Below are 57,671 nucleotides of genomic sequence, written 5' to 3'. Positions count from 1 at the left end.
TCGTATGCGACGGCATGGGAGGAGGCGCAGCTGGTGATTTTGCAAGCAGGTGCGCCGTTGAAGTAATTTTGAAAACTTTTGAAAGTCTTGACCAGTCTGACATACGTTCGATTACTGGAAAAAGATTTGAAAACATAGATGAAAGACTTTTGCGTCCTGCCGCTTCAATAATGCTTGCCAACAGAATGCTTAATAATCTCACTTTAAAATATCCTAAACTTGTGGGCATGGGTACTACAGTGGTTGCCGCAAGGTTTGATAGTAAAGAGAGTCTTCTCCATATTTATCATACAGGAGACAGCAGAATTTACAGAATAAGAGGTGGAATTATTGAGCTTCTTACAAAAGATCATTCTAAAGTCAACGAGCTTATTGATGAAGGAAAAATGCGCGAAGATGAAGTTAAAACTGCCGAGTTGCAAAGCATGATTACCAGAGCTTTGGGAACGGGAGCTACGGTAAAAGTAGATTACAGGTCGGTTATTGTCAAACCGGGAGATCATTATATAATGTGCAGTGACGGACTTAACGGTGAAATAGACGATTCTGTTATAAAAGGTATAGTTGACATACACAGAGGCAACCCTAACGCCATAGCAAATGAACTCATAATGGCGGCAAATAATTCCGGTGGAAGAGATAATACCACAGTCATTGTTTTGAAAGCCGAAGATGATGGTATGGGTTTTTCCGTGCCAGAATATTATGTGCAAAGCATAATAACCATTGGCGAGGATGACCCCTTGCAGTCAGCCGCAGAGGATAAAATTTTTTCAAAATATGGAAAAGATTTTGGAATAGAGGTTCCTAAGGCTGCAAAAGAAGTCAATATTTTTACAAATCCACTGTTTATAGCCTGTATATCGGTGGCGCTTGTTATAAGTATCATATTTTTATACTCGAAATGTAACAAAAAGCGTGAAAAAGAATTCCATGAGCTTACGGGCAACATTTCGGGCATTAATTTGGATATACGTACGCCCAATGATGAAAGAATAATACAAATTCTTTCAACCTCGGATAAAATTTCAAGGCTGGAAATTTTAAAGGAAATAGTACAGGATAAAGATTCCTACACTGTTCCTTTGGCAAATGTGCAGGTTTTAATCGAAGAAAAAACAAAACCGAATAAATTTGTAGGTTTATCGTCACTTGTCCCTCTGGAAATAAAACTTCCAAAGGGGGATTATAAAATAACTCTAATATATCCCGAGTATAAGATTTTGACGGATAATTATTATTTAACGGCTTCAATAGATATATCTTTAGAGCTCTCAGGGTCTTTAGGGTATAAAACGGTGATAATGCTGCCGGAAAAAGCGGGGGAATAATCGTGAACAAAAAAAGTAAAATCCTTATTATTGATGATGACGTGTCATTTGTTGATTCTGAAGCAGCTGTATTAAACGCTAAAGGTTTTGAAGTAATAAAAGCTTTTACTTCTGAATCCGGTATGGAAGCTCTGGCTCTTAAAAATCCTGATATTGTTTTGCTTGACGTAAATTTACCTGATAAAAATGGTTTTGAAGTATTACAAATCATTAAAAACAGCAGGAATTTTTCTGAACTTCCAGTAATTCTCATAACAGGAGATATGGCAGTTCAGGTTGACAAGGGTTTTGCGGCTGGGGCTGACGATGTTATTTTTAAACCTATAGATATCGATGATCTTTGCGCAAACCTAAACAGGTTGTTAAAATGAGAAAATACGTTTCTGTCCTGTTGAGCTGTTCTTTTCTATTCGCTTCTTCGCCATCGTTTGCGTTAAATGACTTTTCTCCATCTCAGATTTTTCTTCTAAACTATGACCCTGCGTCGGGAGCAATGGGCGATAGCATTGCGGTGATGTCTCAGAATCCTTTGTCATTTATGAATTCTCCTTCTTCAAATTTCAGTATTCTTTCAAGCAGAGTTGACTTTTCCGCTATTGCGGCTTTTGATGGCGTATATGGAGGAGCAGGAGCGTTTATGTTCCCTTCTAAATATGGGAATATTACCGCCGCTTTTGCATATGATAATTTAGGTAGGATAGATCGTAATATGTTCGGTTTTTATTTAAATTACGTATATCCGCTGTCAACGCATATGCCGTTATATATGGATAAAGGGGGATTGGGTGCGACAATTAGAGCATATCAACTTGAAGTTGGCGGTGAATTGAAAATGTCTTTAGCCGCGGATTTCGGCGGTCATTACAATCTTGACAAAATTCTTTTGGGACTTTGGGCTTTTGCCGCGTTTAAAAATATAGGCGGCGATTTTGATATCGGAGACGAAACTTTTGAAATGCCAGAAAACTTTACTTTTGCTTTGAGATATAATCTTCCTTTCGATTCGAAACCTGCTTTTACAGCAGATATAATAAAATTTTTTTCCGAAGGTGTTGGATATTCTTTCGGTTTTGAAATAATGCCGGTTTATCCGACTACGATTAAAATTGGCTGGAGAGATTACGGCGATTATGTAAACTGGGGTCCTACCGCAGGGCTATTTTTAAATTTTGATTCGTTCAGTTTAGGATATTCTTTTACGGCAATGTATGAGAATTATGCTCCCAGACATACGGTTAATTTCGGTTTTATGTTCGGCAGAGTTTCCAATGAAAATAAAGCTTATGAGTATTATCTGGGATATAATTTTAATATGGCAAAAGAAGCATATAACAGAAAAGATTATATTTCTGCAAGACAGCAGCTTGAAGAAATACTTGCCATATATCCCGATCATCAACCTTCGAAAGATTTGCTTAAACAGCTTGCATATGACTTAGATTTGTATGACAGGAATCTCGAAATACAAATTGACAGGCTGCTTAGAAGCGCTGATATTGCTCTTTATCGTAATAACTTAGTAAAAGCGAGAAATTATTATTACAGAGTTTTAGGCGTCGATCCGGAAAATTCTTTGGCCGAAAGCGGATTGGCACAGGTTAATGCAAGGTTAAAATCCGTTGATCTTCAGGTAAACAGAAAAAAATACGAAAAAGAAATAATTGCTTTATGGTTGGAGGGTATGGATTTTTATAACAGCGGACAGTTTATATTTGCTAAAGAAAAGTTTAACCGAATTTTAGAAATAGACCCGGAAAATGCAGGTGCAAAAAAATATCTTGAAATTATCCAAACTCAAGTATCAAAAATTACAGATTTGCAAGCTGACAGAATATTTACACAGGCAATGGAATATTACAATATGGCAGATTATGAAATGTCCGCAAGATATTTTAATGCAGTTTATACATCGGATCCGAAACGTACGGATGCAAAAGAATATTATGAGCTTTCAAGAAAAGCTTTAAATCTGTCTGTAACTGAAATGACCTCAAAAGCTTCAAAGGCGAAAGGGCAGGTAAAAAACAGACTTGTCGACAAAGACGATTCTCTATTGTCTTCAAATCAGAAAGTCCAAAAAGAAATGGAAATATATTTCAGTCAGGCCATTGATTTGTTTAATCAGGAAAAATATGAAGATTCTCTAAAAGCTTTCGTAGCTTTAAAAGAGCAAGCTTTAAAAAATAATTACTATGATTTAAACCAGCAGATAAGAGAGTATACGGCTAAGCTGAAAAGTGTGATTTCAGAAAAGTATTTTAAAGAAGCTTTGACATTTATTAAAATAAACAAAAATGAGGAAGCGATGGAAAAAATTAAAAAATCTTTGGAATATAATAAAGACTATGTTCCTGCTGCAAAAGAGTATGAGAAACTTACGGCATCTTTGTCGCAGCAATACTATGAACTGGGAATAAAAGCATACTCTTCTGGACAGAGAGTTAGAGCAAAAGAATATTTGGAAAAGTCCTTAGAATATAACCCGCAAAAAATTGAAAGCAAAAAGGCTTTGGATAGGATAAAAGTTTTGGAAAATTAAAGGACCGAATTTAGAAAAGATCCCATAATATGATGATGGGTTATAATATATCATCATTAAAGAAGTTTTAAGAAAGTAACACACTCCAAGCATGAAGAGTATCCAAAAGACGTTTCAAAATGTCCTTTTTGCACAGGCAACGAGAACATGTCAAGACCAGAAATTTTAGCTTCAGACAGCCACCATAACAGATAGTCTAATTCAAAAGACCGGAAGGATATAGAAATTTTCCAAAACTTACTAAAAATAGTCAGATTCAAATATGGCACAGTGTTTTATGTAAATCCTGTTCTTCCAGAAGAAATTGCAAAAAATGTTTGAGAGAAAGTAGAATGAATGTATTTAAAATATTTAAAAAAAATAAAATGAATATTTTAATGATTGCCTCGGAATGTGTCCCTTTCGTGAAGGTAGGCGGTTTGGCGGATGTCATAAGCGCTCTTGCGAAATATTTGAAAAAGCTCGGACACGACGTAAGAATAATAATTCCAAAATACCGCAGTATAGACGGTAAAAAATATAATTTCCAACCTCTTCCTTATATGCTGAGAGTCAATGTCGGAAAAGAAATGGAAAAGTTCAGAATTAAACGCGGCATGACCGAAGATGGAATTGACGTATATTTCATAGAAAATATGCGCTATTTTAACCGGCCTGGCATATACGGCGATAATGGGATAGATTATGGCGATAACAGAGAGAGATATATTTTTTTCTGCCGTGCGGCGCTCGAAGCGGCAAAAGCTTTGATATTCCGTCCGGATATAATACATTGTCACGATTGGCAGACTGGTCTTATACCCGCATATCTAAAAACAAATTTAAGAAACGATGGTTTTTTCTGGAATACTTCAAGCGTTTATACTATTCACAATATAGCGTATCAAGGCAATTTTGGTGCAGATACAGTTGTGGCCGGTGGATTTTCATGGGAAGATTTTACTACTGATAAACTTGAGTTTTATAATAATGTAAATTTTATGAAATGCGGCATAGCAATGGCAGACGCAGTATCTACGGTAAGCCCTACTTACGCTTCGGAGATTAAAGAGTTTAACGGCAGAGGAATGGAGATTGTGTTGAATTCGCGTCCCGATAGGATTTACGGCATACTAAATGGTATAGATTATGATTATTGGAACACAAAAACAGATAAGTATATTACTGCAAACTATTCAAAAGATGACCTCGTAGGCAAAAAAATGTGTAAAATTGAACTTCAAAAAATATGTGGTTTTGATGTTGACGAAGAGGCTTATTTGTTCGGCTGCGTTTCAAGGCTGGACGACCAGAAAGGTTTTGATATCATAATAGATGCTTTATACAGCCTGCGCAATAAACAAATGCAGTTTGTTATTCTCGGTTCAGGGAATCAAACGATAAAATGGCATCTTCAAGATGCCGTCGCAAAAATGCCTAAGACGGTTGCGGCTTTTTTTGATTATGATGAGCCACTTGCACATAAGATTTATAGCGGATGCGATGCATATATGATGCCTTCACGTTTTGAACCGTGCGGGCTGAGCCAGATGATATCTTTGGCTTATGGAACAATTCCTATAGTTAATCGTACTGGGGGACTTTCAGATACGATAGTTTATTATAATCATTTTACGAAAAAGGGTAACGGGTTTATGTTTAATATAACTTATGGTGAGAATTTTATTCAGACAATTTTAAAGTCGGAAAATATTTTTAGAGATAAATCAAATTGGGACATTTTAGTGCAAAATGCCATGAATTGTGATTTTTCATGGGACAAGAGTGTTGGGCAGTACCATTTAATGTATGAAGAGACGAGAAATAAAAAAAGACATGAATTGCTGTTTAAGGCGTGAACCCATTTAAAATTTCGGAGCAAAATATATGAGTTCTTCAATTAATGTGGCATCAAAGATTTTGAAATTTGCCACAATTGTTATAACTTCTGCCTTCTGCGTTTTAGCCGCAAATCATTATTATGAAATTAAAAAATATTCGCAGAGTCTGCTTCCAGGATTGGTCATTACGATTTTTATAGATAAAAATGCCGAAGATGATGCAAAAGTTTGCGAAGCGATAAAGTCGCTTGGTTTTGTAACTATAGATGAATATGCCGGCTCTCAAGAAGTTTATGAAAAAGCTGTTGAAAAAAATCCTTTCTTAAAAGATATTTCTGTTCCGAGAGATAGCGAAATTTTTCAATCGTACATAAAAGCGTCTCCCGCTGCGCTTCCTACCGATGATTTTCTTATAGAAGCAAGAAATGCCATTGCCGAACTGGAAAATGTAAGTGAAATCGTTTTTAATCCCGAAAATTTTCAGAAGTACGTAAGAAACGAGAAACTTCTGGCATTTTATCACGGCATATTTATTATTTTTGCCGTGATTATAAGCGTTTTGTTGACAGCGCAAAGCATACTTTTTATTTTACAAAGCGAAGAAAATTCGAGAAAACTTATAACTAATTGCATGGCTTATCTTTTATCATCTTCAGTTGGTTTTATAGGTATGTGGAGCGGCTGTTTGTTCGCACAGTATCCTTTGATTATCGATGAAATCGCGGCATTTTACATAATACCTTTCACGGCGGCTTTCGGAATTATATTTGAAGGCTAAAATGAACATAAAAAAAATTACAATATCATTCTTGGCATTAATTTTGTTGTGCCATCTTGTTTTTGCGCAGGAACAGCAGAATAAAGATATAAAACAGCCGTCCAAGCAGCTTTCGGATGTAAAAAATACGATAAAAAAAAAGCAGCTTGAAAAAGACAGACTTATGCTTCAGGAAAAAGTTTTCCGTCGAGAATTGAATACTCTTAATAAAACTATAGATAAAGCGGAAAAAAAGCTTATGCAGCTTTCGCGTGATATTAAAACTGCGGAAAAAAATCTCACTTCAGCTTCATCCGAATACGACAAAGCGTATGAAAATCAGACAAATCTGAATGTCGTAATGCTTGACGAAATCGATTTTTACAATAAAATGACTTTTACCGTATCTTATGAAGACAATCCTGTTGAATACAAAATCAGGCAAGCTGCCTTAAAGTATAAAAAAAATAATTTTGACAAAGAAGCCCAGCTGCTGGACAGTTCTTCATCCGAAATAAAAAAATGGAAGAATGCTAAAAAGAAACTTACCTCGCTAAGAGCGGAAGAAAGTGCTATTGCTAAAGAAAGAATAAATCTCATAAAAGAAAAGAATGAACTTTTAAAATCTACAAAAAGCAAACGCGCTGCTGCTGAAGAAGAAATAAGGATGCTTAATGAAAGCGCCAAAGAACTCCAAGCGCTTATAAATAAACTGGCTGAAATACAGAAAAAGAATCAAGCGGCAGCTGCAGCCGCAGCCGCAGCTGCCACAAGCAAACCGTCAAAACTTTTGCCTTCCATACGGAGAAAAAAATTGCTTCCATGGCCTGTCGAAGGTAAAACCACGGTTAAGTTCGGAAAAAATAAACATATGGAACTTGACACTTACGTAATAAGCAACGGAATTAAAATAGAAGCGGCAGATTTTGCAGATGTAAAAAGCATTGATTCAGGTACGGTCGTTTTCACTGGGATGTTTCGCTCTTATGGGAAAGTTGTTATAATAGATCATCATAAAGATTCTTATTTTACGGTATATGGCCAGCTTGACAGGATATTTGTCAAAGAAGATCAAAAAGTTTCTAAAGGCACGGTTTTGGCAAAACTCGGTAAAGGTGTGGAAAATACATTATATTTTGAGATAAGACAAAATAATACGCCGGACAATCCACTTTTATGGCTAATCAAAAAATAGTATACTACAAAAGTTGTGAAGCTGAGTAAAAGGCTGAAGATTGGAAGCTTAGCTACAGTTTCGCCTAGAGGTTATAGAGTTGGAAGTTTGGCAAAGAAGAAGGAGATGGAAAAACAAAGTAAGATTTCTAATATGCATATACGGACCGGCAGCTTTGTATGAGTTGATAGCAAGCAAGAGATATTTTAAAGTGCCTGCAAGTTTATACGGGTTGAAGACTTGTATGTAAAGAAGTCAGGAAATATCTTTTTTGTCATTCTAGGAAAAAGGAGACATTGTTCCTGAAGTCATGGAATCTTAACAGGGATTTGAGAAGGCAGTTATTGCCGTTTCTCAGTTTCTAATCCTCTAAGTTTCTGAGGTTATTAAATATCGGAGAAAAAAATGAATATTATCAGAAAAACATTTGCAGTTACTTGGACTGCTTTATTTTTATGTGCGGGTGTCTTTGCTGCGGAAAATGAGACTTATGATAAGTTAAAAATTATGATTGACGTAATGGAAATAATTAATGCAAGTTATGTTTCGGAAACTAATCCTAAAGATCTTGCCACAGGTGCAATCAAAGGAGTAGTGAGAACTCTCGACCCTTTTTCTCAATATATGGAAGAAAAAGATTATAAAGAGATGAAAAACGAGACCGAAGGATCTTACAGTGGGATAGGATTAAGAATAATGGTAAAAAACGGTTTCATAACTGTTGTTTCGCCTTTACCCGGAACTCCCGCGTATAAAGCCGGAATTCTTCCCGAAGACAGAATAATAAAAATTGACGATAAGTCGGCGATTAATATGTCGAGCGATGAAGCGGTAAATCTTATGAGGGGAAAATCCGGAACAAAAGTCAAGGTTACCATGGCAAGAGACAGCATAAAAAAGGAAATAGAATTTGAACTTACCAGAGAAAAAATCAAAATTGAAACCGTTAAATTTACAATGCTTGAAGATAAAACGGCTTACATAAGATTGTCGGAATTTAATGCTCAAAGTGCAGTCGACATACAGAAAACTTTATCAGATTATTCAAAGAAGGGAATGAATGCTTTGATACTCGATTTAAGAAATAATCCTGGAGGACTGCTTGATTCAGCTATCGACATATGCAGCATTTTTATAAAAGAGCAGACTGTGGTTTTAACTACTAAAGGAAGAGTCGAAGAACTGAAAAAAGAGTATTCTTCAAAAGGAGAAGGTGAATTTACACAAGTGCCTCTTGTAATACTTGTAAACAGAGGGTCGGCTTCCGCGTCTGAAATAGTTTCAGGAGCATTGCAGGATCTAAAAAGAGCGCTGATAATAGGCGCTAACACTTTTGGAAAAGGAAGCGTGCAATCCGTAATCCCGCTTTCAGATGGAAGCGCTTTGAGGCTTACCGTAGCTAAATATTATCTTCCTTCTGGTAGGCCGATAATCCATTCGGATGAAAAAAACGCTAAAAATGGAATAACTCCGGATATAGAAATAGAAGTGTCTCCAGAAGATGAAGTTAAATTGTACGCTCAGTCTGAAATGATTTTTTCAAAAGACAAAAATTCAAAATCTGAAATTGAAGATATAGTGTTAAATAAAGCTCTTGAAATAATCAGAGAAAATAAAGTACGCGATTTTATAGATAATCCGAAATTTGCGGCTAAAGAGACAAAAGAAATAAAGGAAGCAAGAGAAAAAGAAATTAAAGAAGCTAAAGAAACCAAAGAATCTGAAGAAATAAACGAAGAAATAGAAGACGAAATTATAAACGGCGGGTACTGAAATTGGCAGATAAAGGGCAAAATAAGGAAAACTTTTTAATTAAAATTTATATCTTGGCATTGTTTCTTTGCGGAATAGGGCTTTGGTTTGCCGTGAATACTGCACCTAAAGAGAAAGTATCTGTTGACATTCAGCTTGAACATAAGATAGTGGACGCGTTGGCCGCAAACGGAGTAAAGCAGACCGATATTATTTCACAGTATGTGCGCGAAAGGGAAACGACTACAAAATTATGGAATGAGTTTTATAAGAAAATAAAGCTTCAAGGTGACAAACGTCCAGAAAATTTTGAAAATTCTTTAAGGACGATTGCACGTTCGATGAAGTTGGGTTTGAGCAAAACCAACAATGTTGACGGCAGCGTTACCTATAAATATTATTCGTCAAATATAAACTATTCAAATATAACTTTCATAAGTCCTAAAAAAACAATTTCTTCTTCATCTTCAAAACGAGTTTCCGTTGGTGTAAAAGAGAAAAAGCCGTCTTCCACTTCAAAAACTTCATTGTCAAAAGCCAAGTCATCTTCTTCCACTCAGTCAAAAACAAAAAACCAGCCAAAGGATAAAAAGTGAATATTTTAGCTATAGAAAGTTCATGTGATGAAACTTCCGCTTCAGTAGTTTCAAACGGGACAAAAGTTAAGTCTGTGGTGATATCTTCGCAGGTAGATATACATGCAAAATATTTCGGAGTGGTTCCAGAACTGGCAAGTCGTGCGCATATAACAAATATCAATCCTGTTATTTTTCAGGCTCTGGACAAAGCTGGATTTTCTTTTAAAGATTTCGACAATAAAATAAATGCCATAGCTTTTACTGCTGGTCCCGGCCTTGCAGGATCTCTGCTTGTCGGAGCAATAGCGGCAAAATCTCTGGCATCCGTATATAATAAACCTCTGATTGCCGTAAATCATCTTGAAGGACATCTTTATTCTTCGTTTATTGAGCATAAATCGGTCAGTCTTCCTTTTTTAAGTGTGATAATTTCCGGCGGACATACGGAGCTAATAATTGTCGAAGATTTAGGAAAATATAAATTTCTCGGAGGTACAAGAGACGATGCCGCCGGAGAAGCTTTTGATAAAGCTGCAAAAATGCTCGGACTTTCTTATCCGGGAGGACCTGTCATAGACAAAAGGTCGCAAAACGGAAATGACAAAGCTGTAAATTTTACAAGACCATATATGAAAGGCAGCTGGGATTTTTCTTTTTCCGGAATAAAAACGGCGCTTCTTAATTATTTGAAAGTAAATCCTGTAAAAAATGAAAACCATTTAAATGATATTTGCGCGTCTTTCAGTGCCGCAATCGCTGAAACTTTATGTTATAAAGCTTTTGAAGCCGCAAAAAAGTTCAATTTAAAAAGTATTTCTATGGGAGGCGGCGTTTGCGCTAATTCGCTAATAAGAAAAATGTTTCTTGCCCAAGGCAGAAAAAATAAAATTAAAGTTTATGTTCCGTCAATGCTGTATTGCACTGACAATGCAGCGATGATAGGTTGCGCCGCTTATCTCAAACAAAAAAAATGTGGTCTGAATTTTACGGGACTACAGCTTAAACCATCTGCTTCTCTTCGTCTTGAAAACTGGTAAATCTCATGCAAAAAATACAGAAATTGAAAATAGGCAAAATCGAATTAAAGAACAATCTATTTCTTGCTCCTATGGCTGGAATAAGTGATTTACCCATGAGGCTTCTTTCAAAAGAAGGCGGTGCAGGACTCGTTTGTACCGAAATGGTTTCTGCAAAAGCTTTGACGTACGGAAATGAAAAAACAAAAAAATTATATAAAATTCACAAAAATGAAAGGCCTGTTGCCGTACAGATTTTTGGCGGGGATCGCTATTGTATGAGCGAAGCGGCAAAAATTGTAAGAGATGCCGGAGCTGATATTATAGACATAAATTTGGGGTGCCCAGTGCGCAAAATCACAAAAGCTGGCGCAGGAGCAAAACTTCTTACTGACGGACGTTTAACGGCCGCAATACTTGCAGATGTAATAAATAGCGTTGACATACCGGTGACGATAAAAATAAGAACGGGACTTATTCCCGGAGAAAATGCAGCTATAGAAATATTGAAAATCGCTTATGAAAACGGAATAAGTTTGGCAGTCATTCATGCACGACCCGCAAAGCACGGTCACGATGGAGAACCTGATATGGAAGTTTTTACCCAAGCCTGTTCACAATCAAAAATTCCAATTATAGCAAACGGCGGAATATATGATGAATCATCTGCCGAAAAGTTTATCAACATTCCAAATTGCCGCGGTCTTATGATAGGAAGAGGAGCCATAGGAAATTATTCGATATTTAAGGGGCTTGAAAGTTATTTTAATGATGGAATTATGCTTGCAAAACCTTCATGGCAAGAAAGAATTTTATGGCTAAAAAAACATGCGGCTCTTGCTGAAGATTATTATGAAGAGGAACGCGGATATGTTCTTCTTAGAAAAGTTTTACATTATTATGTTAAAGATTTGCCTAATGCTGCAAAAATAAGAAATATGTTTAATAAAGTTACTAAACCTGCTGAGTTTGAAGAGTTTATAGAATATGTAAATTATAATATTTCTAATAAGAAAATAAATTGATTTTTTGAGACAAAGTTGATACTATACATTTATTAATAATTCATAAAATCTAAGGAGCTGCCATGAAAGATCAGGATTTGTTTAATGAAAATCAGGAAACTTTTGTCGCGTTAAATGCAAAATCTTTTGTAGTAACGCCAAATCTTCCAAAAACATTGTCTCCGTTGTTGACAATCGCAAATAATATGTGGTGGTGCTGGAACAGCGATGCAGTTGAGCTTTTCAGAAGGCTCGATAGAGATATGTGGGAAGAAACTTATCACAGCCCGAAAGCGATACTCGGAATGATAGCTCAGGGAAGGCTTGAAATTCTTGCCGAAGATGACAGTTTCATTTCTCATATGGAAAGAGTTAAAAATGAGCTTGACAAATATATGACGATGAACACGTGGTTTCACGATTCATGTTCGGATTACAAAGATCTGCAGCTCGCTTATTTTTCTACGGAGTTTGCAATTCATGAAAGCATTCCGATTTACTCCGGAGGACTAGGAATTTTGTCTGGAGATCATTTAAAATCCGCCAGTGATATGGGACTTCCTCTTGTCAGCGTCGGCCTTCTTTATAGATACGGCTATTTTAAACAATTTTTGAGTTTTGACGGATGGCAGCAGGAAGAGTACAATGAAAATCATTTTTTCCGAATGCCGTTGGAGCTTATCAAAGATGGAGATGGAAATACATTAACGATAGAAATAGACATGCCTAAGCAGAAAGTTTATGCCAGAGTCTGGAAACTTCAGGTAGGTAGAGTGCCTCTTTATCTTCTTGACACAGACTTCAGCGCTAACCCGAGAGAAGTAAGGGATATCACCGGACAGCTTTACGGAGGCGATAGGGATATGAGAATAAGGCAGGAAATAGTTTTGGGAATGGGCGGAATAAGGCTTCTGAAAGCTTTGGGAATAGACCCCAGTGTGATCCATATAAACGAAGGACATTCCGCATTTTTGCTTTTTGAAAAGATGAGAGAGCTTATTGAAGACAAGGGGCTTTCTTATGACGAAGCGTTCCAGATAGTAAAAAGTTCGTGTGCTTTCACTACGCATACTCCGGTTCCCGCGGGAAACGAGATGTTTTCAGCTGAACTTGTTTTAAAATATTTTGAACCTTTGTGCAAAAAACTCGGGCTTACAAAAGAACAATTCCTGGCTTTGGGATCGTTCCCTGCAAAAGAAATAAAATCTTCGGAGCCGTCAAATTTCTCTATGACGATACTCGCTCTTAAAATGTCAAATAAGGCAAACGGCGTAAGCAGGCTTCACGCCACGGTGTCAAGGGATATGTGGTCTGCGATATGGCCAGAACTGCCGAAAAGAGAAGTACCTATAAGTAATATTACGAACGGCATTCATACGAACACGTGGATTTCTTATGAGTTTGCCGGACTGTTTGACAGATATCTGGGATCTTCATGGAAAGATGAACCTGCTGACCACACGATTTGGCAGAGAGTATCTCAGATTCCCGATGCCGAGCTTTGGAGAAGCCACGAAAGAAGAAGAGAAAGGCTCGTTTCGTTTGCCAGGTCAAGATTAAAAGAACAGCTTATGAGAAGAGGTGCGTCGCAGAAAGACATAAATCATTCCGATGAAGTTCTTGATCCGGAAGCGCTTACTATAGGTTTTTCGCGTCGTTTTGCCTCTTATAAACGTGGAACACTTATTTTCAGAGATATTGAAAGAATAACAAAAATTCTCACAAATAAAGAGCATCCCGTTCAGATAATAATTGCGGGAAAAGCTCATCCGCAGGACAATAGCGGAAAAGAACTTATCAAGCGGATAGTCGCTTTGTCGAAAACGCCCGAGTTAAGACATAAAGTTGTATTTTTGGAAGATTATGACATTAACGTGGCGCATTATCTTGTGCAGGGTGCAGATATCTGGCTCAATAATCCTTTAAGACCAGAAGAAGCATCAGGAACAAGCGGAATGAAAGCCGCGGTTAACGGCGTGATAAATTTCAGTGTTCTCGATGGCTGGTGGTGCGAAGGTTATAATGGAGACAACGGCTGGATAATAGGTTCAATAGACAGGTATCCCGACAGCGAATATCAAAATGAAGTTGAAAGCACGGCAATTTATGAAACGCTTGAAAAGGAAATTGTTCCATTATATTTTAACAGAGGTCAAGATGATTTGCCGAGAGGCTGGATAAAAAAAATGAAAACTTCGATGCAGACTTTGGGCCCCGTTTTTAACACGAATAGGATGATTGAAGAATATACAAAAAGATTTTATATTCCTTCTGCTATGGAACATGAAAAACTTAAAAAGGATAATTATGCGCTTGCAAAGAAAAAAGCCGTTTGGCTTAAAAATTTGACAAACAATTGGGACACAATAAAAATCATTTCCTCGCATGACAATACAAAAGATGAAATAAAAATAACCGATGATATGACGGTTCAGGCAAAAATTCATTTGGGCACCGTTGCTACGGATGATGTCAGCGTACAAATTTACAGCGGCTATCTTGATTCAATGCACATAATAAGCAAAGCGTCGGTAGATGAAATGAGGTTTGTTTCAAAAGAAGACGATAACTATATATATGAAGGAAAAGTTAAAACCGACAAAGTCGGCCATTGCGGATATACTATAAGAATAGTGCCGCAGTATTGCGGTGAAGTTCAGCATATACCAAAACTTATTAAATGGCTTGGGAGGTAATCTGCGGGAAAAGCTATGGGATATGATTTTTTGATTTTTGATTTGGACGGAACGATAGTCGATTCGCAGAGAGATATTACCTCCGCCATTAATGCGGTAAGAAAAGATTTCGGTTTTAAACCGTTGTCCATAGAAAAAGTCCGTTCATTTCTCGGCAGCGGTGTTAAAGCTTTAGTTGACAAAGCCGTTCCAGACTCAAATGGCGAGATTCTTTCCGCCGCTTTAGAAAAATTTAAATTACATTATTTTGACTGCCTTACGGACACTACTGTTATTTATAAAGGTATAGAAGAAATGCTTAACGTTCTGCAAGACAAAAAGAAAGCCATTCTTTCAAATAAAATGGAAGTCTTTTCTTACGAGATAATAAAGAGGCTCGGGCTGTCAAAATATTTTACGCAAGTGTGGGGAGGAGATACTGTCGGTGTTAAAAAGCCTGACCCGAAACCGATTTTAGATTTGATTAAGAAAAACGGAGCCGATTTGCAAAAAACGATAATGATAGGAGACAGCGCAAATGATATTAAAGCGGCAAAAGCCGCCGGCATAGATTCTCTTGCGGTTTTGTACGGTTATGATAGCGGGCAAATAAAAGAATATCAGCCTGATTATACAGCCGAAACTCCTGGAGATATAATAAAGTTTGTTTTATAGATAAAGCATAAACAGGGAGGGGATTTTGTTTTTCACTTTGATAAGGAACATTTTAAAAGTTTTGCAAAGTGATGTTTCCCCAAAACAAATAGCGTTTGGTGCGGTTTTGGGAGTTTTTTTTGGTCTTGTTCCCTCTCTACTTATGAAGTGTCTGATTTTTTCTTTGATAATGATTTTGCGGATAAACATAGGAGCGGCTTTTGCAAGTGCTGCGGTTTTTGCTTTGATAGGACTTCTTACCGACCCTCTCTCCGATAAAATAGGGTACTATATTTTAAGCACCGATTTTCTAATATCTTTTTGGGTACACATATATAATATGCCCATAATTCCTTTCACAGAATTCAACAACACTGTCGTTATGGGAAATATTGCACTTTCGTTTATACTTTTCATTCCTGTATATTTACTTTCAAACAAATTTCTTTCTTATTATCAGGTATATTTGCGCGATAGAATAGCAAAATGGAGAATAATCAAACTTCTCACGGCGGGTTCAGTTTCTTACAAAATTTTAAAGTAATTCGAGATTATAAAATGAGAATTTTTAGATGGAAATTTATTATCCCTACGGCAATAATAATAGCAAGTATATGTGTATTTCTTATGTTTTATCTTGACACTCGACTTAAAAAAGTTTTTATTTCTTCCGGTGAACTGATTTTTGGCGCAAAGGTTGAGATAGAAAGCATTGAAACGAAACTTAAAGGTTTATCGGTAAACATACGTTCTATAAAAATCGGAGACAAAGACAATGAGTTTAAAAATCTTCTCGATATAGACAATATAAAGTTCAGCATACGTTTTATTCCTCTGCTTTCAAAAAAAATAATTATAGACGATATGACAGTTGAAGGAATAAAATGGGACACGTCAAGAGCTGAGTCCTGCAAACTTCCTCAAAAAAAACATAAAAAATCCGAACCCAAAGAAGAATCTTTTATGTTGAAAGCCATGAAAGAACTGAAAACAAAAGCAGTGCAGGAATACGACGATTTTCCGAGCGTTCGGAAATTAGGTGAAATACAAAACCAGATTAAAAGTTTTTCGCCGCAGAGCATAGTGGACATGGCTGGAATACTGTCCATTAAAACGGTTCAAGATTCTTATGTTGATTTAATGGGAAAATACGATTTTTATAATAAAATTGCAAATGAATTTGACATAAAAGCGCAGACGGGCAGAATTACCATACTCATTGATTCCGTTTCGAAAACAAATATTAAGACCACTGCGGACATACAGAAGTTAAAAGACAATCTCGTAAAGCTAAACGATGAAAGAAAAAATCTTGAGAAAACTTACAATGATTTAAAAGCTGTTAAAGTCGAATTGCTTAAAGATACTAAAGAACGGCAAAATGCATTTAAAAATATAACTTCTCTTATAAATCAAGATGTTGACAATATAGCTTCAAAATTGTCCGTGCCTTCTTTGGATTTTAAAAATGTAACAAGAATACTTTTCGGTGGCATTTGGGTGGAGCGGGCAGATAAAGTGCTGTATTATATGAATCTTATAAGAAAATATATTCCTGAAAATAAAGCACCGTTAGATGCTGGAAAAAGCGATTTAGAGAACAACAATAAACTAGAAATTAAAGAAAGATTAAAGGGTTCTGATATTTTGTATCCTGTTAAAAATAAACTTCCGACTCTTTTTATCGCCAATGTTAAACTTTCTGGAACGTCCGCAGGGGAAGGAAAAGAAGGAATTCCGATAACTTTCAGCGGATATATCAAAGATATAGCTTGGAATCAAAAACTTATAGGTAGAAAGACCGTTTTTGAAGTAAAAGGCGATAATATGCAGCAAACCATTATAGTTACGGGAAGCTTTGACAGAATTTCGGATACTGCACAAGACATAATTTTGTTTTCAATGGAAGGTATGCCTGCGCAAAGACTTGGTATTATGGAAAGCGATTATATGCCTTCATTTAAAGATACAAAAAGCAAAGTCGCCGCAGAATTTATTTTGTCAGAAACGGATTTCATTATGAAAGCTGGAATTTATATTGATGGAATGAGGTATGATCCTTCCGTTAAGAATTTTAAAGGTGTAAATGCCGATTTAATAAAATATGTAAATATGATTTGGCATGGTATAAATTCAATGGATGCGCAGATGCAGCTGTCGATATTGAAAGAAGGAGGAAGCAAAGTCAATTTTACTTCCAATATAGATAAAAAACTCGCTCAGAGATTCAACAATATATTAAATGCCGCAGTCGGAGATGTAAAAGTAAAAATAAAACAGGAAGTTACACAATACGTGGATTCACAGAAGCACGTTTTGGAGTCGGAAGTTGATAAATATGGTAAAGACATACAAAATGAACTTGATTCAAAATTAAAAGAAATCAACAAAAAAATCAATGACATTAAAAAACTCGTTTTAAATAAAGAAGCTGAACTGAAGAAATCAGCCTTATCGTCTTTACTCTCGGCAAACAAATAACGGAAAAAGGCAAAATTGTTCGTTAAAAAATAAATATAACAAAATCAAAAAGCATCGGAAGATTATGAGAAGTAAAAACTGTTTCCGGCTCCAGAACTGTTTGAGTATTTATATAAAAAATAGTAAAATTCAAAATATGAAAAATATATACAGCCCAGCCTGCTTATAACATATATAAAGTTTTTTATTATTAGCCTATACCCCCACAGCAAGTTGCAGGGGAATAACTTAGTCGTCATTGCTGCAAGTCTTTAGCGGGAATCCAAGTTTAAAAATGGGTTACGACTCAAAGGCTGCAATGACAACTGCTACTGCGTAATCTTGCTGCACGGAGGTTCATTAACTGCGCGGCGTCCGTACTTTTATAGTATCCCTATCTCCTCACCTCCCCCCCGATAACACATGTTTTTGCTCATAAGAAGTTATTGACAAACCTACCAGTATGTTGTAGGATAGTTCTCACCACAACCAGTAGTTCAAAAATGTCCTTTATTTTAAAAAAATAAGAGTGATAAAATGAAATGTCCGTTTTGCGGAAGTTTTAGTGATCAGGTTCTCGATTCACGCCCTATTGAACATACGTCTGCAGTGAGAAGGCGCAGGGAGTGTCTGGAGTGTAAAAAACGTTATACCACATTTGAGCGTCCAGAAGAAGCTTCTCTGATGGTTGTAAAATCAAACCATTCCAGAGAGCCTTTTGACAGAAAAAAAGTGTGGGCAGGCATAGACAGGGCCTGCAGAAAACGACCTGTCGCTGTAGAGACTATAGATAAAATAGTAAATGAAATAGAAAATGAACTTTCAGCCGAATATGTTATGGAAATCCCTTCAAATATAATCGGACAGAAAATTTTGGATAAGCTATGGAATTTAGATTTGGTGGCATATATACGTTTTGCTTCAGTTTATAGGCAATTCGGAGATATAGACACTTTTATGGAAGAGCTTAAAAAACTTAAAAAGAAATATTCAAAAAGACAAAAAAAGTCAAAGTGACTCATGTTAATAAAAATATGAAATAAAAAAGTTGTGAGGGGGGGGCGGGTAAAGATGATAAAAAATATGAAAGAGGAACTGATTTCTGAAAATGGCGTGAAGCTTGAAAAAAACGCTTTGACAGTTCTTCAGAAAAGATATTTGAGAAAAGATGAAAAAGGAAACGCGATAGAGAAACCTGAAGAGTTATTTTACAGGGTTGCCGAAAATATATCTCAAGCCGATAAAATATATGATAAAGACGCGGATATAGAACAATTGACAAAAGAGTTCTATCTTGCGATGGCATCTTTAGACTTTTTGCCTAACTCCCCTACATTGATGAATGCCGGAAGACAACTACAGCAACTTTCGGCATGTTTCGTTTTACCTATAGAAGATTCCATGGACTCGATTTTTGAAACGCTTAAAAATACTGCGCTGATACATAAATCTGGCGGTGGTACGGGGTTTTCATTTTCAAGGCTGCGTCCAAAAATGGATTCGGTGCAGACGACAAGCGGAGTTTCTTCTGGTCCAGTATCGTTTATGCAGGTTTTTAATGCCGCTACGGAAGCCATAAAACAGGGCGGGACAAGGCGCGGCGCAAATATGGGAATGATCAGAATCGACCATCCGGACATTTTGGATTTTATAATTTGCAAAGATAAGAATGATAGCCTAAACAACTTCAATATTTCCGTGGCGATAACAAAAGAGTTTATGGACGCTTTAGAAGATGAAGAAGATTATGATCTTTATAATCCGCGCACAAAAGAGGTTGTCGGAAAGCTGAGCGCTAAGGAAGTTTTTACAAAAATCGTTGACGCCGCGTGGAAAAACGGCGAACCCGGAATAGTTTTTATAGACAGAATAAACGATGCCAATCCCACGCCTGAAGCCGGAACTATAGAATCTACAAACCCTTGCGGCGAGCAGCCTCTTTTGCCTTATGAATCGTGCAATCTCGGTTCAATAAATCTCGGACATTTTGTTAAAAATGAAGATGTTGAATGGGAAAGGCTTGAAAAAATGATAAAAACGGGAGTTCATTTTCTTGACAATGTCATAGATATGAACAATTATCCTATTCAAAAAATAGGCGAAATCACACGTTCGAACAGGAAAATAGGTCTCGGAATAATGGGCTGGGCGGACATGCTTATGTATTTGGGTATTCCTTACGGTTCGCATGATTCTCTCATACTGGCAGAGAAAGTCATGAGTTTTATACAGTCAAAATCCCATGAAGCTTCTCGAGAACTTGCTCTTAAAAGAGGAGCATTCCCAAATTTTAAACAAAGCGTTTACAGCAAAGGAAATCCAATCAGAAATGCAACAACTACGACTATAGCTCCTACGGGAACCATAGGCATAATAGCTTCGGCGTCCGGCGGCATTGAACCAGTTTTTGCTTTAGTATATAGAAGAGCGCAATGTCTCGACAATGAAGAAATGTACGAAGTCAACCCATATTTTGAAAAAATCGCCAGAGAAAATGGTTTTTATTCAAGTGAGCTTATGGATAAAATCGCCGAAAAGGGAAGTGTCCGCGGTGTAAAAGAAATATCGGAAAAAATAAAGAAGATTTTTGTTACGGCACAGGATATTATGCCGGAAGATCATATAAGAATGCAGGCCGCTTTCCAGAAATTTACGGATAATGCCGTATCTAAAACCGTCAATTTCCCAAATTCAGCTACAAAAGAAGACGTTAAAAAAGTTTATATACTTTCTTATAAAATGGGCTGTAAAGGCGTAACAGTTTACAGGGACGGAAGCCGCGGTTTGCAGGTTTTAAATCTTGCAAGCAAGAAAGAATCTTCCGCGTCAGCAGACACAATCCAAGAGAAAAAACCAAGAACCAGACCTAAAAAAACTACAGGTTTTACGTTTTTAATGCACACGGGCTGCGGGAAGATGTATGTTACTATCAATGAGGACGACAGAGGTGCGTGCGAACTTTTTACTCAACTTGGTAAATCAGGAGGATGCACATCTTCGCAGTCAGAGGCCGTAGCTCGTTTGATTTCGCTGGCTTTGCGTTCCGGCGTAGACCAGCATGAAGTAATAAACCAATTAAAAGGCATAAGGTGTCCGTCTCCGACATTGGCCGAAGGCGGCGCAATTCTTTCCTGTGCCGATGCAGTTGCCAAAGCTTTAGAATCTTATGTGAAAGAAAAAACCTCTCCGGCACTTTTTGCGCAGGAAGTTTCTCGTTGCGAGCCTTATGGCGAAATACCTCATACTGCGGCTGCCTCTTCAGATGCAAATAATAATTTTTCTGGTTCCTGTCCGCAGTGCCCAGAATGTGGAGAAATGCTAGCTTTTGCTGAAGGATGCGTGGTATGCAGGGATTGCGGATACAGCAAATGCTGGTAAAAATAATTTAGAAGATCATCGATTCAATTCTGCGTCGTTTTTATTTAATATTTAATTTCGTCGGAGAATATTTTGGCAATAATTAAATCCCACAAGAGAGTAAGCAAATGGTTAAAAATGACAAATGGATAAAAAAAATGGCTTTTGAACATAAAATAATAGAACCTTTTGAGCCCGGACAAATTAAAGAAGTGCGCTTTGGATGTGGAGGTCGCGATATTGACAACAATATTAAAAAAGTAATTTCTTTTGGAACTTCTTCTTACGGTTATGATATGCGTTTGTCGGATGAATTTATGGTAATGAAAAATATCGGAAAAGATGCTGTTTTGGATCCAAAACTCTCTTCGCAAGAGTTATTTGAATTTGTTAAAACTAAGGATTATATTGTTATTGCGCCGAATTCCATAGTATTGGGAAAAAGTGTGGAGTATTTTAGAATCCCGCGCGATGTGGTTACAATTGCATTTGGAAAATCAACTTATGCACGCTGCGGAATATTTGTAAATATTACGCCTTTTGAGCCCGAATGGGAGGGTTTTGTAACTCTTTCCATAGCCAATACAACGTCGCTTTCGGTAAAAGTATATGCTAACGAGGGCATAGCACAGGTCTTATTTCTAGCTTCGCAGGAAGTTTGCGAAGTGTCATATGCCGATAGAAAAGGAAAGTATCAAGCGCAAAAAAATATAATTTCAGCTAGAGTATGATTTATTAATTTTATATAATTTAAATTCGGAATTATTAAGGAGGAAATTAAAATGAAATGGTTTAAAATTTACTATTTAGATGTTATTATGAAATGTTATTCTAAGTTTTCAGGACGTGCCACGAGAAAGCAGTTCTGGTTTTTTATGCTAATTAATGGTGTTTTAGTTCCTATTATTTTTTATTCATTGCTTATGCTGCTAGGATATTTTTCAACGATAGTGCCGGAAATTGGATATATAATTTTTGCATTATACGCGTTAATCGTGATTTTTTATTTATTTCTAATAGTTCCCGAAATAGCTATTACGGCGCGGAGACTACACGATATAGACCTCAGCGGATGGTGGCAGTTGATTGTGCTGATACCTCTGTTGGGAGCGATTGTGTTGATTATTATGTTGTGCCTCCCTTCCAAAAGCAAAACCCGTTTTGACTAATCTGTTGAGCAAAATTCGGCTGATGAAAAAGGATAAAAAATGATCTTGATTTTGGATTTTGGCTCGCAATATACGCAGCTTATCGCAAGACGCATAAGAGAAGAAAAAGTTTACTGTGAAATTTATCCGGGAAATAAACCTCTTAAATCTTTCACGGATTTAAAAAATCTTAAAGGAATCATCTTATCTGGCGGATATGAAAGCGTTTATTCGGAGAACGCTCCTTGGCCGGACCCCGCAATCTGGGAACTCGGCGTGCCGATTCTCGGCATATGTTACGGCATGCAGCTCATTGCGGAACGTCTCGGCGGGAAAGTAAGTCCTTCGAAAAAAAGAGAATTCGGGACAGCTTTGGTAAACATTTCGGCATCATCGGCTCTTTTTTGCGGATTAAAAAACAGCGAAACGCTGTGGATGAGCCACGGCGACAAACTTTCAAAACTTCCTAAAGGCTTTAAAATTACGGCAAAATCTTCAAATTCACCTTATGCCGCTATAGAAAACGAAAAAGAAAATATATATGGCGTGCAGTTTCACCCCGAAGTAAAACACTCTGTCTGCGGACAAAGAATTCTACAAAACTTTATTTTCAATATCTGCAAAGAAAGCCGTGATTGGACTATGAAATCCTATATTATCGACGAAGTTAAAAGAATTAAAGAGCAAGTAGGAAACGGCAAAGTGTTATGTGCGCTATCTGGTGGCGTAGATTCTTCCGTAGCGGCCGTAATGCTTCATAAGGCCATAGGCAAAAGATTGTTTTGCGTATATGTTGACCACGGTTTGCAAAAACTTGGAGAAACACAAAGAGTAAAAAAAGTTTTTGGAAAAAAATTCGGTAAAAATTTAATAATTGTCAACGCAAAAAAAGTATTTTTAAATAGACTCAAAGGCATTAGCGACCCGGAACAGAAAAGAAAAATCATAGGACATACTTTTATTGAAATTTTTGATAAGGAAGCTAAAAAATTAAAAGGCATAGATTTTCTTTTACAGGGGACAATTTACCCCGACGTCATAGAAAGCGTTTCCATAAAAGGAGCAAAAGCTCCTATAAAGAGTCATCACAACGTAGGCGGTCTGCCTGAGAAAATGAAAATGAAACTCGTCGAGCCGCTGAAATTTTTATTTAAAGACGAAGTGAGAATTTTAGGCAGAGAATTAAAAATCCCAAATGAAATTATAGACAGACAGCCTTTTCCGGGTCCAGGTCTTGCGGTGCGTTGTCTTGGAGAGATTACCGAAGAAAAATTAAGAATTTTGAAAGAAGCAGATGATATAGTAACGCAGGAAATACGCAAAGCGGGTCTTTATGAAAAAATCTGGCAGTCTTTTGCCGTAATTTTGCCCGTTAAAACGGTAGGCGTTATGGGCGATGCAAGAACTTACGAACACGTTATAGTTTTACGCGCAGTTAACAGCGAAGACGCAATGACGGCAGACTGGGTAAAACTGCCCTATGAGCTTTTAGGAACAATATCGTCAAGAATAATAAACGAAGTCAAAGGCGCAAACAGAGTAGTATATGACATTTCAAATAAACCTCCGGCAACGATAGAGTGGGAGTGATAATGTTATCGCTCTATATCAGGATTGTATGCGGGTCTATTTAAAAACCTTATAAATAATTTATAGAGTGTTTTTAAATCATAAAAATATGCAAAATATTATTACTTATTCATTAAAAAATGCTCATATTGATATTCTATTGGAATATGAAAATATTTTAATAGATAAAATCGGCGATACTGGGGGCATATATATTTTACATAACAAAAATAAAATATATTACATAGGCAGGGGAAATAACCTTATTCGCAGAATTAAACAACATTTAAAAAACAGACATACAGACAAATGGGATTCTTTTTCTTTATATGTTGTAAGCAATAATAAATTTCTTAATGAATTAGACGTTTATTAATTAGAACAGTTAATCCTAAGGGCAATAACGCTTTGTATCAAAAAGAGATAAAGATTTCAGAAATGGAATTGAAGAAAGCCATAAAAGAATTTCACGAAGAGAAAATAGAATCCTATTTCCCTTCACAAGTATCCGATAGAAAAAACGCTAAACTAAAAAGAAAAAAGACTTCTGCTATAGATTCCTACACTCTAAAAAATAGAGGAGTATATTATACGAGGAAATATAAGGGGATAAATTACAGCGTAAAATGCTTGGGAGATAAATTGTTTGTTTACAGAAATAGAAAATATAAATCTTTAACGTCTATTGCAAAACTTATTACAGGATATTCAAATATAAGCGGACATGTATTTTTTGGACTTAGATAAAAGGGGTATATATAAAAAATATTGTTTTTCAGTTAAAATATATTTTCTTAAATTAATATAAATTTTTTACTGTTGTCAAAAATAAATCATAATGAATACAACTTACGAAAAACAATCGGAACCGGATTATAAAAAAAGAAGTTATAATTGGAAGACTGCAATTGGTCTGCAGCGGGTTGACGGACTGGAGCCGACGCAATATCTTATTGATTTGGCAAACAAAAATATAAAAGGCGATATTTCTCTTAAAGACGTTAAAGACAGACTTAAAAGTTATTATGAAAGCCGTCCCATAAAAAATGACGCCGAAAAAAATAAAAAAGAAGCGGATTTGGTTTCTCAAAGAATTACAGAAATTTTATCTCAAAACGCGTTTACTCTTTCGGAGATAGAGCTGTTAGCGATACATAGACGTTTATTTGAAGGCATTTACAATTTTGCAGGAAAAATACGCGATTACAATATATCAAAAAAAGAGTATATCCTTAATGGAGAAACCGTTGAATACGGGAATTCTGAAATTTTAAGAGAGCTTCTTTCTCACGATATTGAAAAAGAAAAGAATTTTATTTACGCAAGTTTGAGCGAAATAGAAAAAGTCAAACATTTCGCAAGATTTATTTCAGATATTTGGCAAATACATTGTTTTGGCGAAGGGAATACTCGAACGATAGCGGTTTTTGCAATAAAGTATTTGCGTTCGTTTGGATATGACATTACAAACGAAACTTTTGAAAAGTATTCTTTGTATTTTAGAAATGCTCTTGTAAGGGCAAATTATAAAAATGTGAAATTGAATATAAACGAAACAATAGAGCCTCTTATGAAGTTTTTTGGAAATTTATTGCTTGGTGAAAATAATGAACTTAAAAACAGGCAATTGGTTATAGTCTGCTATAAAAACAATGGTTAACAAATAAAAATTGACCGTTGCGTTAAAATAGAAAATCCAAATTCTTAATCGTTAAGAATAAAACAAAGGTCGCCTCTAAAAATCTAGAATATATGCATTTATAGATATTTTTAGCGCTCAAATTCACAGCTGAAAGCGAAAGTTTTACGGCGATATTTCTGATAGATTTTAAAATAAAATGAAAATTTTCAAGGTATTACTATTGTGTTTTTTAATTGCTTCCTGTTCTCGTCCGCAGCAGAATGCCGGCAGCGGAACGTCTATTCAGATAAAAGGTTCGGACACTATCGTAAATCTTGTTCAGGTTTGGGCTGAGAAGTTTGTTGAAAATAAGCCCAGCGTTAATGTCGGCGTTACGGGTGGGGGGTCGGGAACGGGCTTTGCAGCTTTATTTAACAGAACTTGCGATATAGCTATGTCTTCGCGCGAAATAGAAGAAAAAGAAAAAAATCTCGCCGCAGGCAAAAATGTAAATCCTCTTGAATTTAAAGTCGGTCTTGACGGGCTTGCCATTCTTGTCAATAAAGAGAATCCTGTGGACAAACTTACAATTTCGCAGCTACGCGACATTTTTACGGCAGAAATTACTAATTGGAAAGAAGTCGGAGGCTATGATAAGAAAATAGTAATTCTTTCCCGCGAAAGCAATTCCGGCACGCATATGTTTTTTAAAGAGCGCGTTATAAGGGTCGGGGATAAAAATTCAAAAGAAGAATTTTCAGTTCATTCCCTTCTTATGCCGTCGTCGCAAGCAATTTATGATGAGATTTACCAAAATCCTTGTGCTTTGGGTTATGTCGGCATGGGATTTATCAACGATAAAGTAAAAGCCGTGTCGGTATCTGTCGATGGAAGCGGCGAATATATCTATCCCACGACCGAAAATGTGTTGAGTGGAAAATATCCCATATCAAGACCTTTATATTTATACACTGACGGCATCCCGCAAGGACTGACAAAAGATTTTATAGATTACTCTTTGTCTAATGAAGGGCAAAAAATAGTGCTTGAAACGGACTTCGTGCCGATAAGAACAGCAAACATATAAAGAAAAAGAGGATTGATGAACTTTTTAGAATTACTAAAGTTAATAAATGAACGTTCAGATTTTTTAGAGTCAACTTTATTAATACAAAATAAAATTTTTAAACTGCATAAAAAAGATTTGATTATTTTATTGAAACAAATTGGAACAATTCCAGAAAGCATAGCTCATGATTTTTCTCAAGAAAAGTTATATTCAAAAATTACAGATATTATTCTGGCAAAATCTTTCCAAGAATTAGGTTTTCAGGCTGCAGTTAACAAAGAAAGAGCCAATTGTGCAGACGTTATTATAAAAAGCTTTTATCATAATTATTCTTTTGTTGCAGATGCAAAAGTGTTTCGTTTAAACAGAACAGCCCGCAATCAGAAAGATTTTAAAGTAAAGTCTATGTCTGAATGGAAAGTCGAAAATGAATATGCCGTATTAGATTATCTGTTTTTTAAATACCCTAAAAAGAACAGTCAAATATATGGACAGGCTTTGGATTCTAACGTATGTCTTTTTAGTTGGGAACATTTATCTTTTTTATTAGAAAAGAATATAAAAGAGAAAATTGACTTAGATTTATCATCTATATGGAATTGTAGTTTTAAAATAGCTTAGGATGAAATAAAGAATATTTCATAAAACATAAGAATACAATTATAGAGCGCAGCAAAGCGGATATATTGTATTGGGAAAATGAAGTCGGTAAAATAAAGAGATATTCGAAAGAAAGGGCGATTAAAGAATTGCTTACGGCTCTTAAAATCAAAGAGAAAATTATTTCTATAGAAAAATATGTAAAAGAATTGAAAGGCAATATATGAAAACAAATGAATCTTATATCAATAATATAATTTGTGGAGATTGTAAAGACGTATTAAAAAATATTAAATCCGACAGTATTCATTTAATATTAAGCGATATCCCCTATGGAATAGGAGTTGACGATTGGGATGTTTTGCATAATAATACGAACTCCGCTCTTTTAGGAGCAAGCCCGGCTCAACAAAAAGCAGGCGCTGTTTTTAAAAAAAGAGGCAAACCCTTAAACGGCTGGTCTCAAGCCGACAGAGAAATACCCGCGCAATATTATTTATGGTGTATGTCTTGGGTTAAAGAGTGGCATAGGGTTTTAAAACCGGGCGCGTCGGCTATAGTGTTTGCAGGAAGAAGACTCGCTCATCGCTGTATTTGCGCTTTTGAAGATTCGGGTTTTACTTATAAAGATATGCTTGCTTGGTCTAAAGAAAAAGCGGCTCATCGCGCACAGCGTTTAAGCGTTATATATGACAAAAGAGGCGACGAAAGTTTAGCAAAGAAATGGAGCGGATGGAAAGTTGGAAATTTACGTCCAACTTATGAACCTATTTTATGGTTTACAAAACCGTATAAAATAGGCGCGACTATATCGGACAATATGATTGATAATGAAGTCGGAGCTTATAATGAAAAGGCTTTTATAAAATATACGGGCAGCCCAAACAATATTATAAATATAGCGTCTGAAAGCTCTGATATAGGTTTGCATCCTACGCAAAAACCGTTAAAATTAATGCAGGCTCTTATAGAATTGACGACAAATAAAAATCATATCGTATTAGATCCGTTTTGTGGAAGCGCGACAGCGCTTTTAGCTGCAATGATACTTGAAAGAAGATATATAGGAATAGATATTGACGAATTTTATTGTAATACGGCTATAAACAGGATTGAAAAATTTAAAAATGAAAAGAGCGACGATATACTCTTTCAAACTTCCAGATGTAGCGCAAATGTTTGATTTTAACGGTAAATTATGAAAAGAAAAATAATTGATTTTATAATAGAAAAAATGATTTTCCTATGCGGCATATTGTCTATCGTGTTTGTCGTTTTGATTTTTGGATTTTTACTTAAAGAAGGAGTTTCTTTTTTAAAAGATTACAATATTTTAAATTTTATATTCGGCAAACTTTGGTATCCATCTTCCGAGCCTGCGCATTTCGGAATTTTGGCTTTAATAGTAGGTTCGATTTACGTTACGGCCGGGGCCTGTTTAATTGCTGTACCTTTAGGCGTAGCCGCAGCTTTGTATATTTCGGAAATCGCTCCCGCCGGAATAAGAGATGTTTTGAAATCCTGCGTGGAACTTATGGCGGCAGTGCCAAGCGTTGTAATTGGTTTTGTCGGTATGGTGGTGTTAGTTCCTTTTGTCCGTACAGTTTTTGATATTCCTACGGGTTTGACTGCTTTTTCGGGATCTATAATGCTTGCGTTTATGGCTATGCCCACTATAGTTACAATTTCGGAAGACGCTATACGCAGCGTCCCATGGTCATACAAAGAAGGCGCGCTTGCCTTGGGCGCGACGCGCTGGCAGACTATAAGAAGAATAGTTTTAAAAGCGGCAATGCCAGGTATAATAGCTGCCATAATGCTTGGCATAGGAAGAGTGATAGGCGAAACTATGGCTGTGATGATGATAACGGGAAACGCCGCGCACATACCTTCCTCTATTTTTGAACCGGTAAGAACAATGACCGCCACAATAGCCGCGGAAATGGGCGAAACTGTCCGCGGTGGAATGCATTACAAATCTTTGTTTGCAATAGGTTTAGCTCTATTTATAATTACGTTTTCAGTAAATTTTATAGCAGATTTAATTTTAGGAAAAAAGAAAAGGAAATGAATTGTTTAATTTTAATGGCGATTAATTATTCAAATGTTGTTTAAAAATAAAAAATAATTGAAGGAAGACAAAAGAAATTTTTATACGCTGTTATTTAAGATATATTCTATATAAATATGAAAAAACATACTCCAATATTAGAAAAACTTTTTAATAAAAATTATCAGCTTATTGACGGAACTGATGAAGTTTTTGAGCTGGATTTGGCTTTATGGGAATATGAGACTTTATCAAAAAATGATTTAATTGCAAAAAGCGCTTATTTTAAATTGATTGACGGTGTGGAAACAACTCATTATAACATGTGCAATTTACAAAATTTAGAAGAAGTTCATAAGGAAAGCTCTTTTAGAACAAAAAATTTTTTTCTCAGCGGTAAATATTCAACGGGTTATGCTACACATGGGCTTTTCCCTTATCGTGGAAAATTTCATCCGCAGTTGATAAGAGCTTTATTAAATATATTAAATGTAAAAAAAGGCGATATTGTTCTTGATCCAATGGCAGGGAGTTCAACCGTAGCTGTTGAAGCTAACTTACTTGGCATTGACGCTGTTTCCGTTGATATAAGTCCATTTTGTAGGATTATAGGTAAAGTTAAAACTTTTGCTCTAAATTTAGACGTCGATATTTTAGAAAACATATCGTCAAATCCTAAGAAAATATTAAACAAATTAAACAAAGATAGAGTCCCAAAATATTTTAATGAAAAAGAAGATGCAGACAAGCCTTATTATGAAGTTTTGCTTTTGGCATTTTTAGATGCGATTGGTTTTGCAAATAGAACTTCCGCATCTTTAGACGAACTTTACCCAAGAGTTTTAGAACGATATATTGCTACTATAAAATATTTTCAAGCGGCAAGAAAAAAATTAAATATAAAAATAGGAAACAGTACGATATTACAGGGAAACGCTTTAAAATTGCCGCTTGAAGATAACAGTGTTGACGCAATAATAACCTCTCCACCGTATTCATTTGCTATTGACTATTTAAAAAATGACGAGCCTCAACTTAGATACCTTGACGCAAACATAGAATTATTGCGTTCTCAAATGATAGGTCTGCAAGGACATGGAACAGAAGAGAAATTACAAATATACTTTGATACAATGCAAAAATCCATTTGTGAAATGTATAGGGTTTTAAAAAAGAAATCGCCGCTTGTGATAGTTATAGGCACAAACGATATTCAAACAAAGGGTGTTCGTTTAGAGACTGAAATAATAGATATTACAAAAAAATCAGGTTTTAATTTTACATACAATCTGATGAAACCAATTCGCGGAATAAACAATTCTATGAAAGAAGAAAATGTATTGTTTTTTACTAAAAAGGATTAATATGATACCGACGTCTAAAATAAAATTTGAAACGGTAATAAGTAAAAATACGTTTTATTTTGTCAATCCAGTGTTTGAAGAAAAATACGAAGGATATATTAATTTGTTAAAAGAGATTTTGCTCGTTTTAAAAAATGATATTGAAACTCAAGGGTTAAAAAAAGAATTTTTTGAACAGCTTTTAATAGAAAAGGAAAACGGCTTAAGGGCGTTGCTTGCTTTGACGGGTTTTTCAAATGAAACTCTTAAAAGATTAATAACTATTATAAGAGTTGTCAAAGACAAAGAATTAGATAAGTTAGTGTATAAAGATAAGTGGGTTAAAGAAGAAAACTTGTCAAATTTGAAAGAATGGTCTGATTCGCAAATTGCAAGATTGATTCAGGAAAATTATTTTTTTCGTAAAGGAATTGTAAATATATTTTTTGAGGGATCTACAATTTCATTTTTAGCAAAGACTATACCACTTTTTGAACTTAAGAAATTAAGCATATCAAAATTAAAATTTGAATTGCCTGAAATGATAGACACCATTATAAGATATAAAGAAAAAGGAAGTTATTCGGGTATGAAAGAAAATAATCCTGAAATATTGATAGAAAAGATATTAAACTGCTTAAATATATCTTTTGAAAAAGGCGATTTAAGAGAATTAATAAAAAATGCATCCGATAATAAAAGAACTATGGATTTTATCATACCAAATAAGAAAAAACCTTTGATAATAATTGAAAGTTCTTTCCTTGCAACTACGTCTTCAGGGCAGGGCGATAAATCAAAAACTGAAATTTCTATAGACAGCCTTATAAAATCTTATTATCCAAAAGCAAAATTTATAGGCTTTATTGACGGCATAGGGTGGTATGTTAGAAAAGGCGATTTAAAAAGAATGGTAACGGCATATGAAGACGTTTTTACCTTTCATAAAGACGAACTAAACAGATTTGAGAGACTTTTAAGCGATGCTTTGAAGAGTGAAAAATGTTGAAAACCTTATTGAATACTATTATTAACGACGATTGCTTGAAAATATTAAAACATATACCGGATAATTGCGTAGATATGACTTTTGCCGACCCTCCGTTTAACTTAAAAAAGAAATATAACCGTTATGACGATGCAAAAGAAACGCAGGAGTATCTAAATTGGTGTAATATTTGGTTAAGCGAGATGGTTCGCATTACAAAACCTACAGGGGCGATTTTTGTTCATAATATTCCGCGTTGGCTTTCTTGTCTTTCGCAGCATTTAAATAAAATAGCGTATTTTAAACATTGGATTGTCTGGGATTCGCCAAGCGTGCCTCTTGGCAAAACGTTGCTTCCTAATCATTACGGGATTTTATATTATACAAAATCAAAATCTCATAAGGATTTTAAATTTTTTGATATACGTATGCCGCATCCGCGTTGTAGAATCTGTAAAGAATTTTTGAAAGATTATGGCGGTAAAAAAGCGTTGGCGCATGGGTTTGGTCCTTTAATTTCAGATGTTTGGAACGATATACATAGAATTAGACATAAAAAAAGAAGAGACGAGCATCCTTGTCAACTTCCTGTCCATTTATTAGAAAGATTGATTTTGATGACTACTGAAGAAAATGATATAGTGCTTGACCCATTTGTTGGAACGGGAACAACTGCGGTCGCGGCAAAAAAATTAGGCAGAAAATACATAGGCATAGAACAAGACAAGAAATATGAAAAAATTTCCCAAACTAATATTGCTAATGCCGAGCAGACAAAAGTCAACGGCTGTTTCGTTTCAGTATATCTTGGAAAAATAAGAACAATAAGAGATATAGATTTTAAGACGATTTTCAATTCGGGGAAAAATTTTATTTCCAAAGAACAAGACGAATATTATACTGTTGCTGCTGCGACTCGTTGCAGCTATAAAAAAGATAATTATAATACAGCATCAATAAATCTTGGCGCAAAACGTTTAAAATAACATATATTTAGGGAATATTTGTAGTTTGTCTATTTACATTTATATCAAGAGGAACTATTGTTTAAGTTAAGTCCGAAATTATCACAGAAAATATCTTATGCGCTTTTATTTTTGGCGACGCTTCTTGTAATTACTCCTGTAACAATAATAATTTACATAATTATTAAAAACGGTGTGTCGGCAATTACGTGGGAATTTTTAACTTCAATGCCGCAAGACGGTATGCGCGGGGGTGGGATTTTTCCAGCTATTGTCGGCACGCTTTGCATTGTGCTGTGCGCAATTTCTTTAACGCTTCCAATAGGGGTATGCGCGGCAATATATCTAAACGAATATGCAAAAGATAACATGCTTACAAGAATAATAAAACTTGCTATAGTAAATCTTGCGGGCGTTCCTTCTGTGGTTTACGGCTTGTTTGGGCTTGGAATTTTTGTAATGTTTATGAAGCTTGGCGTGTCAATTATCGCGGGAGCATTGACTCTTTCAATTATGGAACTTCCCGTAATAATCACTACCGCGCGCGGAGCGTTAAGCAGTGTTCCTCACTCTTTTAGGGAAGCGAGCATGTCTTTAGGCGTAAGCCGATGGCAGACAATAAGACACATAGTTTTACCAAACGCATTGCCGGGAATTTTAACGGGCGCAATTTTAAGCATAGCAAGAATTTCAGGCGAGACTGCTCCGATATTATTTACCGCCGCCGCGTTTTACGTTCCGCATATGCCAAATTCTATATACGACCAAGTTATGGCTTTGCCGTATCATTTGTATATTATTTCAACGCAAATACCCAATATGCCAAAAAATATAATTTTCGGCACGGCTTTGGTTTTATTAATGATGGTTTTAAGTATGAGCTTAATTGCGATAGTGGCAAGAATTTATTTTAGAAAAACAAGAAAATGGTAAAATTTACAGCGGCTTATATTTTTTTTAGAGAACTAAAAATAAAATGTCTAAAAAACAAATTATAGAAAAATTATTTAAAGTATGCGTTAAAAGAAATAATTTTGTCTTTGACAATGATTTGGTAAAAGATGTCGTTAAAAAACTCGGCTCAAGCACAAATCCATATGATATGACAAAGATTGACGATATTTCAAAATTGCCCGACAGTATTGTAAAACAAAATTATTTTATAGCTCACTTGGGAGACGGAAAACATAAATTTATTAAAGGCATATCCAAAATATATCATAGTTTTGAAGAAATAACCGACAATGAAATAGTAGAATGGCAGTATAGACCAAGCATATTAAACGATTTTTCTGTTTCGGAGTCAGGTATTTTCTCTTTAGTAAACAATCACCGTATAATACATGATTTTTTATATCAGGATTATGTCGGTATTGTTCCTAAAATGTATAATAGCGAGAGAAAAAGGGGAATATCGTTTGATTATTTTATGGACAGAGAAAAATTGTCTTTCCATAACTTGCAAATTGAAATAGATATGACTTTGGAATACGACGGGTATATTACCGTTTGCGAAGGAAAAAACGCTTCGTCAAAATGGCTGAAAAATTTTAATATATATCAAATATATAATCCTTTCAGGTATTATTATGATTTAAAGCAAAATAACAAATTAAATATCCGAAAACTTACCGCTTGTTATCTTGTTAGGCGCAAAAATAATGGAAGTTCAATAGTAAGATTATATAATTATACATTTGATAATCCATTGGATATTACAAGCATTAAATTGATAAAAAAGAGAGAATATCGTTTAAAAAGAAAAGAGTTTGAAAATGAATAAAATAATAAACCAAGTTTTCAACGAAGATGTTTTCTTGACGTTGAAAAGGCTGCAGGATAACAGTGTTGATATGATTTACGGCGATCCTGATTATAATGTCGGTATAAATTATAATGGTAAAAATTATACTAGGAGATGGAATGAATATATTGAGTGGTATATTGAGTTGACACGCGAAAGTATGCGCGTTTTAAAGCCCGAAGGCAATTTATTTATGATGAATTACCCCAAACAAAATGCGTATTTACGCGTTAAATATTTAGACGATGAAGCTTTTAGCGTTAATGATTATGTTTGGGTGTACAACAGTAATGTAGGGATGTCAAATAAAAAGTTTACTACGGCTCATCGTTCAATTCTGCATGCCACAAAATCAAAAAGCAATAAATTCTATAAAGAGCAAGTGGCTGTTCCTTACCAAAACCCGACGGATAAGAGAATACTGCAAAGAATTTCAGAAGGGTCGTCAGGCCGTATGCCTTATTCTTGGTGGTATTTTGATTTAGTAAAAAACGTTTCAAAAGACAAGACTTTTCATTCTTGCCAAATTCCGCTGAAACTTGTTGAAACGCTTATAAAGGCGGCTACTAAAGAAAACGATGTCGTGCAGATACTTTTTGGCGGTTCAGGTTCAGAAATTATTTTATGTAAACAATTAAAGCGAAATTTCATTTCAAGCGAATTGCATACAAAGTATTACGATATGATAATAGACAGATTAAACAATAACGGCAAGATAGAAGAAAAATACAAATTAAAATTAAGAAAGAATTATAGCAATTCTGATGTTCAATGTCAGCAAATGCTGTTTGAAGAGCAAAGAAAGGCTAAATTCAAATTATAAGTTTAATAAACGCAAACGAGAAAAAAATGCCCGACAAAATAAAAGTTGAAAACTTGAGTTGTTTTTATAACGGCAAACTTGCGCTTGAAGGACTCAATATTAACGTTGCCCGAAACGAAATATTGACTATTATTGGACCTGCAAATTCAGGAAAAACATCATTTTTGCGCACGCTTAACAGAATGAACGATTTTGACCCTAATTATTCACGCAAAGGTGCGGTTTATCTTGACGATGAAAATATTTTTCATATGAACACCGAAAAATTAAGAAAGCGCGTTGGTATGCTTTTTGCTATGCCCATACCTCTTCCTATGAGTATTTATGAAAATATAGTTTACGCTCCAAAAAGGCTTGGGCTTATTTCAAAAAAAAGCGACATGGACAATGTAGTAGAACAAGCTTTAAAAGATGCTTCTCTTTGGGTGGAGGTAAAAGACAGACTTAATTCTTCTGCGATGAAAATGTCAGGCGGGCAGCAGCAAAGGCTTTGTATAGCCCGTATTTTAGCCATTAATCCCGAAGTAATTTTGTTTGACGAACCATGTTCGGGATTAGATCCTATTTCAACGGCCAAAGTTGAAGAGTCGATGGTTGAGCTTAAAGAGAAATATACTATAATTCTTGTTACAAACAATGTAAAGCAAGCCTCACGCGTAGGCGACAGAACGGCATTTTTCTTAATGGGAAAACTTGTGGAAATAGGAAAAACAGGCGAACTATTCGTAGCTCCAAAAGAAAAACAAACGGAAGACTATATAACGGGCAGGTTTGGATAGAGAAAATATATTGTCTTGCATAAACGAAAATGATTAAAAGAATTTTAAAGGTTAGGATTATATGAAAAAAAAGAAGTCGGTTAAATATAAGGAAAATAAAGAGTCAAAAAATGAATTTTTTGTTTCTGATAATGGTGAAAATTATATGTCGCAAATGATTGTTTCCTATGATTATAAAAATCGTATTGAAGAAAGTAACATCATTAATAGGATAAAGGATATTTATTCTAAAGTTGAAATTGATTACTCTTGGTCTTTTTCAAATGCGACTAGAAAAGATACCACATATATTACGCATGGCTATCATCGCTATCCTGCAAAATTTATTCCTCAGGTTGTTTCTAGATTGATAACACAATATACAAAAGAAGGCGATTTTGTAGTTGATCCTTTTGGCGGATGCGGGACAACTGTGCTTGAAGCAAAAGTGATGGGTAGAAATTCTTTAGGAGTGGATATAAATCCAGTTGCCACTTTAATTGCTAAGTCTAAAATGACCGTTATTGAACCTAAAAAACTTGAAATAGAATTTAACATTTTAAAAGATAAACTTGCTTTATATAATGAAAAAATATATATAAAATTACCAGCGCATGATAGGATAGATTACTGGTTTAGATATGAAGAGAAAAAAGAGCTTGCGTTTATATTGTCTAAAATATCTGAAATTAGAGAAAAGGATATAAAGGATTTTTTTTATTGCGCTTTTTCTAATATTTTAAAAAACTGTTCTATATGGATGCAAAAAAGTAATAAACCTACAAGAGATTTTACAAAAATACCGTCAAACCCCATACCGACTTTTTATAAACAAGTAAAGATGATGACGCGCGGCAATCAGAATCTTTATACTTTATTACAAAAAAAATCTTTTTCTAATTTAAGTTCTCAGGTTAGCTGTAACGATGCAAGAAAAATTCCTGTGAAAAATAACTCTGTTGATTTAATTGTCACTTCTCCTCCGTATGTAACTTCTTATGAATATGCAGATTTGCATCAGTTAAGCACATTGTGGTTTGGATATGCGAAAGATTTAAGCGATTTTCGTAAAATCTTTATAGGCACTTCATATTGTGATGAGAACAAAATAAATCTCAATAGTATTCTTGCCGAACAGACAGTTGAAAATTTAGTGCAGCAAGATAAGAAAACGGCTAAAGAGGTCTCAAAATATTTTAGCGATATGAATCAAGTTTTTGTTGAAATGAAAAGAATGTTAAAGAAAGGCGGAAAAACTTGTATTGTGATAGGAAATACAAGTTTGAAAAGAGTTGAGGTCTTAAACGCTGAAGTTTTTACAGAACAATTATTAAATCTTGGATTTAAAATAATTGATATTATTAAACGAGAAATACCTTCAAAAAATCTACCTTCAATCAGAGATGAAAATACAGGAAAATTTGCAAGTTTGAATACTGTAAATAAAAAAATGATTTATCCAACAGAATATATTTTAATTATGGAGAAATAATAATGGAATTTAAAGATTTAGTTAGCCTTTATGAAGATACAAAAAAAGAATATGGCAATAAAGCATATCGGTATATTTCAAAAATTTTATCAAAAGCAAAAGAACAACATTTAAAAGATTTTTTTGGCGATGACCATGAGCAATCTTGGAGAGCGTTTAAAGGTAAAAATCTTGAGAAGTTAATAGAGTATATCATTATTTCAGAGATTGAGAGCATAGGTCTAAAAACTATAAATGGCAATACTTTGGAAAGAAAATTTGCTTCTAAAATGTCAGATGAACTTGCAAAAGTAAAAAGAAATTTATCTATTGATTATGGTAAATTCGGATTACATTTGCCAGACGTTGATATTGTCATATATAACCCTAACAACAGCAAAGTCATCGCCGTATTGTCAATTAAGGTAACGTTAAGAGAAAGAATAGCTCAAACTGGATATTGGAAACTTAAATTATCTGAAGATAATCTAACAAAAAACGTCAAAGTATATTTTATTACATTAGATGAAGATCAAACTCTGAGGTATAATGATGGAAAAAAGAAAGGAAAAGCTATTGTTGAAATAGATACGGACGGCGGTTATGTCTTAAGCGAACACCCAATTGAAGAAACGGATAAAGTGAAAACATTTGACAAGTTTATAGAAGATTTAAAAAAGACAATAAATGAAAGATAAAAAAGATTTAATTATAGAATCTACAACACTTTGGGATTTTCCAAGACAAAATTACGGCAGGATAGCGCACGGGAATAATAAATATAATGGAGTAACTCCAGCTTTTGTAATTTGGAATTTATTGCAAAGATATACAAAAGAAAGAGATTTAGTTGTTGACCCTATGTGCGGCAGTGGAACGACAATAGACGTTGCAAAAGAATTAAAAAGAAGAGTTATTGGTTTTGATTTGAATATTGTAAGAAATGATGTGATTAAAAATGATTCTCGTAAGATTCCATTAAAAGATAATTCTGTGGATTTTGTATTTATAGATTCTCCATACTCTAATAATATTGCATATTCAAACGATAAAAGATGTATAGGCAAGATTTCTTGCGAATCTGTAAATTTCTATGATGAATTAGAAAAAGTTATTGCTGAGATAGCAAGAATTTTAAAACCAAATAAAGTAATGGGCTGGGTAATAGCCGACCAGTGGATAAAGAAAAAGTTTACTCCTACAGGTTTTATATTATGGCAGAGATTAGAAAAATATTTTGATCCAATGGATATTGTCTGTCTGACAAGACATAATCAGACGTCAAATACAAGTTTATGGCATAATCGCGCGCGCAGATTTAACTTTTATCTTAGAGGATTTAAATATTTATTTATAATGAAGAAAAATAAATGATTAGGAACAAGCGATATGACAAACGAAAAAGAATGGGATTTTATTATTTGTGAAACGCATTGTGGAAGCCCTTGTCACAAGAATATAATAAAAAGAGAATTGCTGTTTGGGATGCAATGTGAATTATCAAAACAAAACTTTGATGTGGATTTTTATAAAAAGATAAAAGAAAAATATTTAAGTCTTTGACGCAAAATGATAAGAATGTCGTTGTTTGAGGGCAACAATCAAACTCAGGTGACTTGCATACGGGAGTAAAAAATTGTCAAAAATAGACATAAAAAATTTTAATCTCTATTATACTGATTTTCAGGCTTTAAAAAATATTAACATTTTAATTACTGAAAAAAGAATTACAGCTATGATAGGACCTTCGGGCTGCGGCAAGTCCACGCTTTTGCGTTCTATCAATAGAATTAACGACACTATAGAAGGCGTACGCACGCAAGGAAAAATAATAATAGGCGGAAAAAATATATATAATGGAGGAACGGATATAGACGCGTTAAGAAGAAATGTCGGCATGGTTTTTCAGCGTCCTAATCCGTTTCCAATTTCCGTATATGAAAACGTCGCATTTGGGTTAAAAGTCAATCGCATCGCTTCAAAAAAAAGCGTAATAGATGAGACCGTTCAAAAAAGTTTAGAAGACGTTTTATTATGGAACGATATAAAAGACAAGTTAAAACGTTCCGCTTTGGACTTAAGCCTTGAACAGCAGCAGCGACTGTGCATAGCGCGCGTTATCGCGGTTAAGCCGCATATAATTTTGCTTGATGAACCTTGTTCTTCCTTAGACCCTGTCTCGACACAGCGTATAGAAGAACTGATGCTTGTTCTTAAAGAGAAATATACGATAGTAATAGTAACTCACAATATGCAGCAGGCGGCGAGAGTTTCCGAAGACACAGCGTTTATGCTTTTGGGCGAACTGATAGAATTTGATAAAACGGAAAAAATATTTACCAATCCTTCCCACAAGCAGACTGATGATTATGTCAGCGGGAGATTTGGATAAGGAGGAGTTATGCGGCATTTTGATATGGAAATGAACGATTTACAGACACGTCTTGTTGATATGGCTGAATTAGTCAAGCAGATGATTAAAGCTACCATAGACCAGCTTGTTTTAAGAGATCCAAAACTTTCAGATAGGATTTTTGGGCTTGAAAAAGAAGTAAATATACAAGAAATTGTAATTGATGATAAATGTTTAAAGCTTATAGCTTTAAATCAACCTGTCGGTACTGATTTAAGATTTATAACTTCAGCCATGAGAATAAACAGTGATTTAGAAAGGATGGGTGACGAAGCTGTAAACATAAGTGAAATATCACTGGATTTAATTAAATATCCTGATTTAAAGCCTTTGATAGATATTCCAAAAATGGCAGATATCGTCAAACAGATGGTTGAAGATAGTATTAGAGCTTTTAATACCAGCGATGTTAAACTTGCCAAAGCAGTTTTGGAAAAAGATGATGAAGTTGACGATTTAAAAGATAGAATTTTTACGGATTTAAAAAAATATATGACAAAATCCTCTGATCCAGATACCATACAAAGAGCCATTGATTTAATTCAAGTTGCGCGCAGCCTTGAAAGAATAGGCGACCATTCAACAAATATATGTGAAGATGTTATTTTTATGGTGCATGGCAAGGATGTCAGACACCCGAGAAGATTTAAGTAGTTTTTTGGATGCACTTTAATAGCTTTAAAGTTTTAACTAAAAATTTTTGACAGTGGTAAAATATCTGAATAATATAAAAATTGAAGTTTTTGTTGAAAAATCAATCTGAAAGTTATATAATTTTAAAAATTATATTTAAAGGAACAATCAATGATAAGCGGCAAAGAACCCGTAAATCTTCCATTAGTCCATAAGGGAAAAGTCAGAGATGTTTATGATTTGGGACAAAATTATTTAATTGTCGCTTCGGACAGAATATCTGCTTTTGACTACATCATTCCTACGTTAATCCCAAACAAAGGAAAAGTTTTGCACAAACTTTCAATGTTTTGGTTTAATTTTGTTCAGGGAATACTTCCAAATCACATAATAACAGGTGATTTTGATAATTTTCCTGCTGTACTTAAACACTATGGATATCTTCGCGACAGGGCGATGATAGTCAAAAAAGTAAACAGGATAGATATTGAATGTATAGTCAGGGGATACCTTGCGGGATCAGGCTGGAAAGAATATCAAAAATCAAAGACTGTATGCGGAATAAACCTTCAAGACGGTTTGCAGGAATCGTCAAAACTTTCGGAACCCATTTTCACTCCTTCAAGTAAAGAAGAAGGCGGCAGACATGACGAAAACATATCTTTTGAAGAAACAGTCAAAAGAGTAGGCAAAGATACGGCAGACAATCTCAGAAAATTTTCTATTGAACTTTATAAAAAGGTAAGCGATTATTCTATATCAAAAGGTATAATTCTTGCCGACACTAAACTTGAATTTGGATTTTATGACGATAAATTAATTTTGATAGATGAGATTTTTACTCCAGACTCTTCGCGCTTTTGGGAAGTTGACAAATACCAGATGGGAAAATCACAGGATAGTTTGGATAAACAATACGTAAGAGATTATCTCGAACGCATAAAATGGGACAAGGCTTCCTCACCTCCCGAACTTCCGTCCGAAGTGGTTGAAAAAACTATGGAAAAATATATGGATGCTTATGAAAAACTTACGGGCAGGAAATTTTAAATGTATGAAATAGAAATTTTTCCAAAAGATGGTTTTAAAAATGTTCGCGGAGAACATATTTGCCGCGAAATTTTACAGCTTGGATTTAAATGCGTAAACAAAGTGGAATATTCTCCACTATATAAAATTGATGGACAAATTGACGCAACGCAGGCAAGAATTATAGCTTCAGAACTTTTAAGTGATAAAATAACAGAAAGTCATAATGTGGTAAAAGACGGAATTTTGCATAATGCAGAAATGGCAATTATTGAAGTATGGTTTAAAAAAGGCGTAACCGATACTGTTGCTGAAAGCGTTATAAAAGCTGTAAAAGATTTGGGAATAAATAAAGACATTGTCGTTAAAACTGGACATAAATATTATATTTACGGAAAGGTTTCTAAATCTGTTCTGGACAATATAGCTATGAAGTTACTTGCCAATACGCTAATTCAGGAATATAAAATAAAATGAACTGCGATATTATTGAAATTTTAAATCTATCTGATAAACAGCTTATGAATCTTAGCGATAGGAATGTTCTTTCTCTTTCTCTTGAAGAGATGAAAACCATTCAAAATTATTTCAAAAAACTAAAAAGAAATCCAACTGATGTAGAAATTGAAACCATTGCACAGACATGGAGTGAGCATTGTAAGCATAAAACGCTTACGGGCATTATTGAATATACTCAAATTCAAGGCGGTAAAAAGAGCAAAAAGATTTATAATAACTTTCTCAAAGAGACAATTTTTAAAGCTACCGCAGAACTTAATAAAAAATGGTGTTTGTCCGTGTTTAAAGATAATGCGGGCATTATAGAGTTTGACGATAAAAATGGAGCGGCGTTTAAAGTTGAAACGCATAATCATCCGTCGGCATTAGAGCCTTATGGAGGTTCAGCCACTGGCATAGGTGGAGTTATCAGAGACATTTTAGGCGCCGGGCTTGGCGCAAAGCCTGTGGCAAATACCGATGTATTTTGTTTTGGAAATCCAGATACAAAACCTTCCTGCGTCCCCGAAGGAATGCACCATCCTAAAAGAATAGCAAAGGGCGTAGTTTCAGGAGTCAGAGATTACGGAAATCGCATGGGCATACCTACCGTCAACGGCTCGGTTTATTTTGACGACGGATATATAGCAAATCCTTTAGTTTATTGCGGAACCGCCGGCATAATTCCTAAAACGATGATTAATAAAAAAGTAAAATCTGGGGATTTGGTTTTAGTTGTAGGCGGACGCACGGGCCGTGACGGCATTCACGGTGCTACTTTTTCTTCGGTTCAGCTTGATAAAGAATCTGATGTCAGCGCGGTTCAAATAGGAAATCCCATAATTGAAAAGAAAGTTTTAGACACAATGCTTAAAGCTCGTGATTTGGGTTTATACAGAGCTGTTACCGACTGCGGTGCAGGCGGACTTTCAAGCGCTGTTGGCGAGCTTGGAGAAAAAACTGGAGTAAAAATTGCACTAGAAAGAGTTCCTTTAAAATACGAGGGCTTAAGCCCTTGGGAAATTTGGATTTCCGAGGCACAAGAAAGAATGGTTTTTGCCGTGCCACAGAAAAACAAAAAGAAAATAAAAGAAATCTTTGAAAAAGAAAACGTAGAGGCGACTTTTATCGGCGAATTTATCGGTGACAAAAGACTTACTCTCACGTATAACGGTAAAGTAGTAGCCGATATGAGTATGGACTTTTTGCATAACGGCGTGCCAAAACCTATAAGACCTGCGGTATATGAAGTAAAACAGGAAAACAAGCAAAAACCTGTAAAATTTAATTCAGCAAAACTTTTAAAATCCTTAAAAGCGGTTTTAGCGGATTTAAACGTCTGTTCTAAAGAATGGATTATAAGACAATATGATCACGAAGTTCAGGGGCAAACCGTAATAAAACCTTTACAGGGAAACAGTATTGAAGTTTCAGGTCCCGGCGACGCAGCTGTTATTTGGCCTTATACTGTTGTCAAAGGGACAAAAAAAGGAGTTGTGCTTTCCAACGGATTAAATCCTTGGTACGGAAAAATAAATACGTATAAAATGGCAGCTTCCGCTGTCGAAGAAGCTTTGAGAAACGCCGTAGCCGTCGGTGCAGACATTAATAAAATTTCAGTATTAGACAATTTTTGCTGGGGAAACCCTAACAAGCCTGAAATTTTAGGAAGTCTTGTAAGAGCTGCAAATGCCTGTTACGATATGTCAAAGGCATTCGGCGTTCCATTTATATCGGGAAAAGACAGCCTGCACAACGAGTACTCTATCGGCGGCAAAAAATATTCTATACCGCCCGCGCTTTTAATTTCGGCAATAGGCGTTATCGAAAATGTTGAAAATACCGTAACAATGCCTTTTAAAGAGGGTGCAAACTCTATTTTTATTTTGGGCTATACAAGAAATGAACTAGGTGGTTCGGTATTTTCAAAAATCAATAAAATAAGATACGGTGTAATCCCGTCCGTCTATCCTAAAGAATCGAAAATTATAATGGAAAAAATTCATATGGCTATAAACAAAGGCTTAATTGAAGCCTGTCACGATACAAGTGAAGGCGGTCTTGCCGCGGCGATATGCGAAATGGCTTTTGCCGGGCAAAAAGGTGCATATATTGATATAGATAAAATTTTGACAATCGGCAAAATGACTCATACTGAAATCATGTTTTCAGAAAGCAACGGCAGATTTATTATAGAAGTAAAAAATGAAAACATTGAAAGAATAAAGATGTTATTTAAAGACTGTGCCGTTTCTAAAGTCGGTTTTGTAGGACAAGACGGCAAAGTAATTTTTGAGAGTGCAAAAGAAAAAATAAAAATAAAAGAAAGAAGCGAAAGATTATTAAACTGTTGGAGAAATACTATAAACTGGCATTAAAACTTTGATAAGTAGTGTGCTAAGATGCGGCATTTTTTGTTTGGCGGATGGATACGTGATTTTGTGTAAGTTAGATCATAGTACAAGGAAAACAAAATATGAAAAAAGTTAAAGCATTAATTTTAAGAACGGCGGGGACGAACTGCGATTATGAGACACAGTCGGCCTTTGAGCTTTGCGGTGCTTTAGCAGAAAGGATTCACGTAAACACTTTGATTGAAAAAAAAGATAAAATTTTTGAATACGATATTTTAGCTTTTCCAGGAGGATTTTCTTACGGAGACGATATAGCTTCCGGAAAAATACTTGCAAACGAAGTAAAAAGTGGACTAGGTGACAAAATTAAAAAATTCGCGTTAAGCGGAAAACCCATAATAGGCATTTGCAATGGTTTTCAGGTTTTAGTAAAAATGGGGCTGCTTCCCTATCCCGAAATATTTGAACAGATTTCAACGCTTTCATATAATGATTCAGATAAATTTGAATGCCGTTGGGTTTATTTAAAGCCGCAGAAAAATAATAAAGGCGAATCAATCTGTCTGTGGACAAAAAATATTATTGATATTATCAATCTGCCAGTAGCTCATGGAGAAGGCAAGTTTGTTGTTTCGGATAAAAAGCTGCTAGATGCACTTTATAAAAACAATCAAATAGTTTTTAAATATTGTACAAAAAATGGAAATGAGCCAGACTATCCTTTAGACCCGAACGGTTCGGCACAGAAGATTGCAGGTATATGCAATAAAAAGGGAAATATCTTTGGGCTTATGCCTCACCCCGAAAGATATGTTTACGCCTTACAACATCCCGCAAGAGAAGGTTCTGATGGGGAGTTCGGCTGGGGAAAAGTAATATTTCAAAATGCTGTAAATTTTGTTAAATAATATAAAAGGCGGAATCATGGGTTATTGCATAAATTGTTTATTTCAAGGCGATAACAGTTTGGATGACAACGGAAACGGAAGAATTTTTTGTATGGCCAAAAGAAAATGGATGACAGAAAATGATTCTTGCGAAGATTTTACTGAGTATGCGGATCTCAGTAAAGAGATTCGCAACAAGTATGCTTTTGAAATACGTGATAGAAAAAGCGGCAGCAACAAAATTTCTGCCATGATAAATCAAAATTGGAAAGCTATGATAATGACAATGATAATGGCTTTTTTGATGTTTATGCTCATAGTTAAATTTTTTGATAAGTACATATTTTAGAAGATACGATGTTTATAAGTTTGGAAGTCGTCTAGCTGCGGCAAAGACAGAACTGTTACGAAGTTTCTAAGCCATCCAAGCTTCTTATCTTCAGGAGTTATAGATGAAAGTTTTAGTTATAGGTTCTGGCGGCAGAGAGCATGCTCTCTGCCAGTCATTTGTAAAAAGCGAAAAAGTCGAAAAACTATACTGTGCCTGCGGAAACGGCGGAATCTCTGAAATTGCGGAAATCGTCAATATAAATGTAAATGATTTTGAAAATCTTGCGAATTTTGCTCGGAACAACGATATTGATTTTACATTCGTAGGACCAGAAATTCCTTTGTCGCTTGGAATCGTGGATTATTTTGAAGAAAGGGGATTGAAAATAGTAGGTCCTTCCAAACAGGCATCAATGCTTGAGTCAAGCAAAATCTTTTCCAAAGAATTTATGAATAAATACGATATTCCTACGGCTCGATTTAACAAATTTACAAATACCGCCGCTGCTATAGATTTTCTTTCCTTGCACGATAAAGATAAAAAGATAGTTATAAAAGCCGACGGTCTTGCTGCGGGTAAAGGCGTTTATATCTGTAACGGACGCAAAGAAGCAGAAAATGCCGTAAAGCAGATGATGAACGACAAAATCTTAGGCGATGCAGGAACGAATATTATTATTGAGGAATATATAAGCGGTCAGGAACTTTCATATTTGATTTTTACCGATGGCATTTCTTATTCGATGATGCCTGCTTCACAGGATCATAAAAGAATAAACGACGATGACGAAGGACCAAATACCGGTGGAATGGGTGCTTACGCTCCGGCTCCTTTGGCAGCAGCTGAATTAAATAAAAAAATTGAAGAGAGCATAATAAAAAAAGTTATCAAAGGAATAAAAAAAGAAGGTTTGCAATACAAAGGAATTTTATATGTAGGAGTGATAATAAACGATGGTGAACCGTATGTTTTGGAGTTTAACTGCCGTTTTGGCGATCCAGAAACACAGGTGATACTGCCTTTGCTTGACAGCGATTTGTCAGATATATGTATGGCTATTTTAAATAAAGAGCTTTCAAAAATAGAAATTAAATGGAAAAGAGAAACCACAGTGTGTGTCGTTCTTGCTTCCGGTGGATACCCGCGGAAATTTGAAAGCGGCTTTGAAATAAAAGGGCTTCAAGATGTTAAAGACAAAGATACTATAATTTTTCACGCTGGCACAAAAATTGAAAATGGGAAGACCATTACCTGCGGAGGAAGAGTTCTGGGAGTTATGTCAGCAGCGGGTGATATAAAAAGAGCGATAGACAAAGTTTATTCGCAGGTGAAACTTATATCTTTTGAAAATATGCATTACAGAAAAGACATAGCTCGGAGAGCTTTAAATGGAAAATAGAATTGACGTTGCAATAATTGTGGGTTCTAGTTCGGACATTCCGGTAATAACAGAAATGGTAAAAACACTTAAAGAGTTCGGCTTGTCGTACAGTCTAAATATTGCGTCAGCACACAGAACCACAGAACATTTAAAACAATGTGTTAGAGGCGCTGAAAGCTCTGGAGTAAAAGTTTTCATAACGGCAGCCGGTATGGCAGCTGCATTGCCAGGCGTTGTCGCTGCAGAAACTGTTCTTCCCGTAATAGGTGTGCCTATGGAAAACAAAAATCTTGCAAGCATGGACGCTTTGTTTGCCATAGCTCAGATGCCTAAAGGCGTTCCCGTGGCCTGCATGGCAGTGGGAAAAGCAGGAGCTATAAATGCTGCGATTCTTGCGTCTCAGATTATTGCCGTGTCTGATGACGGACTGAAAGAAAAACTTATAGAATATAAAAGAAAGCAGTCCGAAGCCGTTATAAGAGAGGATTTAAAGCTTCGGAAAGATGGAATAGAAAAATATATGGAAGGTATTAAAAAATAAAATGTCGGAAATTATATTAAATGCTGGAACATTTCAAAAAGCCATAGAAAAAATTTCAAAAGAAGTTATTGAGAAAAATAAAAATTCAAAAGATTTGGCGATAGTGGGAATTCATAACAAAGGCGTTATCATAGCAAAAAGAATTATTTCAGAAATAACAAAACTTTCTTTATCTGAAGAATTAAAAATTCCTTTCGGCACGCTTGATATCACGCTTTACAGAGACGATATTGACGATTTCGGCTCTGACATGCCTATCATAAAAGACACAGTTATTCCTTTTGACATAAGTAAAAAAAACATCGTATTAGTTGATGATGTTCTGTACACGGGAAGGACTGTAAGAGCGGCGCTTGATGTGCTTATGGATTTCGGAAGGCCAAAATCCATTCAGCTTGCCGTTTTAGTTGACAGAGGATACAGAGAACTTCCGATAGAAGCGAATTATGTGGGAGTTCGTTGTCTCAGCAAAGAAAATATTAAAGTCGAATGCTGCGAAACAGACAAAGAAGATAGAGTAATAACTATAAAATAATAGAAAAAGGACTGATTATGTCTCTTAACCGCAAAGATTTGCTTGGTTTGGAACATTTGGACAAAAAAGATTTTCAGACGGTATTGGATTCGGTAAAACCTTTTAAAAGTCTTTTCACAAGATCGGTAAAAAAAGCGCCCACTTTAATCGGCAAAACAGTAGTAACTCTTTTTTATGAACCTTCAACAAGAACAAGAACATCATTTGAAATAGCGGCAAAGAGATTATCCGCCGATGTCGTAAACATTTCTGTCAGCGCTTCAAGCGTCGTAAAAGGCGAAAGCCTTATAGATACTGGCAAAACTCTGGAAGCTATGAAAGCCGACTATATAATAATAAGGCATTCAATGGCTGGAACGCCTGATATTTTGGCTCGTAATCTCAGTGCATCGATAATTAACGCGGGAGATGGTTTTCACGAACACCCGACGCAGGGCTTGCTGGATTTATATACGATGTATGAAAAGAAAAAAAGAATAGAAGGTTTAAAAATTCTTTTGGTGGGCGACATTTTGCATTCAAGAGTGGCAAAATCGAATATTTGGGCCTTGACAAAAATGGGCGCCGAAGTGGCCGTTGCAGGACCTCCGACGCTGATACCGCCACAGATAGAAGGACTTGGAGTTAAAGTTCATTATAATTTGGATGAAGCGATAAAAGAAGCAGATGTAGTAAATATTTTAAGAATACAGCTTGAACGCCAGCAGGAAAATTTGTTTCCTTCGGTGCACGAATACGTTGAACTTTACCAGCTTACGAAAGAAAGGCTTGCAAAAGCCAAGTCCGGGGTTATGGTAATGCACCCGGGCCCCATGAACAGAGGAATAGAAATTTCATCCGATGTGGCTGACAGCCAAAATGCCGTGATTAATGAACAGGTTACAAATGGGATCGCCGTGAGAATGGCAGTTTTATATCTTTTAAAACCAACAAAGGTGAAAAAAAATGCGTCTTCAAATTAAAAATATAAGAATAGTCGATCCATCCCAAAATAAAGATTCGGTTGAAGATTTGTTTATTGAAAACGGCAAAATAGTTTCAAATCTTACTGATGCAGCAAACAGAATTGTTGATGGAAGAGGCAAAATTGCTGTTCCCGGCCTTATAGACGTCCATGCTCATTTGAGAGAACCCGGTCATGAAGGAAAAGAGACCATTAAAACAGGTACGCGTGCGGCGGCAAAAGGAGGCATAACGACAGTTTTTTGTATGCCGAACACAAAACCCGTGATAGATAATGCTCCTACGGTTGAATTCATTTTGCTGAAAGCCCAGAAGGAAGGAGCGATAAATGTTTTTCCGATAGGCTGCGCTACTAAAGGATCAAACGGAGAAGAGCTTTCAGAAATCGGAGTTTTGAAAAAAGCAGGAATCGTGGCAATAAGCGACGACGGTCTTCCTGTGTCTAACTCGCAGATAATGCGCCGCACTTTAGAATATACAAAAATGTTTAAGCTTCCGGTGATTTCTCACAGCGAAGATAAAGAGTTGAGCAGGAACGGCGTCATGAACGAGGGAAGAAATTCGATGATACTAGGCTTGAGGGGAATTCCAAGACAAGCTGAGGAAGTAATGGTAAGTCGCGACATAATGCTTGCCGAGCTTACCAGAGGCTATCTGCACATAGCCCATGTTTCTACGCAGGGGTCTGTTGAACTTGTAAGACAGGCAAAAAAGAAAGGTATAAACGTTACTGCAGAAACATGTCCTCATTATTTTACCTTGACGGACGATGTAGTAAAAGTATATGACGCAAATACGAAAATGAATCCTCCGCTGAGGGAAAAAAGAGATGTGGAAGCCATAAAAGCAGGACTTGCCGACGGCACTATAGATTGTATTGCAACAGACCATGCTCCACATACTCAAGAAGAAAAAAACAGAGAGTTTGATTTGACGCCTTTTGGAATAATAGGATTTGAGACGATGTTAAGCCTTATATTAAATGAACTTGTAGCCTCAAAAATCTTAAGTTTAAATGAAGCGATAGCTAAAATAACTGTAAATCCCGCGAAAATTTTTAATCTTGAAGACAGGGGTTCTTTAAAAACAGGAAGTATTGCGGACATCACAATTATAGATATGGAATATTCGTATGAATTTACGAAAGAAAGCATAATCTCCAAAAGCAAAAACTCGCCTTTTATTGGAAGAAAATTTACAGGCGGCGCAGTTATGACGATAGTCGGCGGAAATATAGTTTACGAGAGATAAAGTAATTCTCATTTTTAAAGATGTGTGGCGGCAAATGGACAATTTTATCCCACAGCCTAGCGGTGTATGGCGCCTTTTCTATGAATAAACGTTTTGATAAAAGCTATAAAATCATTTCCAATAAAGAAGTTTGCGGCGGATATTTTGAACTGAATGTTGATGCTGGAAATGACGTAATTAAAGCATGCGCTCCCGGTTTGTTTTTTATGATTTCCGTACCGGGTGTTTTTTTGCGTCGTCCCATAAGTATTCACAATGCCATAGATGGTATAATTTCATTTTTATATAAAATTGCTGGAGAAGGCACAAGAAAACTTTCTGAAATTAAAACCGGTGAAATTTCAATGCTGGGTCCTCTTGGCAGCGGTTATCCAGTTTCTTGCCACGAGTATACTTCAAAATTTTTTCAAGATTATTATCCTGTAATAGTTGCCGGCGGAACGGGAATAGCTTCGGTTTATTTTCTCGCGTCAAAATTGGAAAACAAGGGAACTTTATTTTATGGCGCTCGTGCAAAAAAAGATTTGTTGTGTTTAGATAAATTCAAAAAACTTGGCTGGAAAGTTATAGTTTCCACAGAAGATGGTTCAAAAGGATACAAAGGGCTTATAACGCAGATATTGGAAAGAAGATTGAAGACAGGATATACTTTGTATATGTGCGGACCTGCAGCAATGATGAAAGCGGTTATAAAAATGGCAAGAGAAAAGAATATATGCGGCTATGCTTCACTTGAAGAAAAAATGGCTTGCGGCATAGGCAGCTGCCAAGGCTGCGCGGTTCAAATCAACGGTCAAAATAAAATGACTTGCAAAGACGGACCTGTTTTTAAAATTGAAGAAATAGAAATATGAAAAAATTATTTTCTTTATTTTTAATCTCAATATTTACGTTTTCATGTACAACAGCGGCAAACATTTTATCCAACAACACAGACAAAGCAGCGTTTTCTGGGGGGGGGGGGGGGGGATTTGAAGGCAAACCACCATATTAAAAAATTTGAGTTACATCATGCAATTCAAGCAGAACCGGGGCCAATACTTGGAATTAAAATATTGGAGACAACAAGCTAAAAATTTTGAGGCAGGAGTGAGAAAATGAATCACACCTATGAAGAAGTAGAAGAGTTAATGAAAAAATACGAAAATAAAGGAGCTTTACTTGACAAAGTAAAAACCGAGAGAAAAATAATTAATATATGCAAAATTTTAGGATTTAAATAATGAAACCAGATCTAAGCATAAATTTTGCGGGAATAAAATTAAAAAATCCTGTACTTTCGGCGTCGGGTACTTTCGGCTATGGGTATGAACTTGCCGATTTAATTCCTTTAAAAAGACTTGGCGGTATCGTTACAAAAACAATTACTTTTGAGTCACGCAGTGGTAATCCTCAGCCCAGAATTGCCGAAGTCGAAGCGGGATTGCTCAATACAATAGGGCTGCAAAATATAGGCGCTAAATCTTTTGTCGGAGAGCCGCTTGAAAAATTATCAAAAATAGGCGTTCCTATTTTTGTAAGCGTGGCGGGTTTTTGTTCAAAAGATTATATTGAAACAGTAAAAATTTTAAGTGCACAAAAAGGAATATCTGCAATAGAATTAAATTTGTCGTGCCCGAATTTGAAAAAGAAAATAATCTGTCACGATTTGCCTTTGATGACCGACATTATAAAAAGTGTCGCAAAAATTTCGAAAGTTCCGCTGATTGCAAAATTATCGCCGCTTATCACTGATATTGCGCAGCTTGCTTTGGCTGCTCAAAATGCTGGCGCAGACGGTGTAACTCTTGCAAACACTTATCCGGCAATGGCTATAGACGTTAAAACTTTCAAACCAAAACTTTCAACCGTTAAAGGCGGAATGTCCGGGTCGTGCATAAAGCCGATGGCATTAAGATGTGTTTATGACACATATCCCGATTTAAAAATTCCAATAATCGGTTGTGGTGGAATAACCACAGGCGAAGACGCCGTAGAGTTTATGCTTGCCGGCGCATCTGCTGTAAGTGTTGGTTCGGCAAGTTTAATATCTCCACAGAATATAGTAAAAGTGATAGACGGCATCAAAGATATATTGAAAGAAAAGAAAATCAAAACAGTTAGAAAAATTATCAGAAAAGTAAATATGTATGATGTCACTTTTTCTAATTGACGGGAAAAAAGGAATAGATATGAAAAAGACAATACTAGCTTTGGACGTTTATGATTTCACAAAAGCAAAAAAGCTTGTCGAAGATACCAAGTATTATATCGATATTTATAAAGTCGGACCGATATTATTTTTGCAATCTGGGCAAGAAATTATTAAAATGATAAAAAATTATGGGAAAGAAGTTTTTCTTGATTTGAAATTTCACGATATACCTGCGACGGTAAAACGTTCTGTGGAATCCGCGGGAAAACTGGGTGTTTACAGTTTAACCGTTCACACTGTAGGTGGAGAAGAGATGCTTAAAGCCGCAGTAAACGTTTTAAACAGACCTAAAATCTGGGCGGTAACAGTGTTGACAAGCCAGATTACATTTCCTGAAGAAGTAATGAAAAGAGCTAAGCTTGCAAAAGAATGCGGTGTTGACGGAGTAATATCTTCTCCGCTGGAAGCCAAATTAATAAAAAAAGAGTGTGGAAAAGAATTTGAAGTTGTCACTCCCGGAATAAGAGTGGCAAAAGCCGATGATGATCAAAAACGTATATCTTCTCCAGAAGCTGCCGTCAGAGCCGGAGCTGATTTTATAGTCGTCGGGAGACCTATTCTTGAAGCCGATAATTTCGCACAGGCTGCAAAAAATATTTATGAATCTATTAAAGGGTTGTAAAGTGGATCAAAACGAAGTAAAAGAACTTTTTAAAAAAAATAACGCTTTGCTCAGTGGTCATTTTTTACTTTCTAGCGGATTGCATTCTGATACATATTTTCAGTCGGCTTTGATTTTGCAATATCCTCGTGAAGCGGAAAAGCTTGCCGCAGAACTTTCAAAAAAAGTTAAAGAAAAGGAAATAAAAGTTGATCTCATTGTTTCTCCAGCCATGGGAGGAATCATTATAGGACATGAGATAGGAAGAGCGCTCGGAGTGAGAGCGATATTTACCGAAAGAGTTGACGGAAAAGTGATGCTCAGAAGAGGCTTTTTTGCTGATAAAGGAGCTAAGGCACTTGTCGCTGAAGATGTTGTTACGACGGGACTTTCCACAAAGGAAGTTATAGACGCGCTTGCAAATTACGGAGTTGAAATCGCAGCAGTTGTTTCTCTTGTCGATAGAAGTGCGGGAAAAGTTGATTTCGGAGTTCCTCGATTTTCATTGTTAAGTTTAGACATAAAAAGTTATAAAGCCGAAGAATGCCCCATGTGCCGCGAAGGTGGTTTGCCTGTAAAGCCCGGAAGCAGAAAATAAAAATTTCATGTATTCGGAGGACAAATGTCGATTACTTATAAGAAAGCTGGTGTTAATATTGAAGCGGGGAACGAGCTTGTTAAAAGAATAAGAAAGAATTTTCCGTCGATAGGAGGATTTGGCGGATTGTTTGCACTTCCAGAAAGCAAATATAATCTGGTAAGTTCCGCTGATGGAGTAGGTACAAAATTGAAACTCGCCTTTCTTATAAATAAACATGATACCGTAGGTATAGATCTCGTGGCAATGAACGTAAACGATTTAATTTGCTGCGGGGCAAGACCTCTGTTTTTTCTCGACTATTTTGCATGCGGAAAACTTAATGTAAAACAAGTCGAGGAAGTTATTAAAGGAATATCAAAAGGCTGTGAGCAGTCCGGTACAAAACTTATTGGAGGAGAAACTGCCGAAATGCCAGGATTTTACAAAGATGGTGAGTATGATTTGGCTGGCTTTTCGGTTGGAATCGTTGAAAAAGGCAAAGAAATTACCGGAGATAAAATAAAACCAGAAGATGTTGTGGTAGGTCTTCCATCAAGCGGTCCCCATTCTAATGGATATTCTCTTATAAGAAAGATATTTTCCGATAAAGAACTAAAAAAGTATTCCAAACAGCTTCTTGCTCCCACAAAAATATATGTCAAAGAAATAATCGCCGCAATATCCGAATTTAAACAAAACATAACCGGCATAGCTCATATTACCGGCGGAAGTTTTTATGATAAAATAAGCAGAATTCTTCCAGAAAACCGTAAAGTAATAATAGAGAAAAACTCGTGGGCAGTTCCTGAAATTTTTGAAATCATACGACAGAAAGGGAAAGTTTCACAGAAGGATATTTACAGAACGCTTAATATGGGAATAGGTATGGCTGTTATAGTAAAACCTGAAGCAGCACTTCGGATAAAAAAGTTTTTTAAACACGCAGAAGTTATAGGTTATGTCAAAAAGGATAAAAAAGGCGTAGAGATAATGTAAGAAGGGGGTGATTAATATGGAAAAACAAGAAATTATCAAAGATATGGAGAAGTTTATAAATCGTATTGATGTGTTAAAGGCCGAAAGCGGGCCAAAAGCCAGCGATTTTATTAAATGGGTAAGAGAAGTTAAACAATTTATTGAAAAAACTTATGGGGCTGATCATGATCAACTCAGAGCTTTCAAAAAAATAGATTACTATCCAAAACAGTTTGATATTTTATCCTCTGAAGCCTCTTTCAAAAAAGCTTGGATAGAAGGATTAATGATTGCCAAAGACATTCTTGAAAATTTAAAAGCCGATGCTGAAGGCATTTCCAGAACCCAGAAAGAAAAGTCGGATGAAAGAAATGGAAGACCTCAGGAAAACGCGGAATCGTCGACATCCACAACACAAACACTGCCTTCAGCAATTAAAGAAGAGAAAAAGGAAGAAAAAAGTTCGGACAAAAAAGGAGTATTAGCAAAAGGTAAAAAAGTTCTTCTTATAAATATTGAGGATAGGAAACTAAAAGAGTATATTTTTACTTTCATAAAAAAAATGGGCTACGAACCATTAACAGTTGACCCTAATGCCGAAAGAGATGTTTTTATTACCGATACGCTCGCATTTTCTATAAAAGAAGAACCAGCTTTTGCTATCATTAATTGGAAAGGCGACCTTGACTATAACGGAAAAAAAATACCTAAGCCATGCATTACTTTTAGCACTGGTTTTTATGTGGCAAAGCTTACCAGCAGGAAAGTTTTAATAATTTCCCGAGATGATATAGAGTTTTATGATGAAAATTATGGTGGTCTGAACTTTCTTGAAATAGATGACATTAAAGAGCTTATGGAACTTAAGCTTGCAAGGGAAATGGATGCGGCCGGACTAAATATAGATTTTAATTTTTTAAAGAAAGAATAATATGAAAAAAATCGCTATATTAGTTTCCGGCGGCGGTTCAAACATGCAGGCTATAATAGATTCCACAAAAAGTGGTGTTCTGAAATCTACTGCGGAGGTAGTTTTAGTTATTTCAAATAATCCGAACGCTTATGCTTTGGAAAGAGCAAAAAAAGAAAATATAAAATCCGTATGTGTAGAGAGAAAAAATTATGTGGACGAACTTTCTTTTAACGCGGAAATTTTAAAAACTCTTAAAGAAAATGCTGCGGATTTTATATGTCTGGCCGGATATATGAGAATTGTCGGAGGTAATATAATAAGCGCTTATCGAAATAGAATTTTAAATATTCATCCGTCACTTTTACCTAAATTCGGAGGGAAAGGAATGTATGGACACCACGTACATGAAGCTGTCATAAAAGCAAAGGAAAAAAAATCAGGAGCCACTGTTCATTTTGCCGATGAAAATTATGACTGTGGTAAAGTGATTATGCAAAAAGAAGTACCTGTTTTTGACGATGATACCGTGCAGCTTTTGTCTGCAAGAATTTTGAAAACTGAACATCAGATTTATCCGATCGCAATAAAGAAAGTGATAGAAAATATAAATAAAGGGGTTTAACCAAAATGATTCCGCGTTACAGCAAGCCTGAAATGGCGGCGATTTGGTCTGAAGAAAATAGATTTCAGAAGATGTTAGAAGTTGAAATATTTGCGGCAGAAGCTATGTCTAAACGCGGGCTTGTGCCTAAAAAAGCCGTTGAAACCGTAAAAAAGAAAGCTAAAATCAACGTTAAAAGAATCAATGAAATAGAGGCTGTAGTAAAGCACGATGTCATAGCTTTTTTGTCGGCTGTGGTTGAAACTACAGGTCCCGACGGCAGATTTTTGCATCTAGGTATGACTTCTTCGGATGTTTTAGACACTGCCACAGGCGCGCAGTTAAGGCAGTCTATGCTCCTTATAATACAAGAAACAAAAAAACTTGCCGCAGAACTTTCCAAGTTAGCAAAAAAATATAAAATGACACCTATTATGGGGAGAACGCACGGCGTTCATGCCGAACCTACGACGTTTGGTTTAAAAATAGCGGGATTTTACAGCGAAATAAAAAGAAATATCGCAAGGCTTGAGCACACTCTTGAAACTGTAAGCTATGGAAAAATTTCAGGCGCTGTAGGAACTATGGCGCATTTAAGCCCGTCTATAGAAAAATACGTATGTCAAAAAATGAGACTAAAACCGGAACCCGTTTCAACGCAGATTATTCCGCGCGATAGACATTCTGACTACTTTTCAACAATAGCTCATTTAGGTGCGTCTCTTGAAAGAATAGCTGTTGAAATAAGGCATTTACAAAGAACAGAAGTATCCGAAGCCGAAGAACCTTTTACAAAAGGACAAAAAGGTTCGTCGGCAATGCCGCATAAAAGAAACCCGATAATTTCTGAAAACATTTGCGGACTTGCAAGACTTTTAAGGGGATATGCGCAAACCGCTATGGAAAACATCGCTCTGTGGCATGAGCGGGATATCAGCCATTCTTCAACGGAAAGAATAATGCTGCCCGATGCATCTCTTGCAATATATTATATGCTTGTCAGAATGTGTGGGCTTATAGCGGGGCTTAACGTCTATCCTCGCAATATGCAGGCAAATTTAGACAAAACAAAAGACGTAATTTTTTCCGGCGCAATTTTACTTTCTTTAGTGAACAAAGGGCTTACAAGAGAAGCCGCCTACACTATTACACAGGCATCGGCTTTTGATGCAAGAGAAAATAAAATTTCTATGGAACAGGCCTGTTTAAAAAATGCCGAGATAAAAAAATATTTAACCGCAGCGGAAATTAAAAGTGACTGCGATTTAAAATCCCAATATAAGAATATAGACTATATTTTTAATAGAGTTTTTAAAAATAAGTTATAATCGCCATTACTTTTTACTCTTAAATTTCGCTATTTTTTTATTAAACTGACGAAGTCAAGCAATAGGATTATGCTTTTACAAAAGATATAAAAATAAAAAGGCAAATACCCCGTTAGGCAAGCCTGCCCCCATTTTTAGAAAAAGGTGTGGCAGAAGACTGTGTCTTCTGACGGGGTATTTAGTTGTTGATGTTACTGTTAAATTTTCATATTGTATTATATGTAATATGAAAAACATTTAAAATGGAGCTGGAAATGCCAAAGGTAGATTATATAGTTCCTGAATTTAATAAATTAAAATTTAAGGAACTTTTTAAAAACTTGGATTTTAAAGAAGA

General features: G+C 35.6%; 59 protein-coding genes (1 of these 59 running past the window's edge). All 59 read left to right on the top strand.

Features of this window, described 5'->3' with window-relative positions; translation table 11 throughout:
• Positions 1-1,331 carry the 3' portion of a protein phosphatase 2C domain-containing protein gene (locus tag LBD46_02565; GenBank protein MDR2426053.1) on the top strand. It extends 94 nt beyond the left edge of the window, so the window shows 1,331 of its 1,425 coding nt (coding positions 95-1,425); the start codon falls outside the window, past its left edge; its stop codon occupies positions 1,329-1,331.
• Between the two features lie 2 nt (positions 1,332-1,333).
• Entirely contained in the window at positions 1,334-1,702 is a 369-nt protein-coding gene (locus LBD46_02560; protein MDR2426052.1) for a response regulator, read from the top strand.
• Positions 1,699-3,870 (top strand): hypothetical protein, encoded by a 2,172-nt coding sequence (locus tag LBD46_02555; GenBank protein MDR2426051.1) that lies wholly within the window; start codon positions 1,699-1,701, stop codon positions 3,868-3,870. Before LBD46_02560 ends, LBD46_02555 begins: the two co-directional genes overlap by 4 nt.
• A gap of 332 nt (positions 3,871-4,202) precedes the next feature.
• Positions 4,203-5,708 carry a glycogen synthase GlgA gene (glgA, locus tag LBD46_02550; GenBank protein ID MDR2426050.1) on the top strand — a complete coding sequence of 502 codons (1,506 nt, stop codon included), beginning with the start codon at positions 4,203-4,205 and terminating at the stop codon, positions 5,706-5,708.
• Between the two features lie 28 nt (positions 5,709-5,736).
• The gene (locus LBD46_02545; GenBank protein MDR2426049.1) at positions 5,737-6,468 is read left to right on the top strand and encodes a hypothetical protein; all 732 of its coding nucleotides are present in this window, start codon (positions 5,737-5,739) and stop codon (positions 6,466-6,468) included.
• Between the two features lies 1 nt (position 6,469).
• Entirely contained in the window at positions 6,470-7,642 is a 1,173-nt protein-coding gene (locus LBD46_02540; protein ID MDR2426048.1) for a peptidoglycan DD-metalloendopeptidase family protein, read from the top strand.
• Between the two features lie 384 nt (positions 7,643-8,026).
• Positions 8,027-9,394, top strand: coding sequence for a S41 family peptidase (locus LBD46_02535; GenBank protein ID MDR2426047.1), 1,368 nt, complete (start codon positions 8,027-8,029; stop codon positions 9,392-9,394).
• A gap of 2 nt (positions 9,395-9,396) precedes the next feature.
• Complete coding sequence (locus LBD46_02530) at positions 9,397-9,969, top strand: hypothetical protein (protein MDR2426046.1); 573 nt, start codon at positions 9,397-9,399, stop codon at positions 9,967-9,969.
• Complete coding sequence (tsaD, locus tag LBD46_02525) at positions 9,966-10,988, top strand: tRNA (adenosine(37)-N6)-threonylcarbamoyltransferase complex transferase subunit TsaD (GenBank protein ID MDR2426045.1); 1,023 nt, start codon at positions 9,966-9,968, stop codon at positions 10,986-10,988. The genes LBD46_02530 and tsaD overlap by 4 nt, the downstream gene beginning before the upstream one ends.
• 5 nt (positions 10,989-10,993) lie before the next feature.
• Entirely contained in the window at positions 10,994-11,992 is a 999-nt protein-coding gene (gene dusB / locus LBD46_02520) for a tRNA dihydrouridine synthase DusB (GenBank protein MDR2426044.1), read from the top strand.
• A 62-nt stretch (positions 11,993-12,054) separates the two neighbouring features.
• Entirely contained in the window at positions 12,055-14,667 is a 2,613-nt protein-coding gene (gene glgP, locus LBD46_02515) for an alpha-glucan family phosphorylase (GenBank protein MDR2426043.1), read from the top strand.
• 15 nt (positions 14,668-14,682) lie between these two features.
• Entirely contained in the window at positions 14,683-15,321 is a 639-nt protein-coding gene (locus tag LBD46_02510) for an HAD-IA family hydrolase (protein ID MDR2426042.1), read from the top strand.
• A 25-nt stretch (positions 15,322-15,346) separates the two neighbouring features.
• Positions 15,347-15,844, top strand: a complete 498-nt coding sequence (locus LBD46_02505; GenBank protein ID MDR2426041.1) for a TIGR03546 family protein — start codon at positions 15,347-15,349, stop codon at positions 15,842-15,844.
• A gap of 14 nt (positions 15,845-15,858) precedes the next feature.
• Entirely contained in the window at positions 15,859-17,781 is a 1,923-nt protein-coding gene (locus LBD46_02500) for a TIGR03545 family protein (protein ID MDR2426040.1), read from the top strand.
• A 516-nt stretch (positions 17,782-18,297) separates the two neighbouring features.
• Positions 18,298-18,777, top strand: coding sequence for a transcriptional regulator NrdR (nrdR, locus tag LBD46_02495; GenBank protein MDR2426039.1), 480 nt, complete (start codon positions 18,298-18,300; stop codon positions 18,775-18,777).
• Between the two features lie 54 nt (positions 18,778-18,831).
• Positions 18,832-21,138, top strand: coding sequence for a vitamin B12-dependent ribonucleotide reductase (locus LBD46_02490; GenBank protein MDR2426038.1), 2,307 nt, complete (start codon positions 18,832-18,834; stop codon positions 21,136-21,138).
• Between the two features lie 107 nt (positions 21,139-21,245).
• Positions 21,246-21,848, top strand: coding sequence for a dCTP deaminase (gene dcd, locus LBD46_02485; protein MDR2426037.1), 603 nt, complete (start codon positions 21,246-21,248; stop codon positions 21,846-21,848).
• 51 nt (positions 21,849-21,899) lie between these two features.
• Positions 21,900-22,286, top strand: a complete 387-nt coding sequence (locus LBD46_02480; protein ID MDR2426036.1) for a DUF805 domain-containing protein — start codon at positions 21,900-21,902, stop codon at positions 22,284-22,286.
• 39 nt (positions 22,287-22,325) lie between these two features.
• Positions 22,326-23,855 (top strand): glutamine-hydrolyzing GMP synthase, encoded by a 1,530-nt coding sequence (guaA, locus tag LBD46_02475; protein MDR2426035.1) that lies wholly within the window; start codon positions 22,326-22,328, stop codon positions 23,853-23,855.
• A gap of 88 nt (positions 23,856-23,943) precedes the next feature.
• Complete coding sequence (locus tag LBD46_02470; protein MDR2426034.1) at positions 23,944-24,210, top strand: GIY-YIG nuclease family protein; 267 nt, start codon at positions 23,944-23,946, stop codon at positions 24,208-24,210.
• 62 nt (positions 24,211-24,272) lie between these two features.
• On the top strand, positions 24,273-24,581 hold the full coding sequence (locus tag LBD46_02465) for a DUF2924 domain-containing protein (GenBank protein ID MDR2426033.1): 309 nt from the start codon (positions 24,273-24,275) through the stop codon (positions 24,579-24,581).
• A gap of 91 nt (positions 24,582-24,672) precedes the next feature.
• On the top strand, positions 24,673-25,494 hold the full coding sequence (locus LBD46_02460) for a Fic family protein (protein ID MDR2426032.1): 822 nt from the start codon (positions 24,673-24,675) through the stop codon (positions 25,492-25,494).
• A 178-nt stretch (positions 25,495-25,672) separates the two neighbouring features.
• Entirely contained in the window at positions 25,673-26,542 is an 870-nt protein-coding gene (locus tag LBD46_02455) for a phosphate ABC transporter substrate-binding protein (GenBank protein MDR2426031.1), read from the top strand.
• 15 nt (positions 26,543-26,557) lie between these two features.
• Positions 26,558-27,145 carry a HindIII family type II restriction endonuclease gene (locus tag LBD46_02450; protein MDR2426030.1) on the top strand — a complete coding sequence of 196 codons (588 nt, stop codon included), beginning with the start codon at positions 26,558-26,560 and terminating at the stop codon, positions 27,143-27,145.
• 65 nt (positions 27,146-27,210) lie between these two features.
• Positions 27,211-27,351 (top strand): hypothetical protein, encoded by a 141-nt coding sequence (locus tag LBD46_02445; protein ID MDR2426029.1) that lies wholly within the window; start codon positions 27,211-27,213, stop codon positions 27,349-27,351.
• Complete coding sequence (locus LBD46_02440; GenBank protein ID MDR2426028.1) at positions 27,348-28,307, top strand: site-specific DNA-methyltransferase; 960 nt, start codon at positions 27,348-27,350, stop codon at positions 28,305-28,307. Before LBD46_02445 ends, LBD46_02440 begins: the two co-directional genes overlap by 4 nt.
• 15 nt (positions 28,308-28,322) lie before the next feature.
• Positions 28,323-29,195, top strand: coding sequence for a phosphate ABC transporter permease subunit PstC (gene pstC, locus LBD46_02435; GenBank protein MDR2426027.1), 873 nt, complete (start codon positions 28,323-28,325; stop codon positions 29,193-29,195).
• 116 nt (positions 29,196-29,311) lie between these two features.
• Positions 29,312-30,538: a hypothetical protein gene (locus LBD46_02430; GenBank protein MDR2426026.1), complete on the top strand. Its 1,227-nt coding sequence runs from the start codon at positions 29,312-29,314 to the stop codon at positions 30,536-30,538.
• 1 nt (position 30,539) lies between these two features.
• A complete protein-coding gene (locus LBD46_02425; protein ID MDR2426025.1) occupies positions 30,540-31,526 on the top strand; it encodes a hypothetical protein in 987 nt (328 codons plus the stop codon).
• The gene (locus LBD46_02420; protein MDR2426024.1) at positions 31,520-32,491 is read left to right on the top strand and encodes a site-specific DNA-methyltransferase; all 972 of its coding nucleotides are present in this window, start codon (positions 31,520-31,522) and stop codon (positions 32,489-32,491) included. Before LBD46_02425 ends, LBD46_02420 begins: the two co-directional genes overlap by 7 nt.
• 57 nt (positions 32,492-32,548) lie before the next feature.
• Positions 32,549-33,403 carry a phosphate ABC transporter permease PstA gene (gene pstA / locus LBD46_02415; protein MDR2426023.1) on the top strand — a complete coding sequence of 285 codons (855 nt, stop codon included), beginning with the start codon at positions 32,549-32,551 and terminating at the stop codon, positions 33,401-33,403.
• Between the two features lie 43 nt (positions 33,404-33,446).
• Entirely contained in the window at positions 33,447-34,253 is an 807-nt protein-coding gene (locus tag LBD46_02410) for a hypothetical protein (GenBank protein MDR2426022.1), read from the top strand.
• On the top strand, positions 34,246-35,097 hold the full coding sequence (locus LBD46_02405) for a site-specific DNA-methyltransferase (GenBank protein ID MDR2426021.1): 852 nt from the start codon (positions 34,246-34,248) through the stop codon (positions 35,095-35,097). Before LBD46_02410 ends, LBD46_02405 begins: the two co-directional genes overlap by 8 nt.
• A 26-nt stretch (positions 35,098-35,123) precedes the next feature.
• Entirely contained in the window at positions 35,124-35,876 is a 753-nt protein-coding gene (locus LBD46_02400; GenBank protein ID MDR2426020.1) for a phosphate ABC transporter ATP-binding protein, read from the top strand.
• 61 nt (positions 35,877-35,937) lie between these two features.
• Positions 35,938-37,347, top strand: a complete 1,410-nt coding sequence (locus LBD46_02395) for a site-specific DNA-methyltransferase (GenBank protein ID MDR2426019.1) — start codon at positions 35,938-35,940, stop codon at positions 37,345-37,347.
• A gap of 2 nt (positions 37,348-37,349) precedes the next feature.
• Positions 37,350-38,024 (top strand): BsaWI family type II restriction enzyme, encoded by a 675-nt coding sequence (locus LBD46_02390; GenBank protein MDR2426018.1) that lies wholly within the window; start codon positions 37,350-37,352, stop codon positions 38,022-38,024.
• Positions 38,014-38,700 carry a methyltransferase domain-containing protein gene (locus LBD46_02385; GenBank protein MDR2426017.1) on the top strand — a complete coding sequence of 229 codons (687 nt, stop codon included), beginning with the start codon at positions 38,014-38,016 and terminating at the stop codon, positions 38,698-38,700. The genes LBD46_02390 and LBD46_02385 overlap by 11 nt, the downstream gene beginning before the upstream one ends.
• A gap of 15 nt (positions 38,701-38,715) precedes the next feature.
• Complete coding sequence (locus tag LBD46_02380) at positions 38,716-38,889, top strand: hypothetical protein (protein MDR2426016.1); 174 nt, start codon at positions 38,716-38,718, stop codon at positions 38,887-38,889.
• A gap of 73 nt (positions 38,890-38,962) precedes the next feature.
• Entirely contained in the window at positions 38,963-39,718 is a 756-nt protein-coding gene (pstB, locus tag LBD46_02375; protein MDR2426015.1) for a phosphate ABC transporter ATP-binding protein PstB, read from the top strand.
• Between the two features lie 9 nt (positions 39,719-39,727).
• Positions 39,728-40,393 carry a phosphate signaling complex protein PhoU gene (gene phoU, locus LBD46_02370; GenBank protein MDR2426014.1) on the top strand — a complete coding sequence of 222 codons (666 nt, stop codon included), beginning with the start codon at positions 39,728-39,730 and terminating at the stop codon, positions 40,391-40,393.
• 150 nt (positions 40,394-40,543) lie between these two features.
• Complete coding sequence (locus LBD46_02365) at positions 40,544-41,422, top strand: phosphoribosylaminoimidazolesuccinocarboxamide synthase (protein ID MDR2426013.1); 879 nt, start codon at positions 40,544-40,546, stop codon at positions 41,420-41,422.
• Positions 41,423-41,878, top strand: a complete 456-nt coding sequence (locus LBD46_02360) for a phosphoribosylformylglycinamidine synthase subunit PurS (protein ID MDR2426012.1) — start codon at positions 41,423-41,425, stop codon at positions 41,876-41,878. It abuts the gene before it with no gap.
• Entirely contained in the window at positions 41,875-44,277 is a 2,403-nt protein-coding gene (purL, locus tag LBD46_02355; GenBank protein MDR2426011.1) for a phosphoribosylformylglycinamidine synthase subunit PurL, read from the top strand. Before LBD46_02360 ends, purL begins: the two co-directional genes overlap by 4 nt.
• Before the next feature lie 98 nt (positions 44,278-44,375).
• The gene (purQ, locus tag LBD46_02350) at positions 44,376-45,161 is read left to right on the top strand and encodes a phosphoribosylformylglycinamidine synthase I (protein MDR2426010.1); all 786 of its coding nucleotides are present in this window, start codon (positions 44,376-44,378) and stop codon (positions 45,159-45,161) included.
• Between the two features lie 16 nt (positions 45,162-45,177).
• On the top strand, positions 45,178-45,489 hold the full coding sequence (locus LBD46_02345; GenBank protein MDR2426009.1) for a hypothetical protein: 312 nt from the start codon (positions 45,178-45,180) through the stop codon (positions 45,487-45,489).
• 103 nt (positions 45,490-45,592) lie between these two features.
• Entirely contained in the window at positions 45,593-46,870 is a 1,278-nt protein-coding gene (purD, locus tag LBD46_02340) for a phosphoribosylamine--glycine ligase (protein MDR2426008.1), read from the top strand.
• A complete protein-coding gene (purE, locus tag LBD46_02335; protein MDR2426007.1) occupies positions 46,860-47,393 on the top strand; it encodes a 5-(carboxyamino)imidazole ribonucleotide mutase in 534 nt (177 codons plus the stop codon). The genes purD and purE overlap by 11 nt, the downstream gene beginning before the upstream one ends.
• Position 47,394: 1 nt before the next feature.
• Entirely contained in the window at positions 47,395-47,928 is a 534-nt protein-coding gene (pyrR, locus tag LBD46_02330; protein MDR2426006.1) for a bifunctional pyr operon transcriptional regulator/uracil phosphoribosyltransferase PyrR, read from the top strand.
• A 17-nt stretch (positions 47,929-47,945) separates the two neighbouring features.
• Positions 47,946-48,890: an aspartate carbamoyltransferase catalytic subunit gene (locus tag LBD46_02325; GenBank protein MDR2426005.1), complete on the top strand. Its 945-nt coding sequence runs from the start codon at positions 47,946-47,948 to the stop codon at positions 48,888-48,890.
• Positions 48,874-50,142 (top strand): dihydroorotase, encoded by a 1,269-nt coding sequence (locus tag LBD46_02320; protein ID MDR2426004.1) that lies wholly within the window; start codon positions 48,874-48,876, stop codon positions 50,140-50,142. The genes LBD46_02325 and LBD46_02320 overlap by 17 nt, the downstream gene beginning before the upstream one ends.
• Before the next feature lie 80 nt (positions 50,143-50,222).
• Positions 50,223-50,996, top strand: coding sequence for a dihydroorotate dehydrogenase electron transfer subunit (locus LBD46_02315; GenBank protein ID MDR2426003.1), 774 nt, complete (start codon positions 50,223-50,225; stop codon positions 50,994-50,996).
• The gene (locus LBD46_02310) at positions 50,993-51,136 is read left to right on the top strand and encodes a hypothetical protein (GenBank protein ID MDR2426002.1); all 144 of its coding nucleotides are present in this window, start codon (positions 50,993-50,995) and stop codon (positions 51,134-51,136) included. Before LBD46_02315 ends, LBD46_02310 begins: the two co-directional genes overlap by 4 nt.
• Positions 51,137-51,364: 228 nt before the next feature.
• On the top strand, positions 51,365-52,294 hold the full coding sequence (locus LBD46_02305; protein MDR2426001.1) for a dihydroorotate dehydrogenase: 930 nt from the start codon (positions 51,365-51,367) through the stop codon (positions 52,292-52,294).
• 19 nt (positions 52,295-52,313) lie between these two features.
• On the top strand, positions 52,314-52,958 hold the full coding sequence (gene pyrF, locus LBD46_02300; GenBank protein MDR2426000.1) for an orotidine-5'-phosphate decarboxylase: 645 nt from the start codon (positions 52,314-52,316) through the stop codon (positions 52,956-52,958).
• A gap of 1 nt (position 52,959) precedes the next feature.
• The gene (pyrE, locus tag LBD46_02295; protein MDR2425999.1) at positions 52,960-53,535 is read left to right on the top strand and encodes an orotate phosphoribosyltransferase; all 576 of its coding nucleotides are present in this window, start codon (positions 52,960-52,962) and stop codon (positions 53,533-53,535) included.
• A 24-nt stretch (positions 53,536-53,559) separates the two neighbouring features.
• A complete protein-coding gene (purM, locus tag LBD46_02290; GenBank protein ID MDR2425998.1) occupies positions 53,560-54,513 on the top strand; it encodes a phosphoribosylformylglycinamidine cyclo-ligase in 954 nt (317 codons plus the stop codon).
• A gap of 16 nt (positions 54,514-54,529) precedes the next feature.
• Positions 54,530-55,423 carry a hypothetical protein gene (locus tag LBD46_02285; protein MDR2425997.1) on the top strand — a complete coding sequence of 298 codons (894 nt, stop codon included), beginning with the start codon at positions 54,530-54,532 and terminating at the stop codon, positions 55,421-55,423.
• Between the two features lies 1 nt (position 55,424).
• On the top strand, positions 55,425-56,027 hold the full coding sequence (purN, locus tag LBD46_02280; protein ID MDR2425996.1) for a phosphoribosylglycinamide formyltransferase: 603 nt from the start codon (positions 55,425-55,427) through the stop codon (positions 56,025-56,027).
• 5 nt (positions 56,028-56,032) lie between these two features.
• A complete protein-coding gene (purB, locus tag LBD46_02275) occupies positions 56,033-57,334 on the top strand; it encodes an adenylosuccinate lyase (protein MDR2425995.1) in 1,302 nt (433 codons plus the stop codon).
• The last annotated feature ends 337 nt before the right edge of the window (positions 57,335-57,671 follow it).

The sequence above is a fragment of the Candidatus Endomicrobium procryptotermitis genome (assembly GCA_031279415.1).
Lineage (GTDB): Bacteria > Elusimicrobiota > Endomicrobiia > Endomicrobiales > Endomicrobiaceae > Endomicrobium_B > Endomicrobium_B procryptotermitis.
The sequence above is the reverse complement of the archived record's forward strand: the minus strand, read 5'-3'. Positions and strand labels throughout refer to the sequence as shown.

Bases quoted from the DNA above. Each gene is read 5' to 3' on its own strand.
- LBD46_02305 (MDR2426001.1), top strand. From the start codon at position 51,365: ATGAAACCAGATCTAAGCATAAATTTTGCGGGAATAAAATTAAAAAAT.
- LBD46_02425 (MDR2426025.1), top strand. From the start codon at position 30,540: ATGATACCGACGTCTAAAATAAAATTTGAAACGGTAATAAGTAAAAAT.
- purD (MDR2426008.1), top strand. From the start codon at position 45,593: ATGAAAGTTTTAGTTATAGGTTCTGGCGGCAGAGAGCATGCTCTCTGC.
- LBD46_02430 (MDR2426026.1), top strand. From the start codon at position 29,312: ATGAAAAAACATACTCCAATATTAGAAAAACTTTTTAATAAAAATTAT.
- LBD46_02545 (MDR2426049.1), top strand. From the start codon at position 5,737: ATGAGTTCTTCAATTAATGTGGCATCAAAGATTTTGAAATTTGCCACA.
- LBD46_02325 (MDR2426005.1), top strand. From the start codon at position 47,946: ATGTCTCTTAACCGCAAAGATTTGCTTGGTTTGGAACATTTGGACAAA.
- LBD46_02410 (MDR2426022.1), top strand. From the start codon at position 33,447: ATGTCTAAAAAACAAATTATAGAAAAATTATTTAAAGTATGCGTTAAA.
- LBD46_02320 (MDR2426004.1), top strand. From the start codon at position 48,874: ATGCGTCTTCAAATTAAAAATATAAGAATAGTCGATCCATCCCAAAAT.
- LBD46_02390 (MDR2426018.1), top strand. From the start codon at position 37,350: ATGGAATTTAAAGATTTAGTTAGCCTTTATGAAGATACAAAAAAAGAA.
- LBD46_02365 (MDR2426013.1), top strand. From the start codon at position 40,544: ATGATAAGCGGCAAAGAACCCGTAAATCTTCCATTAGTCCATAAGGGA.
- LBD46_02455 (MDR2426031.1), top strand. From the start codon at position 25,673: ATGAAAATTTTCAAGGTATTACTATTGTGTTTTTTAATTGCTTCCTGT.
- LBD46_02345 (MDR2426009.1), top strand. From the start codon at position 45,178: ATGGGTTATTGCATAAATTGTTTATTTCAAGGCGATAACAGTTTGGAT.
- LBD46_02380 (MDR2426016.1), top strand. From the start codon at position 38,716: ATGACAAACGAAAAAGAATGGGATTTTATTATTTGTGAAACGCATTGT.
- LBD46_02400 (MDR2426020.1), top strand. From the start codon at position 35,124: ATGCCCGACAAAATAAAAGTTGAAAACTTGAGTTGTTTTTATAACGGC.
- pyrF (MDR2426000.1), top strand. From the start codon at position 52,314: ATGAAAAAGACAATACTAGCTTTGGACGTTTATGATTTCACAAAAGCA.
- LBD46_02540 (MDR2426048.1), top strand. From the start codon at position 6,470: ATGAACATAAAAAAAATTACAATATCATTCTTGGCATTAATTTTGTTG.
- LBD46_02555 (MDR2426051.1), top strand. From the start codon at position 1,699: ATGAGAAAATACGTTTCTGTCCTGTTGAGCTGTTCTTTTCTATTCGCT.
- LBD46_02510 (MDR2426042.1), top strand. From the start codon at position 14,683: ATGGGATATGATTTTTTGATTTTTGATTTGGACGGAACGATAGTCGAT.
- LBD46_02395 (MDR2426019.1), top strand. From the start codon at position 35,938: ATGAAAAAAAAGAAGTCGGTTAAATATAAGGAAAATAAAGAGTCAAAA.
- LBD46_02440 (MDR2426028.1), top strand. From the start codon at position 27,348: ATGAAAACAAATGAATCTTATATCAATAATATAATTTGTGGAGATTGT.
- purM (MDR2425998.1), top strand. From the start codon at position 53,560: ATGTCGATTACTTATAAGAAAGCTGGTGTTAATATTGAAGCGGGGAAC.
- dusB (MDR2426044.1), top strand. From the start codon at position 10,994: ATGCAAAAAATACAGAAATTGAAAATAGGCAAAATCGAATTAAAGAAC.
- LBD46_02315 (MDR2426003.1), top strand. From the start codon at position 50,223: ATGAATAAACGTTTTGATAAAAGCTATAAAATCATTTCCAATAAAGAA.
- LBD46_02420 (MDR2426024.1), top strand. From the start codon at position 31,520: ATGTTGAAAACCTTATTGAATACTATTATTAACGACGATTGCTTGAAA.
- glgA (MDR2426050.1), top strand. From the start codon at position 4,203: ATGAATGTATTTAAAATATTTAAAAAAAATAAAATGAATATTTTAATG.
- purB (MDR2425995.1), top strand. From the start codon at position 56,033: ATGATTCCGCGTTACAGCAAGCCTGAAATGGCGGCGATTTGGTCTGAA.
- LBD46_02480 (MDR2426036.1), top strand. From the start codon at position 21,900: ATGAAATGGTTTAAAATTTACTATTTAGATGTTATTATGAAATGTTAT.
- pyrR (MDR2426006.1), top strand. From the start codon at position 47,395: ATGTCGGAAATTATATTAAATGCTGGAACATTTCAAAAAGCCATAGAA.
- LBD46_02470 (MDR2426034.1), top strand. From the start codon at position 23,944: ATGCAAAATATTATTACTTATTCATTAAAAAATGCTCATATTGATATT.
- LBD46_02285 (MDR2425997.1), top strand. From the start codon at position 54,530: ATGGAAAAACAAGAAATTATCAAAGATATGGAGAAGTTTATAAATCGT.
- LBD46_02310 (MDR2426002.1), top strand. From the start codon at position 50,993: ATGAAAAAATTATTTTCTTTATTTTTAATCTCAATATTTACGTTTTCA.
- pstC (MDR2426027.1), top strand. From the start codon at position 28,323: ATGAAAAGAAAAATAATTGATTTTATAATAGAAAAAATGATTTTCCTA.
- purN (MDR2425996.1), top strand. From the start codon at position 55,425: ATGAAAAAAATCGCTATATTAGTTTCCGGCGGCGGTTCAAACATGCAG.
- glgP (MDR2426043.1), top strand. From the start codon at position 12,055: ATGAAAGATCAGGATTTGTTTAATGAAAATCAGGAAACTTTTGTCGCG.
- purE (MDR2426007.1), top strand. From the start codon at position 46,860: ATGGAAAATAGAATTGACGTTGCAATAATTGTGGGTTCTAGTTCGGAC.
- phoU (MDR2426014.1), top strand. From the start codon at position 39,728: ATGCGGCATTTTGATATGGAAATGAACGATTTACAGACACGTCTTGTT.
- LBD46_02465 (MDR2426033.1), top strand. From the start codon at position 24,273: ATGGAATTGAAGAAAGCCATAAAAGAATTTCACGAAGAGAAAATAGAA.
- dcd (MDR2426037.1), top strand. From the start codon at position 21,246: ATGGTTAAAAATGACAAATGGATAAAAAAAATGGCTTTTGAACATAAA.
- guaA (MDR2426035.1), top strand. From the start codon at position 22,326: ATGATCTTGATTTTGGATTTTGGCTCGCAATATACGCAGCTTATCGCA.
- purQ (MDR2426010.1), top strand. From the start codon at position 44,376: ATGAAAAAAGTTAAAGCATTAATTTTAAGAACGGCGGGGACGAACTGC.
- LBD46_02460 (MDR2426032.1), top strand. From the start codon at position 24,673: ATGAATACAACTTACGAAAAACAATCGGAACCGGATTATAAAAAAAGA.
- LBD46_02535 (MDR2426047.1), top strand. From the start codon at position 8,027: ATGAATATTATCAGAAAAACATTTGCAGTTACTTGGACTGCTTTATTT.
- LBD46_02500 (MDR2426040.1), top strand. From the start codon at position 15,859: ATGAGAATTTTTAGATGGAAATTTATTATCCCTACGGCAATAATAATA.
- LBD46_02405 (MDR2426021.1), top strand. From the start codon at position 34,246: ATGAATAAAATAATAAACCAAGTTTTCAACGAAGATGTTTTCTTGACG.
- LBD46_02385 (MDR2426017.1), top strand. From the start codon at position 38,014: ATGAAAGATAAAAAAGATTTAATTATAGAATCTACAACACTTTGGGAT.
- nrdR (MDR2426039.1), top strand. From the start codon at position 18,298: ATGAAATGTCCGTTTTGCGGAAGTTTTAGTGATCAGGTTCTCGATTCA.
- LBD46_02490 (MDR2426038.1), top strand. From the start codon at position 18,832: ATGATAAAAAATATGAAAGAGGAACTGATTTCTGAAAATGGCGTGAAG.
- purL (MDR2426011.1), top strand. From the start codon at position 41,875: ATGAACTGCGATATTATTGAAATTTTAAATCTATCTGATAAACAGCTT.
- LBD46_02360 (MDR2426012.1), top strand. From the start codon at position 41,423: ATGTATGAAATAGAAATTTTTCCAAAAGATGGTTTTAAAAATGTTCGC.
- LBD46_02450 (MDR2426030.1), top strand. From the start codon at position 26,558: ATGAACTTTTTAGAATTACTAAAGTTAATAAATGAACGTTCAGATTTT.